Consider the following 57,671-nt stretch of genomic DNA (forward strand, 5'->3'; position numbering starts at 1 on the left):
CGGACCGGCGGTGCGCGCCTGTGCGGAATCCGAGCTGGAGATCGTCATCCTCCTGAACCGCGGCGACGCGCGCCTCGAACAGACCCTGGACGCCGGCCACTTCGCGCTCAACTGCACGCCAGTCGTCAACCTGTTCCAGCGCCGCGCCGACCGCATCAACCTGTCGGGCGAGCAGTACGAATACCACGTGCTGGTGGACCGCACCCGGCCGATGGACTTCGAGGTGCACGCCATCGACAGCGTCACCGGCTACGGCAGCGGGGCGGATGCGGAACAAAGCTTCCAGCCGCTCTACAGCGCGCGCGACCTGGGCGGCGCAGGGCCGCAGGGGGCGTTCTACCAGGTGCGCCGCGAGCCGCGCGTGGTGTCGCAGCGCCAGCGCATGCGCGGGCCGCGCTCGTCCTATGTCGGCAGCGAGACCTTCATCGCCATCGTCGATGCCAGCGAGGCGCCGTATCGCCACAGCCTGCGCCAGCTCGGCCTGAACGTCTGGTGCACCAACCGCGACCTGCCGCTGTCGATGCCGCTGGGCGTCGGCAAGACCGATTTCATCCTGGACGACGGCGGGCCGGTGCTGGCGATCCGCGTGCTGGGCGGCCCCAGCCAGCCCTTGCCCTCGTTCGCGGAAGGGGCGGTGGCCTGGCGCCTGATCAACCAGCTGTCGCTGAACTACCTGTCCTTGGTGGATAGCGATCCGGACCGCGGCGCGCACGCGCTGCGCGAGCTGCTGGCGCTGTACTGCCACCCGCTCGATTCGAGCAGCCAGCGCCAGGTCGAGGGCGTGCGTTCGGTATCCGCGAAAGCGATCACGCGGCGCATGCCGACGCCGGGCCCGATCACCTTCGGGCGCGGGCTGGAGATCACGGTCACGATGGACGACGCGGCCTTCGAAGGCGCCGGCGCCTTCGTGCTGGGCGGGGTGCTGAGCCACTTCTTCGCCCAGTACGTATCGATCAATGCGTTCACCGAGACCGTGATCCGCACCGTCGGCCGCGGCGAGATCATGCGCTGGCCGGCGAAGGGAGGCGCATGCGCGATCCTGTAGACCTCGAGCGCGAGCTGCTGGAAAAGGCCGAGCGCATGGATTTCTTCCAGATTCTGCGCCTGCTGGAAGCGGCTTATCCCGACAAGCCGCGCATAGGCGCCTCGCTGCGCGCCCGCGACGACGCGGTGCGCTTCGGCCAGGATCCGTCGCTGGCCTTCGAGCCGACCGCCATCCGCGCCTACACGCCGGCCAGCGCCGAGGCGCGCGCGCGCCTGGCCGTGAACTTCATCGGCCTGCTCGGCCCCAACGGCCCGCTGCCGCTGCACCTGACCGAATATGCGCGCGAGCGCGCCCGCAACCAGGGCGACCGCACCCTGGCGGCCTTCCTCGACGTGTTCCACCACCGGATCGTCTCGCTGCACTATCGCGCGCGCGCCAGCGCCGAGCCGGCGATCAGCCTGGACCGGCCGGAGAGCGACCGCTTCGGCGACTACGTCGGCAGCCTGTTCGGCATCGGCAGTCCGGCCTTGCGGGACCGCGACGAGATCGGCGACTTCGCCAAGCTGCACTTCGCCGGCCTGATGGCGAACCAGCGCCGCCCGGCCGCCGGCCTGGTGACGATCCTGCGCGCCTACTTCAAGCTGCCGGTCGAGATCGAGCAGTTCGTCGGCCACTGGATGAAGATCCCGTCGGACGGCCAGACCCGCATCGGCATGCAGGACCGCGGCAACCGGCTGGGCAGCTCGGCGGTGCTGGGCCGCAGCGTGTGGGATTGCCAGCACAAGTTCCGCCTCGTGATCGGCCCGCTCGACTACACCGATTACCAGCGCATGCTGCCGGGCGGCGACAGCATGCGCCGCCTGCTGGCCTGGATCCGCAACTACGCCGGCCTGGTGCTCGACTGGGACGTGCGCCTGGTGCTGGAGCAGCAGGAAATCCCGCGCCTGGCGCTGGGCGCGCGCCGCCTGGGCTGGACCACCTTCCTCGCGAGCGCGCCGGCGACGCGCGACTCGCATCAACTCTTGATCAACCCGACAGCCTTCGCTGGCTGATCACCACGAAAGACCTGACCATGGCCGAAATCAGCCGCGTTGCCCTGTTTGGAAAGCTCAATTCGCTGTGCTACCGCGCGATCGAGAGCAGCACCGTGTTCTGCAAGCTGCGCGGGAATCCCTACGTGGAGATGATCCACTGGGTGCACCAGATCCTGCAGCTGCAGGACTCCGACCTGCACCGCATCATCCGCCACTACGAGCTCGATGGCGCCGTGCTGGCGCGCGATCTAACGGCGGCGCTCGACCGCCTGCCGCGCGGGGCGACGTCGGTCACCGATCTTTCCTCGCAACTGGAAGAGACGGTGGAACGCGCCTGGGTGTTCGGCACCCTGATGTTCGGCGAGTCGTCGGTGCGCAGCGGCCACCTGGTGTTCGGCATGCTCAAGACCACGAACCTGCGCAACGCCCTGTACGCGATGAGCCGCCAGTTCGAGCGCATCAAGGCCGACGACCTGTCGGACCGCTTCGCGACGCTGCTGAAGGAGTCGCCGGAGGCAAAGATGGCGGCGTCCGACGGCTTCCAGGCGGCGGCCTCCGGCGAGGCGTCGGGCGCGATCGCGCCGGCCCAGATGGGCAAGCAGGAAGCATTGAAAAAATTCACGGTAGACCTGACCGAGCAGGCCAGGAGCGGCAAGATGGATCCGATTGTCGGCCGCGACGACGAAATCCGCCAAATGGTCGACATCCTGATGCGGCGCCGCCAGAACAACCCGATCATGATCGGCGAGGCCGGCGTCGGCAAGACTGCGGTGGTGGAAGGTTTTGCGCAGCGCATCGCGCGCGGCGACGTGCCGCCTTCATTGAAAGACGTCGAACTGCGCACGCTGGATGTCGGCCTGCTGCAGGCCGGCGCCAGCATGAAGGGCGAGTTCGAACAGCGCCTGCGTTCCGTGATCGATGAAGTCCAGGCGAGCCAGAAACCGATCATCCTGTTCATCGACGAAACCCACACCCTGGTCGGCGCCGGCGGCGCGGCCGGCACCGGCGATGCGGCCAATCTGCTGAAACCCGCGCTGGCGCGCGGCACCCTGCGCACCATCGGCGCCACCACCTTCGCCGAATACAAGAAGCACATCGAGAAGGACCCGGCGCTGACCCGCCGCTTCCAGAGCATCCAGGTCGACGAGCCGAGCGAAGAGCGCGCGATCCTGATGATGCGCGGCGTCGCCTCGACCATGGAAAAGCACCACCAGGTGCAGATCCTCGACGAGGCGCTGGAAGCGGCCGTGAAACTCTCGCACCGCTACATCCCGGCGCGCCAGTTGCCGGACAAATCGGTGAGCCTGATCGACACCGCCTGCGCGCGCGTGGCGGTCAGCCTGCACGCCACCCCGGCCGAAGTCGACGACAGCCGCAAGCGCATCGAGGCCTTGAGGGTGGAGATGGAGATCATCCGCCGCGAGAACGCGATCGGCATCGAGACGGCGGCGCGTGCGAACGAGGTCGAATCCTCGCTGGCGGCCGAGCAGGACCGCCTGGCCGGCCTGGAAGGGCGCTGGAACGACGAGCGGGCGCTGGTCGACGAGTTGCTGGCCTTGCGCGCGCAGTTGCGCGACGGTGCGCGTCCGGTCGAGGGCACCGGCAGCAAGCTGGAAGCGGCGGCCCTTGAAGCGGCGCCGGTACAGGACGAGAACGAACGCGCCGCGCTGAAGGAACAGATGCAGGCGGTGCAGGCGAAACTGAGCGCGCTGCAGGGCGAGAACCCGCTGATCCTGCCGACCGTCGACTACCAGGCGGTGGCCGCGGTGGTGGGCGACTGGACCGGCATCCCGGTCGGCCGCATGGCGCGCAACGAGATGGAGACCATCCTCAATATCGCCAATACCCTGAGCCAGCGCGTGATCGGCCAGGACCATGCGATGGAGATGATCGCCAAGCGCATCCAGACCTCGCGCGCGGGACTGGACAATCCGAGCAAACCAATCGGCGTGTTCATGCTGGCCGGGACTTCCGGCGTGGGCAAGACCGAGACCGCGCTGGCGCTGGCCGAAGCGCTGTACGGCGGGGAGCAGAACCTCATCACGATCAATATGAGCGAGTTCCAGGAAGCGCACACCGTGTCGACCTTGAAGGGCGCGCCGCCGGGCTACGTGGGCTATGGCGAAGGCGGCGTGCTGACCGAGGCGGTGCGCCGCAAGCCCTATTCGGTGGTGCTGCTCGACGAAGTCGAGAAGGCGCACCCGGACGTGCACGAGATGTTCTTCCAGGTCTTCGACAAGGGCTTCATGGAAGACGGGGAGGGGCGTTTCATCGACTTCAAGAACACGCTGATCATCCTGACCACCAATGCCGGCACCGACCTGATCGCGGGCCTGTGCAAGGACCCGGACCTGATGCCGGATCCGGAAGGCATGGCCAAGGCCCTGCGCGCGCCGCTGCTGAAGGTGTTCCCACCGGCGCTGCTGGGGCGCTTGGTCACGATTCCGTATTACCCGCTGTCGGACGAGATGCTGGGGTCGATCGTACGGCTGCAACTGAACCGCATCAAGAAGCGGGTCCAGGCGCGGTACAAGATTCCGTTCACGTATTCGGATGACGTGGTGAAGCTGGTGGTGTCGCGCTGCACCGAGAGCGAGTCGGGGGGGCGGATGATCAATGCGATTCTGACCAATACGATGCTGCCGGATATCAGCAGGGAGTTTCTGAATCGGATGATTGCAGGCAGCACGATCGGACGAGTCCACGTCGGTGTCGCAGACACTGCATTCACTTATGCGTTTGATGTAACGCAGTAATGCCGCGTAGGTATGGTGAAGCAAATGGCGTATACATGCCTACGCATGGGCATGATGCCGGAGCGAAACAGTTGGTCCGGTCCCGAGGAATTGCCTGCGGACGTTCCGCGGACGGCAATTTGATTAACTGGTCATTGGAGCGAAGATAAGTATGCCAACCGAAGAACGGTTCACTGATGTGGAGCCTTTGTCGTACTACTACAAGCATGGGTACAAGTTAATGAATCCGTTCTGCCGGATTCTTTCGGAAAGTCCGCAGTATCGATATATCCTCGAGTGGCGGAATCTCCAATATGAGGGTGAAAAGGATTCAAGGCAGGTGGTTGCCGATAGCGTCACAATCAAGGCATTGATGACCCTGAAACGAAGCCTGGATTCCAAATCGTGGGACCTGCTGAATCTTGACGAGTCGTCGGTAAATAGTGTCCTCACCGGTGATGCAGGGGCCGAACACCGGCTAATGGTCAGTACATACCGCGAGATGGGTGTCACGACTGACATGCCTTCCGAGGGAGACGTCCTGAAGTACGCGAGGAAAACTTCGCGAGATCGACTGGGGGCCTTATGGCACTTGCTCGTCGAGACCAGAAGGGCACTTGCGGCAGCATCGCCTCCCGCATGTTCCTGGCTGATTCGTGGCGATACGGACGGGATGATCGGATACCTTGCAACCCAAGGTGCAACATTTCCACCGGCTACTCCCCTGGCCGCTTCCTGCCAGTTCGACAGGACATGGCAAACCAATCAGTTCTTTTCGACCAGCGACGGGGATGAACTGGCCTCCTTGGCCGGACGGGCCCTGATATGGCTTATACGCATCAATCCTGGCGCAACCCAAGGTCGGGTCGGGGGACTATACACGTCCGAGGCCGAGATATTGTTTCCCTACGATGTCACCCTGCGACTGAACGGCGGCGTTCTTGTCTCTTCCGTGGAGCAGATCGACAACGTGAATCTCGCTTCTTTCGATAAACCTGAGGAATTGCGAAAAAAACTGCGCCAGGTGTATAAAGCGAACCAGAGTTCCCTCACGAATGGCAAAGCACGATTTCTGGTTGCGACGGAAGAATGATGAATCGCTCCAGACACTTTATTCGTGAGTTCAGCGTCGAAGTGACGATTACTGAGCAATGCCGGTCGATCACCAGCATTCGCTTTGGCGCAGGAATCGAGCATGCCTAGCCAGGTATCCATGGGCGCCATGATGACCTGCACCTTCGGCGTAGCCCCATCCTCCCTGGTGGTGCTCCCGAAGAACAAGGTCCTGTGCGAGGGCCCGCCCGCCGCAAACATCATGGACCACGTCCCGATGCTGAACATCCTGCCCTTCGGGATGTGCAGCTCGCCGGCCAACCCGACCGTCGCCGCAGCCACCGCGGCGGCGCTGGGCGTGCTCACGCCCATGCCCTGCATCCCGGCGACGTCCGCCCCCTGGGTGCCCGGCGCCCCGACGGTCATGATCGCCAACATGCCCGCCCTCGACAACGTCTCCAAGTGCATGTGCAACTGGGGCGGCGTGATCGGCTTCACGAATGCCGGCACCGTCAAGACCATGATTCCCTAGCCTGAATAGAGTTCGCACCGCATGCCTCTCCTCCCCACCCAAGCCGAGCGTGAAGTTTCCGTCAAGTCGGCGCTCGCCGACGACGTGCTGCTATTCCGGAGCATGAGCTGCAGCGAAGCGCTGGGCCGGATATTCACCTATCGCCTGGAGCTGTCCTCGACCAAGGGCGACATCAAGATCGCCGACGTGCTGGGCACCAGCATGACCGTGGTGCTCGACCTGCCGGAAGGCGGCGAGCGCTATTTCAATGGCGTCGTCACGCGCTTCGCCTACCGCGGCTGGCGCGACGGCATGGCCAGCTACGAGGCGGTGCTGCATCCGTCCCTGTGGCTGCTGACGCGTTCCTCGAACTGCCGCATCTTCCAGGACAAGAGCGCGATCGACATCGTCAAGGCGGTGTGCGGCGACGCGGCCTACGGCGGCCTGATTTCGCTGGACGTCGCCAGCCTGTCCGGCACGCCGGCCGCGCGCACCTATTGCGTCCAGTACCGCGAGACCGACTTCAACTTCGTCTGCCGCCTGCTGGAAGAAGAGGGCATCTACTTCTTCTTCAAGCACGAGGACGGCGCCCACACGCTGGTGCTGGCGGACAGCTACGGCGCCCATGCGCCGGCCGAGGGCTACGCCACGGTGCAGTTCCGCGACGAGGACAGGACCAGCAGTGCGCTGGAAGAGTCGGTGACGCGCTTCGCGCCGGGCGGCGAGATCCAGGCTAGCGTCTATGCGCTCAACGACTTCGACTTCGAGAAGGTCTCGAGCAGCACGACCGGCGGCCTGCTGGTCAAGGCGACGATCGCCGCCGCCTTCGGCCAGCCATCGTATGAGCAGTACGACTATCCGGGACGCTACACGGCCGCCAGTGCCGGCACCGGTTTCGCGCGTGGGCGCATGGAAGCCTTGCACGGCCAGTGCGAGCAGATCGAGGCCTACGGCACCGCACGCGGCTTGACGACCGGCGCCTTGTTCACGCTGTCCGACCACCCGCGCGACGACCAGAATCGCGAGTTCCTGGTCACCTCCGCCGAGACCGAGATCGTTGGCACGGCTTACGCCAGTGGACACGGCCAGGGCAGCACCGAGTTCCGCTGCGCCTTCCAGGCGGTCGGCAAGGAGCACAGCTACCGCGCGCCGGTCACGGCGCGCAAGCCCTTCGTGCACGGCCCGCAGACCGCCATGGTGGTCGGCAAGGCCGGCGAGGAGATCTGGACCGACAAGTACGGCCGGGTCAAGGTGCAGTTCCACTGGGAGCGCGACGGCAAGCATGATGAGACCAGCTCGTGCTGGGTGCGGGTGCAGCAGGGCTGGGCCGGCAAGTCCTGGGGCACGATGTTCATTCCGCGCATCGGCATGGAGGTGGTGGTCAGCTTCCTCGAGGGCGACCCCGACCAGCCCTTGATCACCGGCTGCGTCTACAACGGCGACAGCATGCCGCCCTACGCGCTGCCAAGCGAGCAGACCAAGTCGACCATCAAGTCGAATTCCTCGAAGGGCGGCGGCGGCTTCAACGAGATCCGCTTCGAGGACAAGAAGGACAGCGAAGAGATCTTCATCCAGGCGGAGAAGGACTTCAACCGCGTGGTCAAGAACAACGACACCCTGAAGGTCGGCTTCGACAAAGCGGACAAGGGCGACCAGACCATCGAGATCAAGAACGACCGCAGCCTGGACGTGGGCCACGACCTCAAGGAACATGTGGCCAACGACCACACGGTCACCATCGACAACAACCAGACGGTCAAGATCACCGGCGACCAGAAGGTGACGGTGTCGAAGACCATCGTGGTCGAAGCGACCACCTCGATCGAGCTGAAAGTAGGAGGGAGCAGCATCAAGATCGAGCCGGCCAAGATCACGCTCAAGTCGACCCAGATCGCGATCGAGGCCGAAGCGGCCATGGACATCAAGGCCGGCGCCATGATGAACGTGAAGTCGGGCGCGCCGATGTCGGTGAAGTCGGATGCCATCGTCACCATCGAAGGCGCCCTGGTGAAGATCAATTGAGGCCTGCGATGCGCATTCCGCTTTTCCTGGCTTGTCTGCTGCTTGCGGCGCCGGCCGCCGCGCAAACGCCGGCGGTGCGCGCGCCGGCGGTCCTGACCCTGGCCGAGCAGCCGCTGCGCCTGATCCGCGGGACGGCCGTGTACAGGGCGCAGGCCGGGGTCGCCCTGCAGAAGGACGACATTCTGGAGACCGGCGCCGCCGGCGCCCAGTGCGAAGCCGCATCAGGCGCCATCGTCGCGCTGGGTCCGCAGACACGGGTGCTGGTGCAGGATCTGCCCACCGGCGGCAAGGGAACCTCGCTGGCCGTGCTGCGCGGCTGGGTCAAGCTGATGACGGATGGCGGCAAGCCGGGCCTGGTGGCGACGCCCGCCCTGCAGCTCTCGCTGGTCTCCGGCTCGGCCATCGTGCGCGCCGGCGAGGATGGCCGGGATGCGATGTTTGCGGAAGAGGGCGCCCAGCAGCTCGCGAAGGTGGAGAAGGGCAAATCCGGCGCGCCCCTGAAGCTGGCCGCCGAACAGTATGCCGAGATCGACCCGGCCAAGCCGCAGCCGGTGGCGGGACGCCCTCCGCGCGCCTTCGTCACGGCGATGCCGCCGTCCTTCCGCGACCGCCTGGCCAGGGTGCCGAACCTGGCGAACGCGGGCAAGGTGGCGCCGCTCAAGGAGCGCGACGCCGACTTCGCCGACGTCGAGCCGTGGCTGGCGGCGCGGCTGCCGGGCGTGAAACCGTTCGTCGCGCGCTTTCGTCCGCGCCTGGCCGATCCGGTATTTCGCAAGCAGCTCGAACGCGCGCTCGGCCAACAGCCCGAGTGGAAGGCCGCGCTGCATCCACCCGTGCGCCCGGGCCCGGCCGGCGTCTTGTTCTGACAGCGCGGAACACAGGAATTCAGGAGACATGTCATGAAGCTTTCGATCGCCGCCAAATTCAACCTGGTGTTCGTGTCCATCTTCACCGTCGGCTTCCTCGCCGCCGGCGTGGTGGCCGACCGTCTGCTCAAGGAGGACGCCAGGGAGGAGACGCTGCAGAACGCGCGCCTGCTGCTGGAAGCGGCGAAGAGCGTACGCGGCTACACCGCGGCCCAGATCGCGCCCCTGCTCGCGAACCAGATGAAGTTCGAGTTCCACCCGCAGTCGGTGCCCTCGTATTCGGCGGTCGAGAGCCTGAACGCCATCCTCAAGTCCTACCCGGACTTCTCGTACAAGGAGGCGACGCTGAACCCGACCAATTTGCGCGACAAGGCCTCGGACTGGGAAGTCGACGTGGTGAACAAGCTGCGCAGCACCGCCGACCTGAAGGAATTCGTGGGCGAACGCGACACCGCCACCGGCCGCAGCCTGTACATCGCACGGCCGCTGCAGATCAAGGATCCGGTCTGCCTGGGTTGCCACACCACGGCGGCGGCCGCGCCCAAGACCATGGTCGATATCTACGGACCGAACAACGGTTTCGGCTGGAAGCTGAACGAGATCGTCGGCGCCCAGGTGATCTCGGTGCCGATGGCGGTGCCGCTGGCGCGCGCCGACCAGATCTTCCGGCACTTCATGGCCTCGCTGTTCGGCGTCTTCCTGGCCGTGTTCGTGGCGCTGAACGTGATGGTGCACCTGTTCGTCACGCGCCGCATCAAGCACCTGGCGCAGGTGGCGGACGACGTCAGCATGGGCAGGTTCGAGGTCCAGGAATTCGAGGTCAGGGGCAACGACGAGATCAGCGGCCTGGGACGGTCGTTCAACCGCATGCGCACCAGCCTGGCGAGCGCACTGAAGATGCTGGAAGAGTAGGACACACGTGAATCGCATGATCGACAGGATCGGGAAGTACCGCATCGACGGAGTGCTCGGCACCGGCGCCATGGGCGTGGTCTACAAGGCCTACGACGCCAACATCGCGCGCACGGTCGCGCTCAAGACGATCCGCCGCGAGCTGCTCGACGGCCTGCAGGAAAGCGAGATCGTGGCGCGCTTCAGGAACGAGGCCCAGGCATCGGGCCGCCTGCTGCATCCGAACATCGTCGCCGTCTACGACTTCGGCGAGCTGGAAGACGCCACCTACATCGCGATGGAATACGTGGATGGCACGCCGCTGAGCAGCTTCCTGGCCCGCGACACGGCGATGGACCTGACCGCCAGCGTGAACTGCATCGCCCAGCTGCTGCGCGCGCTCGACTACGCGCATGCACGCGGCGTGGTGCACCGCGACATCAAGCCGGCCAACATCCTCGTCACGCCCGATGCCCAGGTCAAGATCACCGACTTCGGCATCGCCAAGATCGAGTCCACCACGCTGACCCAGGTCGGCGCGGTGATCGGCACGCCGAGCTACATGTCGCCGGAACAGTTCAAGGGCGAAGCCGTGGACGGGCGCTCCGACCTGTTTGCGGTCGGCATCGTGCTGTACCAGATGCTGACCGGCGCGCGCCCCTTCACCGGCGCGGCGTCGAACGTCATGCACCAGATCATCCATGAGGATCCGGTGGCGCCGAGCCTGAAGAAGCCGGGCCTGCATCCGGCCTTCGACGCGGTCCTGCTCAAGGCCATGGCCAAGCGCATGGACGAGCGCTTCCCGACCGCCCAGGCTTTTCTGCATGCCCTGACCGAAGCGCAGCAGCAGCACACCGGCGGCCTGCCACCTAGCGTGGAAGACAACGAACGCACCGTGCTGGCTTTCCAGCCGCCGCCGCGTCCGGCCATCCCGGCGCAGCAGGGCGCGGCGCCGGTGCAGGGCGCGACGCAGGGCTCGAACCTGACCGCCAGCGCCCCGGAATGGCTGCTGGCGCTGGCGCCGGAACTGCAGGTCGCGCTCTCGACCCAGATCGGGCCGGTGGCCAAGCTGGTGCTGAAGAACACGGCGCGCGAGGCGCTGGACCTGGACGACCTGTGCAGACGCCTGCTGCCGCACATCGGCTCGGACGCCGGCCGCGTTCAGTTCCAGGAAGCGGTCAGGGAGATCAAGAAGAAGCACGGGATGGCGACCTTGTCGACGATGGGCATGCGCAGCCAGGGACACACGGGCGCGGCCCAGCTGACCCAGATGACGGGCATGCCGACCCTGCTGCAACTGAGCCTTGAACAGATGGAAGCGGCGCAGCAGAAGCTGGCCGTCTACGTCGGGCCGATTGCGAAGATCCTGGCCAAGCGCGCCTCGAAGATGACCGGCGATGCCGACGAGTTCCACCGCCTGTTGGCCGACAACCTGCCCGACCCGCAGGACCGCGCGGCCTTCCTGCGCGAGGTCGCCAAAAAATGACAATATTGTATTAATAGTATGCAAAAATATCATCGTTTAAACAGCAGCACTGGAACGCCATGTCTCTCACGCTGAGTGTCCACAGCTACCGCGATGCCGCGCCGGCCCAGCCGCTGTCCAGGCGCTTCGACCGTCTCGGCGGGGCGCTGGGCCGCGCGGTCGGCAATGAGCTGGTGCTGGACGATCCGGGCAAGTACATCTCGCGCGTGCATGCGCGCATCGAGTTCCGCGACGGCGCGTACTGCCTGGTCGACGTGGGCAGCAATCCGAGCCTGGTGAACGAACGCCCGGTAGGCCCCGGCCGCTCCATGGCGCTGGCCGACGGCGACCGCATCACGATCGGCGACTACCAGCTGGTGGCGAGCGTGGAGGGCGAAGCGCCGCCCGCGCTGCCGCCGTCGCCGCTGCAGGTGGCGCCGAGCGCACCGGCGCCCGCCGCGCTGCCGGCCAATCCCGACGATTCGCTGGCAGGCGCCGGCATCCTCGACGTCGGCGGCGATCCGCTCAATCCCAGCTTCGATCCGCTCGGCCTGAACCTGTTCGGCAGCCCGCCGCCGCCGGCGCCCGTCGTGCCCTCGTGGCGCGGCGCCGAGAGCGACCACGTGCCGCCCGAGCTGGCGCCGTTCCCGGTCAGCGCGCCGCCGCCGCCCGCCGCACCCGCGGGCCAGATGGCGATCCCGGACGACTACGATCCGCTGGCGGACTTCCTGCCGCCGCGCGTGCAGGCGGCGCCGCCTCCACCGCCGCCGCCGCGGCCGGAGCCGGCCGAGATGACTGCCATCGCTCCGGCGCCTGCCGCTCCCGCACCAGCGCCGGCGCCGCGCAACGGCGGCGCCACCAACGATCCGGTCATCCGCGCCCTGCTGCGCGGCCTCGGCCTGGAAGAGCTGAACACGCGCCGCAGCGCCGAGGAGATCGCCGAGCTGGCCGGCGGCATGCTGCGCGAAGCGACCGGCGGCACCATGGAGGTGCTGATGGGCCGCGCGCTGACCAAGCGCGAGAGCCGCCTCGACATGACGATGATTTCGGCGCAGGCGAACAATCCGCTGAAATTCTTCCCCGATGCCGGCAGCGCCCTGACGCAGATGGTGGGCGGCGCCATGCCGGGCTATATGCCGGCCCGGCCTGCCTTCGCGAATGCCTTCGACGACCTCAAGGCGCACGAAATGGCGATCATGGCCGGCATGCGCGCGGCGCTGGCGGGCGTGTTGAAACGCTTCGACCCGGCCGCCATCGAGGCGCGGTTGGACGAGCCGAGCGTGATGGACAAGATGATGTCGGCCAACCGCAAGGCCAAGATGTGGGACCGCATGGTGGAGCTGTACACCGAAATGGCGAGGGAGGCCGACAGCGACTTCCACCGCCTGTTCGGAGAAGCCTTCGCCGCAGCGTATGAAGAACAAGTCGAGCGGCTGCGCCACGCACGCCGTGGACAAACCACCTAACGAGAACGACGGAACTCCATGTCCTGGAACAGCAAAGTCATCTGGTCGGAAGGCATGCTGCTGCAGCCGCAGCACCTGCAGCAGCACGACCGCTACCTGCACAACACCATCGAGAACCGGGTCGCCGGCCTGCGTCCGTATAGCTGGGGCTTCACGCGCCTGCAGATCGACGAGCAGCTGCTGGCCCAGGGCAAGCTGGCCCTGCTGGCCTGCGCCGGCGTGCTCCCCGACGGCACCACCTTCAACCTGCCGCAGGACGAAGCGCTGCCGGCGCCGCTCGACATCCCCGAGGATGCGCGCGACGCCATGATCATGCTGGCGCTGCCGCTGCGGCGCCAGGGCATCGTCGAAACCGACCCCGATGCGGGCCCGGACAACTTCGCGCGCCACCGTCCGGTCGACTACGAAGCGATGGACAGCAATGGCCTCGACAACAGCGCGCTGATGCAGGTCGGCAGCCTGCGCCTGCGCGTCGCGCTCGAGAAGGACGTCGCCAACGCCTATGCGACCCTGGGCATCGCGCGCATGGTCGAGCGCCGGCCCGACAACCGGGTGGTGCTGGATGCCGCCTACTGCCCGCCGTGCCTGGACTTCCGCGCCGCCCCGCGCCTGGCCGCCTTCGCCGACGAACTGGTGGGCCTGCTGAACCAGCGCGCCAAGGCCCTGGCCGGGCGCCTGAGCCAGCCGGGCGTCGCCGGCGCCGCCGAAATCGCCGACTTCCTGATGCTGCAGCTGCTGAACCGCAGCACGCCGCTGTTCGGGCACCTGGCCGGCGCCGCCGGCATGCATCCGGAACGCCTGTACAGCGAACTGGCCCAGCTGGCCGGCGAGCTGGCCACCTTCAGCCGCCCGGACAAGCGCGCCACGCCGTATCCGGTGTACCGCCACGACAGGCTGAGCGAGAGCTTCGCGCCGCTGATCGAGGACGTGCGCGCCGCGCTGTCGATGGTGGTCGACACCCGCGCCCTCGCGCTCACGCTGGAAGAGCGCCAGTTCGGCATCCGCGTGGCGGTGCTGCCCGATCCGGAGCTGCTGCGCTCCGCGACCTTTGTGCTGGCGGTGAACGCCCACATGCCGCCGGAAGCGGTGAGGAGCGGCTTCCCGGCGATGGTCAAGATCGGCTCGATCGAGAAGATCCGCGACCTGGTCAACCTGCAGCTGCCGGGCGTCGCCCTGCGCGCGCTGCCGGTGGCGCCGCGCCAGCTGCCTTTCCATGCGGGCTACACCTATTTTGAACTCGACAAGGGCGGCGAGAACTGGAAGATGCTGGCCAATTCGGTCGGCTTCGCGATGCACATCCCGAACGAGTACCCAGGCCTGCAGATGGAATTCTGGGCGATCCGCAAATAAGGTTTACAAGGACCTACCGTGAGCGCCGACCAACCGATCAACCCGATGCAGGACCCCGACCGCACCATGCTGATGCCGGCGCCGGGCGGCCGCCGCACGCCTTCGTCGTCGCCGCCACCGGCCGCGCCGCCGCGGCCCGCCGACGGCAAGCCGGCCACGCTGCACGGCGAAGGCCTGAACCCGCTGGTGCGCGCCGCCAACCCGCTGCTCGACCTGGTGACGCCGCTGCGCCATATGGCGACGCATCCGGACGTCGAAAGCCTGCGCATGCAGCTGGTGCAGGCCATCAAGGCCTTCGAGGCGCAGGCCAGGGCGGCCCAGGTCCAGCACGACCAGATCGCGGCGGCGCGCTACGCCCTGTGCACGCTGCTGGACGAAACGATCTCGTCGACGCCGTGGGGCGGCGGCGGGGTCTGGGCCAGCCGCAGCCTGCTGGTCGCCTTCCACAACGAAGCCTTCGGTGGCGAGAAGTTCTTCCTGATCCTGCAGAAGCTGTCGCAGGACCCGAAGGCCAATCTGCCGGCGCTGGAACTGATGTACCTGTGCCTGGCGCTCGGCCTGGAGGGACGCTACCGCGTGATCGACAACGGCCGCTCGCAGCTGGAGGCGCTGCGCGAACGCCTGCAAGGGCTGATCGCCCAGCAGCATGCGCCGGTGGAGGCTGAGCTGTCGCCCCACTGGAAGGGCGCCAGCGGCAAGGGCGAGCCGCTGTGGCGCATGGTGCCGGTGTGGATCCTCGCGGCGGTGGCGGCCGGCGTGCTGGTGCTGCTGCACATGGTCCTGGGCTACCGGCTCGGCGCCGCCTCCGATCCGGTATTCGCCAGCCTGCTGTCGATCAAGACCCCGCAAGCGCCGGTGCCGCCGCCCGCCAAGCCGGGGCCCGCGCGTCTGGCCGGCTTCCTGGCGCCGGAAGTGGCGCAGAACCTGGTGACGGTGGTCGAAACCGCCGACCGCTCGGTGGTCACCCTGCGCGGCGACGGCGTGTTCGGCTCGGGCAGCGGGGAAGTGTCGAACGCCTATCTGCCGCTGCTGGCGCGCATCGGCGAGGCATTGCGGAGCGTGCCGGGCAAGGTGATCGTGGTCGGCCATACCGACAACACGCGGCCCGGCCTGTCGGCGCGCTTCCCCTCGAACTACGAGCTGTCGAAAGCGCGCGCGAACTCGGTGCGCGACCTGCTGGCGGAACGCGCCGGCCCCGAAGACCGCTACAGCGTCGAGGGACGCGGCGATTCGGCCCCCTTGGCGAGCAACGACAGCCCCGCCAACCGCGCCCGCAACCGCCGTGTCGAAATCACCCTCCTGACGCCGGCGACGGCGAATTGAGTACCGTAACGAGACCGTACGCGCAATGAAAACCTTCTTCACCTGGCTGGTCAAACCCGCGGCACTGGCCTTCATCGGCGTGCTGCTGCTGTCGCTGGTGGTCTGGTTCGAGGCGCCGCTGCTGTCCTTCGACGGCAGCGCGCCGTTCGCTTCAAGCGGCGCGCGCTGGACCATCATCGCCCTGTTGTTCCTCGCATGGGTCGGCTGGTTCGGCTGGCGCAAGCTGCGGGCGCATCTCGCCGACCGGCGCCTGGCGAAAAGCGTCGCCGGCGAGGACGCGCCCAAGGTGGCGGCCCCAAACGCGCCGGAAGGCGCATTCGAAGTCGCGCAACTCAACAAGCGCATGCAGGAAGCCATCGCCATCCTGCGCAAGAGCAAAGGCAAGGACGGCCGCAAGGGCGGCCTGTACCAGCTGCCCTGGTATATGTTCATCGGCGCGCCGGGCAGCGGCAAGACCACGGCGCTGACCCAGTCGGGCCTGAAGTTCCCGCTGGCCGAGAGCCTGGGCAAGGGCCCGATCGGCGGCGTCGGCGGTACCCGCAACTGCGACTGGTGGTTCACCGACGAAGCGGTGCTGCTCGACACCGCCGGCCGCTACACCACCCAGGACAGCAACGGCGAAAGTGACAAGGCCGCGTGGACCGGCTTCCTGCAACTGCTGCGCAAGTACCGGCGCCGGCGTCCGGTCAACGGCGTGATCGTCACGGTGTCGGTGTCCGACCTGCTGCAGGGCGACGAGGCCTGGCGTGCTTCGATGGCGCAGTCGATCCGCGAACGCATCAAGGAGCTGCACGAGCAGCTGGGCGTGCGCTTTCCGATCTACGTGCTGGTGACCAAGTGCGATCTGCTGGCCGGCTTCGTCGAGTACTTCGACGCGCTCGGCCGCGAGGAGCGTTCCCAGGTCTGGGGCACGACTTTCGCGCTGGCGAAGGAAGAGGGGCTTGACGCGGCGCTGGCCGCCTTCCCGGAAGAGTTCCGCCTGCTCGAGCGGCGCCTGCAGGACCGCATGCTCGCCCGCATGCAGCATGAGCGAGACCCCTACAAGCGCGCGCTGGTCTACAGCTTCCCGCAGCAGTTCGCGGGCCTGGGCGAGGTGCTGGGGCGATTTCTCAACGACGTGTTCGCGTCCAACCGCTATGAACAGCAAGCCTTGCTGCGCGGCGTCTACTTCAGCAGCGGCACCCAGGAGGGCAGTCCGCTGGATCGCGTGATGGGGGCGATGGCGGCTTCCTTCGGCCTCGATCGCCAGACGGTGCCGGCGAACGGCGCCACCGGCCGCAGCTACTTCATCACCAGGCTGGTGCAGGGAGTGATCTTCCCCGAAGCCGAGCTGGCCGGCGTGAACCACAAGCTGGAACAGCGCCGCCGCATGCTGCAATGGGGCGCCGTCGCCGGCGTCTCGGTGCTGTTCGTGCTGCTCGGCGCGGGCATGGCCGCCAGCTACCAGCGCAACCAGGCCTATATCGCCGACATGGAAGCGCGGTCGGCCGACATCGCCAGGCGCGTGGCGGCGCTGCCGCCGCAGGCCTCGCCGATCGCGCTGCTGCCGGTGCTGGACGCGGCGCGCACGCTGCCGGGCGGTTACGACGACGCCGACAAGAGCGTGCCGCTGTTGAACCGCTTCGGCCTGTACCAGGGCGACAAGCTGGGCGAAGCCGCGCGCATCGCCTACCGCAAGCTGCTGCAGGACACCCTGCTGCCGCGCCTGCAGCAGCGCATGGAAGCCCAGCTGCGCCGCAGCGATGCCAACAATGCCGAGTACCTGTACGAGGTGCTGCGGGTCTACCTGATGCTGGGCGACCCGAAGCACTTCGACGCCGAGTCGATCGCCGCTTGGGCCGCGCTCGACGACGATCGCAACCTGAAGGACGCCAGCGAAGCGCAGCGCGCGGCCCTGGCCGAGCACGAGCTGGCGCTGATGGAGAATTTCAGGCAGGGACAGGCGATGCCGGAGCTCGACGCAGCCCTGGTCGCCGACACCCGCCTTGCGCTGGCACGCATGCCGCTGCAGCAGCGCGTCTACAACCGCGTCAAACTCCAGCTGGCGCGCGAGAAGCTGCCCGACTTCAGCCCGGCGGGTGCGGGCGGCCGCGAAGCCGCCACGGTCTTCGTGCGCAAGAGCGGCGAACCGATCACGCGCGGCGTGAACGGCATGTTCTCGGTGGCCGGCCACGCCAAATTCCTGGAAGCGAGCGACGAGGCGGTGGCCGACGTCGACAAGGAACGCTGGATCCTGGCGCAGCAGGAAGCGAGTCAGGCCGACAACCAGGACCAGGTACGCGCGGCGGTCCTGCAGCTCTATTACGACGACTACATCGCCCAGTGGGACGCGCTGCTGAACGACGTCACCGTGCGCCCCTTCGACAACCTGGAGCAGGGCGCGCGCATCACCAATCTGCTGGCCGGGGCCGATTCGCCCTTGCGTAAATTCCTGGTCGCGGCGGGCAAGGAGACCACGCTGGGCGCCAGCCAGGCGGTGAAGCTGCCGTCCGCCGCCGCCAAGGTCATGGGCAAGCTGGGCGCCTACAAGAAGAAGCTGGAAAGCGCGATGGGCAGCGCGCCCGGCACGCCGGCAGCAAGCAAGGACATGAATCCGGTCGACGCCCACTTCGAGGACCTGCACCGCATGACTTCCGGCACGCCGCCGCCGCTCGACCAGAAGCTGGCCATGCTGAAGGACGTCGCCGTCTACATGGACAGCGCCGCCAGCGCCAAGCGCACCGGCGCGCCGCCGCCGCCGGGCGATGCGCTGGCCAGGGTCAAGCTGGAAGCCGACGGCGCGCCGGCCCCGCTGGGCGGCATGCTCAAGACCATCGACAGCGGCGGCGCCGGCCTGACCTCGGGCAGCGAACGCGAACGCCTGAACGCCCTGTGGACCGCCGGCCCGGCCCAGTTCTGTCGCCAGGCGGTGGCGGGGCGCTACCCGATCGTCCGCAACTCCAGCCAGGACGTCACCGCCGACGATTTCGGCCGCCTGTTCGGTCCCGCCGGCCTGATCGACGACTTCTTCCAGAAGAATCTCGCGCAGTATGTCGACATGGGCGGCGCGCGCTGGAGCTGGCGCGCGACCGCCAACAACGGCGCGCTCGGCATCCCGCAGGGCACGCTCGACGAATTCCAGCGCGCGGCGCGCATCCGCGACGCCTTCTTCGCCAACGGCGGACGGCAGGCCTCGATGCGCTTCGACCTGAAACCGGTGACGCTCGATCCGAACATCGCCAGGCTGGTGCTGGAGATCGACGGGCAGGTCCTGAATGCCGCGCCGAATGCCCTGGCGCCCGCGTCGTTCCAGCTGCCGAGCGGGAAAGGCGGCGGGCAGGTGAAGCTGGAGGTGAGTCCGGCCAGCGCCCGTTCCACTGTGCAGACCGAAGGACCGTGGGCCTGGTTCCGCATGCTGGACAGGGCGGTAGTAGAACCGACGCCGCAGGGGGAGCGCTACAAGGTCGTCTTCGACGTCGATGGCCGCAAGGCGGGGCTGGAGCTCACCGCCAACAGCGTCGTCAACCCGTTCCGCCGCGCCGTGCTGGAACAGTTCCGCTGCGTGGACAAGCTGTGACCGGGTACTACGGGAAGGTCAGCACGCATGGGGACTTCGTCGGGCGTGGGTTGCCGGCGCAGCTGGTGCAGGCGTGGGATGGGTGGCTGCAGGAGGGCATGCGGGCCAGCCGCAACAAGCTGGGCGCCGCCTGGCTCGAGCGCTATCTTCATGCGCCGGTGTGGCGCTTCGCGATCGCGCCCGGTGTGCTGGGGCCGGAAGGGCTCGGCGGGGTGATGATGCCGAGCGTGGATCGCGTGGGGCGCTATTTTCCCCTGATGCTCGGCGCGGTCGGGGCGCCACCGCTGCTGGACTGGTTTCACGGCCAGGCCGCCTGGTATGACGCGCTCGAAGACCTGGCGCGGGAGTCGCTCGATCCCGCTTTCGCGCTGGAACGCCTCGATGGGGCGCCGCAAGCGCTGCTTGCTGCTTCGCCGCCGTTTAGCGTCAGGATACCGCTGGGCGAGGGCGTGCGCGCGGTCATGGCGGCCGCATCCCTGCGGGGCCATACGCTGTGGTGGACCGAGGGCGGGCCTTTCGTGGAGGCGTCGATGCTGCTGTGTTCGGGGATGCCGCAGGAACAGGCATTCACTGCGATGCTCGACGGCGACTGGACCACCCTGAGCTAGCGCTTGCAGCTCTTCAAACCATTCATCAGGTAGCGGAGGGGGAAATGTCGGAAGAGCAGAGCGTTTTTGTCCGCATTGAGCGTGACTTCGGCAAACATGGACCGACGGTAGTTACCTCGCTGATCGTCCTGTGCATGTCTGCCCTGATCTTGTTGGCGGGTGGCCTATTGCTTCCTTACTTTGCAGCAGGCGCTATGACAAACGGTGCTGCGACTGGTACGGTCATCAATATGCTGACAATGGTGATCGGCGGTTTGATCGGGTGGATTGCCGCGATCTTGGCGACGCCGTATAGCCAGAATGAGGCAAGCAGGTTGAGCACCCTTGCCAAGGCTATTTCAGCATTTTTATCAGGATACGTCCTGTCAAAATTCGACCGCGTCCTGGAAAGGACACTGTCTGGTGCTGGCGGCGGCTTAACCCAAGAAGCGTGGCAGTTGCTCGGATTTTTCTTTGGAGCCTTCTTGATTGGCTTCCTCGCAATCTTCACCACCCGCGCGTACTTCAGGAAGACCCAGATTGGGGTGAGATCCTGATGACGTCAAATACAGAGATGTTCAAAAGAAAACGAGAAATGGTGGACATTGCCGATGCTAGCCATTTCAGCATTTGTAGGGTGTTCGGCATCGCCGAACGCCCGTTAGATCAAGGACGCGCAGTGGCAGCACATCCTAAATTTGAACGCGTGGGCAAGGAACTTGCCCACCCTCCGAAAACCGGCGGCAGGGCGCTCACTCGGCATCGGTTTTGAAGCGGAAGGTCGTCGTGCTGCGCAGCGGCGCCTGCGGCCGGACCACCGTCGACGGGAACGCGGGAATGTTCGGGCTGTTTGGGAAATGCTGGGTCTCCAGCGCCAATCCGCTGCCCTTTACCAAAGGACGTCCTTCCGCATCACGCAGGCTGCCGTTCCAGCCGTTCGTGGAAAACACGACGAGTCCCGGCTCGGACGTGAACACGTCCAGCACGCGGCCGGAGGCGGCGTCGCTCAGCGTGGCCGCATGCCTGTCCTTCAGGACGAAGGTATGGTCGAGGCCATTGTTCGTCTTGACGATGTCTTCGCCGGATGTAGCGACCGGGCCAAGCTCGCGAGGCTTGCGCAGGTCCAGCCCGCCGGTGACGGCTGCGATCTCGCCGGTCGGCACGCGCTTGCCGTCGGTCGGCAGCCATTGATCGGCATTGACCTGCAGCGTGTGCCCGTAGACGTCCGGCGCATCCGACAGATTGAAGAAGGCGTGATGGGTGAGATTGACGACGGTCGGCTTGTCGGTCGCCGCCCGGTACTCGATACGCAGGTCCGCATCGACGACCCGGAACTCGGCCTTCACCTGCAGATTCCCTGGAAAGCCGTTTTCTCCATCGCGGCTGGCCAGGGACAGGTCGACGCCGCAATCGGCCGGGCTTGAATTCCACAGGCGGCTGCCGAATCCCCCTGGCCCGCCATGGACCGAGACGCCATCCGGCCGGGACATTAGGTCGTAGCGCTTGCCGTCGAGCGTGAACCCGCCGCCTCCGATGCGTCCTGCGAACCGTCCCACGATCTTCGAGAACGTGGCGTTGCCCTCGTAGTCGGACAGCTTTTCCAGGGTGCGAACCACGTTCCTGACCTTGCCCTCGCGATCGGGCACCTTGATGGCGTGGATGATGCCGCCGTAGTCCAGGATCGTGACTTCGATGCGCGCGTTGCGGATGGTGTAGGCGCGCACCTGTTCGCCGGTGGTCAGCGTGCCGAAGGGCCGGGTCTGCACCGTGCAGGCCGGCGCCGCCTGGACTGCGCCGCACGCCGCCAAGGCGGCAAGCAGGGACGCCGCCCTGGCAGTGCGTCCCACGTTCGTCATGCGAAGTTTTTCAGTGCCCATCCGCCAATGCTAACACCGCCGTGATGTTGTCGCGGCTGCCGTGCGCCTTGGCCAGCGCGATCAGCTCTTCGCAGCAGGCATCCAGCGACTGCGCCGACGCGTGGCCCAGCACCTGCGCGATTGCGCCATGCGGCGTGTTCCCGTACAAGCCGTCGCTGCACAGCAGGTACAGGTCGCCGCGCCTGACCTCGCACACCTTGACGTCCGGCGCCACCATGCCCGTCGGCCCGATCGCCTGCAGCAGCAGATTCCGCGGCGGCAGTCCTTCGGAGGCGCCGGATTCGAGCGCCTGCTGGTACAGGGTCTGGTCGCGCGTCAGCACCGTCAATTCGCCGGCGCGATAGCGGTAGATGCGGCTGTCCCCGACATGGAACAGCGCCAGCGGTCCGTCCGGCATCCATTGCCAGAAGCCGCTCAGCGTCGTCCCCATGCCGGCGCCGTCGCCATGGCCGTTACGCACATTGGCGCCATAGACCTGGGCGTTCGCATGGTCGACCGCCTCGTGCACCGCCAGCACCGCGCACATATGCTCGTCCTGCCAGGTCGCGTCCGGGTCGAGCATGGTTCCACGGGCGGGCAGGGCGCAACGGAACGGGTCCGCGTTCACCAGGGACGTGCGCAGGGAGCTCAGGGCCAGGTGGGCGGCGACCTCGCCGCCGTCATGCCCGCCCATGCCGTCCGCCACCGCGACGATGCGCAGTTCGGGGTCGATCAGGAAGTTGTCCTCGTTCGACTGGCGCACCAGGCCGACGTCGGTGAGGCCGTAGGCCGAGCCGAAGGCGAGGCGGTGGTAGATGCTGGGGGTGAGCTGGGTCCAGGTATGCATCGGCGTTGTCTTTATGGTTGTATGCCTGAAAATGTCCCGTCATGGCAGGCGCATCACGCCGCTGACGGTGAAGCGGATCTCGCCCGGCCGCTCGCCCGGCGCGGTCTCGATGCGCAGGTCGGACAGTCCTTGCGCGTGGCTGCCCGCGACCAGCGACGCGACCGCGCCCAGCAGCTGCGACTGCTGCTGCGCCCCGATCGATGCCGGCGCGGGCATGCTCTCCGGGCCGTAGTAGTGGTCGAGCATGGCCGCGAAGTCGCGCCGCGTGGTCACGCAGTACACGGGACGCGCATCCGGGAACAGGCCCACGACCGCGCCACCCAGCCTGGCCTGCTCCGGATCGACGCAGGCGACGTACACGCCATTGTCGTTGCGCGCCACCGGCAGCCATTGCTGGCGCGCGGCGGCCGCGCGATCCAGCGTGGCGATCAGGTCGGCGGGCACGCGCCGCTGCGGATGGTGGCTCAGGTAAGGCACCGCGAAGTGGTCCGCCAGCGCGCGCCCGACCACCGGCAGCTTGAGGCGGAAGTCGTCGATCAGCACGTCCTCGATGTCCTGCCCGCTGGCGCGCGCGTGCTGCAGCGCCTGTTCGACCTGGCCGCGCGGCAGGGCGGATTCGCGGATGGCGTCGGCGAAGCCGCCGCGCCCGCGCACCTCTTCCTGGCGGCGCTGGGCAAACGCCACGGCGAGGGTCTCGCACAGCGACGAGGCGCCTTCGACCACCGTCGCCGAAAATGCGCCGCCGAGCAGGTTGTTAATTAGCTGGAAAACGCCGATCACGGTGTCCTCGTGCAGGATCGGGATCACCAGCATCTCGCGCGTGCGGTAGCCGGTGCGGCGGTCGACGCCCTGCTGGAAGCGCAGCTCCGGCGCATAGCGCTGCAGCTCGGCCTCGTCGTAGACGTCGTGCAGGTTCACGGTGCGGCGCGACAGGGCCGCGTAGCCGGCCACGCTCAGGGCGGAGATCGGCAGGCGCAGCTGGCGGAAGGACGACAGGCCGGTCTTCACTTTCGAGACCAGGCTGGCCTTGTCCTCGCCCACCACGTAGATGCTCAGGCGGTCGGCGCCGAACAGGCTGCAGATGCCGCTCGAGACGTCGAGCATGATATCGTCGACGTTGCGGGTGGCGTGGATCTGGGTGGTGAGCTGCTGCAGCTGGCGGAAGAATTCGCCGCGCCGGCCCGGATCGGTCTCCCACGCCAGCGCGCTCATGAGGGCACGCGCGGCGCCAGCACGGTGGCGTCGAGGTCATGGGCACCAAGCCGGGTCGCGTCCGGATCGGCATCGATAGAGGCGGCCGCGGCCAGGCGCCACACGGGTGCCGCGGGGGAAGGCGCCGGCCGCTCGATGCTCTCGCCGTTCAGCGCGCGCCGCAGGTCTTCGCGGAAGGCCGCCGCATCGGGATAGCGTTCCTCCGGACGCTTGGCCAGCGCGCGCATCAGGACCGAATCGAAGGCGGGGCTGAGGAGCGGATTGAGCACGCTGGGCGGCACCGGCTGGTCGTACAGGATCTTCTGCTGGACCGCGAACACGCCGCTGCCGCGGAACGGCCGCTCGTTGGTGAGGAACTGGTACAGGATGATCCCGGCCGCGAACAGGTCCGATTGCGGACCGACCGCCTGGCCGGTGATCTGCTCGGGCGACATGAAGCTGGGGGTGCCGACCATCTCCGCGCCGGTCTGGTCGGGGCTGACCGCGGCCATGCGCGCCACGCCGAAGTCGGTCAGCTTGACGCGCAGGTCGTGGCTCAGCATCACGTTGGCCGGCTTGACGTCGCGGTGGATCACGCCGTGCAGGTGGGCGTAGCCGAGCGCTTCGAGCAGCTCGCAAGTCATGCGCACCGCGTCTTCCAATGTGAAGTCGAGGTGGAAGTCCTGGCTCATGTCGAAGTACGCCGCCAGCTCCTCGCCGCGCACCAGTTCCATCACCATGTAGGCGACGCCGTCCTCTTCGCCGAAGTCGTAGAGCCCGACGATGTGCGGATGGTTCAGGCGCGCCACCGCCTGGGCTTCCTGTACGAAGCGGCTCGAATAGGAGGCGCGCAGTTCGCTGTCGGCCAGCGCCGCGGTGGAGATCACCTTGATCGCGACCTTGCGCTCCAGGCGCGGATCGAAGCCCTCGTAGACCAGCCCCATGGCGCCGCGTCCCAGCACGCGCACCATCTGGTATCTGCCGAATTGGGTCGGTTCGTTCATGGGACGAAGACGGGCTCGAGGGAGAGAGCGCCAGTGTAAATCAAGCGCGGCGCCCCGGATCGGCGGCATCCAAAAAAATGCAAAATCGACACATTCTGGTGCATTTCGCCCCGGCCCGGTGCAGGCGGCGCACAGGGGAAATGCGCGTCTTTACGGTAGTTGTTGTATTGCCGGTTAGAACATGTAAAGATGGGCTGACTTATGCATACAAATGCATGACATTCACGTACACTTCACTGCAGCAATAGACCCGATTCCAGCAGTTTTTGAACGATTTTCAGAAGCCCGGTTCATGCCTCCTGCCCTGTCACGCATCCTCATCGTCCGCACCGACAATATCGGTGACGTCGTTCTCACCCTGCCGCTGGCGGGCTACCTGAAAGGGCTGATTCCGGGTGTGCAGGTCGACCTGGTCTGCCGTGCCTACGCCGCGCCGGTGGTGCGCTGTTGCCGCCACGTCGACCGGGTGCTGGCGCTGGAAGAACTCGACATCGACCGCCTGTTCCGCGACCATGACTACGACACCGTCATCTTCGCCTTCCCGCACCGCGCCATCGGCCGCGCCGCGCGCCGCGCCCACGTGGCCAACCGGGTCGGCAGCAGCCACCGCCTGCACCACTGGATCAGCTGCAACCGCTTGGCGCATTTCAGCCGCGCACGCTCGCCGCTGCACGAGGCGCAGCTGAACTTCGCCCTGCTCAAGGCGATCGGCATCGAGCACCAGCCGGAACTGCCCGAGCTGTGCGCCCTGTATGGCCTGGATGCCCCGCGCACGGCCGGCGTCGACGGGATGTTCGACCCGGCACGCTTCAACCTGATCCTGCATCCGAAGTCGAACGGCAACGGCCGTGAGTGGCCGCTGGCGCGCTACGCCGAACTGGCCGCGCTGCTGCGCGACGATCCCGACGTCGCGATCTGGGTCACCGGCAGCCGCGCCGAGGGCGAACTGCTGGCGCGCGAGGGCCAGGCGCTGCTCGCCAGCCCGAACGTGCACAACCTGTGCGGCCGGCTCGACCTGACCGGGCTGGTGGCGCTGATCGGCATGGCCGACGGCCTGGTCGCCAGCGGCACCGGCCCGCTGCACGTCTCGGCCGCGCTCGGCCAGCCGACGCTCGGCCTGTTCCCGCCGATCAAACCGATCGACATCGCGCGCTGGGGCGCGCTGGGCCGCAATGCCGTCTCGCTCAGCGCCGAACAGGCGTGCGAGACCTGCACCGATGCGCAGCACTGCCGCTGCATGGAGGCGATTCAGGCCGGGCAGGTGGCCGGCGTCATCGCCGAGTGGCGCGCCAGGATGTCCCTGCGCCGCCGCGGCATGCAGCGGGAGGAAGTGCCGGCATGATGCCGAAGCTCCTGATCACGCTCGACTCCATGCGGCATGCGAACACCGGCCTGCACACCTTCGGCCACAGCCTGACGAGCGAACTGGCCAGGCAGGGTGAGGGCAACGTCGATTTGAGCGCCTATACCTATCCGGTGCAGCTGGGCTTCCTCGGCGAGCGGGCTTCCTACGTACGCCACCGCAAATTCCACCGCTGGCATCTGCCGCGCCAGCGCCAGTACGACCTGGTCCACTTCGCCGACCAGTACTGCCGCTTCGGCCCGCAGCGCATCAGCGGCAAGACCGTCATGACGGTGCATGACCTGAACCAGGTGCACGAGCTGCCCGCCGACAGTCCGAAGCTCGCGCGCCACCTGCGCAAGATCGGCGACAAGATCGCCGGGGTCGACCGCATCGTGGCGATCTCGGAATTCGTCAAGGCCGACATCGCGCGCTTCTTCCCCGAGGCCGAACACAAGATCTCGGTGATCTACAACGGCACCGACGCCAGCCACGCGCCGGCAGGCCATGCGCCGCGCTTCCAGCCGCCCGGGCGCTTCCTGTTCACGGTGGGGATGGTATGCCCGAAGAAGAACTTCCACGTGCTGGCGCCGCTGCTGCGCGCGCCTGACATGGCTGACGTGACCCTGGTGATCGCCGGCGTGGTCAAGGAAGCGTACAAGGAGAAGATCCTGCAGGAGGCGGCGCGCTTCGGCGTGCTCGATCGCGTCGTGGTGACGGGGCCGGTGAGCCAGCACGACAAGGACTGGTACTACGCGCATTGCGAGGCCTTCCTGTTTCCCTCGCTGGCCGAAGGCTTCGGCCTGCCGGTGCTGGAGGCGATGCACCACGGCCGGCCGGTGTTCCTGTCGCGCTTCACCAGCCTGCCGGAGATCGGCGGCGACGCCGCCTTCTACTTCGACAGCTTCGACCCGGACCACATGAGCGCGGTCCTGCGCGAGGGCCTGGCGCGCTTCGATCGCGAGGATGGCGCCGCGCGCGTGCGCCGGCATGCGAACCGCTTCAGCTGGAAAAACGCGGGGGCGGCCTACCTCGACCTCTACCGCCAGGTGCTGGCCTGAGGTTTATACTGCGGGGATGAACCAGACCCGCTGCAGCTGGGCCAATATGGCCAACCCGCGCTATATCGCCTACCACGACCACGAGTGGGGCGTGCCCTGTCACGACGAGAACACGCTGTTCGAAATGCTCAACCTCGAAGGCGCCCAGGCCGGGCTGTCGTGGGAGACCATCCTGAACAAGCGCGACTCCTACCGCGCCGCCTTCGACGATTGGGACGCCGAAAAGATCGCGCGCTACGACGAGGCCAAGGTGGCCGAGCTGCTGGCCAATCCCGGCATCGTGCGCAACCGCCTGAAGGTGGCGGCCGCGATCACCAATGCCAAGGCCTACCTGGCGATGCGCGCGCAAGGCCTCACCCTGGACGCCTATCTGTGGGGCTGGGTCGACGGCAAGCCGATCGTGAGCGACTGGCCGGACGGCTCGCGCCCGGCGAAAACCGAACTTTCGGACCGCATCTCGAAAGACCTGGGCCAACGCGGCTTCAAGTTCGTCGGCTCGACCATCATCTACGCCTACCTGCAGGGTATCGGCGTGGTGGACGACCATGACCGGGCGTGCTTCCGCCACGCAGGGCGATGATCGGCCTGCGCGCGCACTGGCGGGGCCGCGAGCGCTATACGGTGTTCGCGACGTCCTGCGACGCCGGCGCCTTGCAGGACGCCTGGCGCGGAGATGCCGATCGGCCGGCGCGGCTGCACATCGTGGCGCTCGCGCCTGATTTGCAGCCGGGCTTTCACCGCATCCCGCAGGCCGATCCGCGCCTGACGCTGACCTCGGTCTGCGCGCCCCTGGAAGAGGCGCTGGCGCAGCTCGGCGCGCAGCCGGACGCGGTCTTCCTAGAGGGAGTGACCGGCACGGCTTTCGCGCGGCCGCTGGCGCGCATCGTGGCGCTGGGGGCGCGCCTGTTCGCAGACGGACTGGACGCAGAGCAGCGCGCCGCGCTGCAGGCGCAGGGCTTCGTGTTCGAAGGCGAGTCCGGCCACGCCGTCTTCGCCAGCCGCAAGCCGCGGCTGCCCATGCCGCCGACGCCCGAACGGCGCGCCATCGTGGTCGGCGCCGGCCTGGCGGGTTCCGCTGCCTGCGCCGCCCTGTGCGCGCGCGGCTGGGACGTCACCCTGGTCGAGCGCCATCCCGAGCCGGCGATGGAAGCCTCGGGCAACCTGGCCGGCATCTTCATGCCGCTGCTTTCGCGGGACGACAACATCCCGACCCGCCTGACCCGCGCCGCCTACCTGTACGCCCTGCGCGCATGGGAGCAGCTCGGCGGCATCGGCCGCGCGATCGAAGGTGACGCCTGCGGCGTGCTGCAGCTGGCGCGCGACGCGGATCACGCCGCGGTGTCGCGCGCCATCGCGCAAGAGGGGCGCTTGCCGCCGGCATTCGCACGCTGGCTCGAACGGCCGGAGGCGGAACGCCTGCTCGGCCTGCCGGCGCCGGATGGCGGCTGGCTGTTCCCGCAGGGCGGCTGGGCGCGTCCCGGCAGCGTCTGCGCGGCAATGCTGGATGCCTGCGGCGCGCGGCTGACGCGGCGTTTCGGCATCGGCTCGATCGGGCTGGAACGGGTGGACGGCGCATGGCTGGTGCGCGATGGGGAGGGGAAGGTCGTCGCGCAGGCGCCCACCGTGGTGCTGGCCAACGGCGTCGGCGCGCGCGGCCTGGCGCAATCGGCCGACCTGCCGCTCGCGAGCCTGCGCGGCCAGGTCACCCACCTGGACGGCGCCAGCCTGCCGGCACTGCCGCTGGTGCTGTGCCGCGAAGCCTACCTGACCCCGGCCGCGAACGGCGTCGCCTGCGCCGGCGCCACCTACGACCTCGATGGCGACCCGCTGCTGCGGGAAGAGAGCCAGGCGGAGAACATCGAACGGCTGCGCAACCTGGTGTCGGATCCGGCAGCGGCCGAAGGCGCAGCGCTGGCGGGCCGCGTGGGATTCCGCTGCGTGGCGCCGGACCGTCTGCCGCTGGTCGGCCGCCTGCCGGATTTCGCCGCGGCCGGCAGCACCGAGCGCCTGCGCGACGTGCCGCGCCATCCGGGCCTGCTTGGCCTGCTCGGCTATGCGTCGCGCGGCCTGATCTGGGCGCCGCTGGCGGCGGAACTCCTGGCCGCCCAGCTGGAAGGCGAGCCGCTGCCGCTGGAAATGGCGCTGGTCGATGCCCTCGACCCGGCCCGTTTCGTACTGCGCGCCCGGCGCGGCAGCCGCGCCCCGGCGCCTGGATTGTTGTAACGCAGCCATAAGTTACATCCGGACACGGGATTGTCAAATTCCCGACGGTATAATTGACGTACGGTAACTTTTTCCAGCTGCGGACCCCATGGATGATTCCCCACAATCGAGCGAGCTGTTCCTGTTCCTCGCGTCCACCGCGCACGATATGAAGAACTCGATCAGTGTCCTGTCCGGCACGCTGGAGCGCCTGCTCGACGGCGCGTCCCCCGAGACCGAAAAGGCCTACGGGCAGATGGCGCAGATGCTGTACCAGACGCGCCGCCTGAACGACAACCTGATGCAGCTGCTGGCGCTGTACAAGCGCGTCGGCACCCCCGAATATCCCTTCGACGTGCAGCCGCTCGAGATCGGCCAGCTGGTCGAGCAAGTGGTGGCGCTGGGTCGCGTGCTGCTGGCCTCGCGCGGCGTGGCGCTCGAACTCGACGTCGATGCGCAGCTGCTCTGGCATGTCGACGAAGACCTGATCGTCGGCGTGGTCTCGCACGCGGTCAACAACGCCGTGCACTACACGCGCGACCGCATTCGCCTATCGGCGCGCGAGCGCGATGGCTGGCTCGAGATCCGCGTCGAGGACAACGGCGACGGTTACCCGCCGTCGCTGCTGGAGGCCGGCGGCGCCGCGCTGGATGCGAACGCCAGCGGCGTGAACTTCCTGACCAACAGCGCCGGCCTGGGCCTGCACTTCTCGCGCGAAGTCGCGCGCATGCACCGCCACCGCGAGCGCGCGGGCAGCGTGCGCCTCGAGAACGGCGGCGCGCTCGGCGGCGGCTGCTTCATCCTGGCCCTGCCATGAACACCCCCGTCAACTTCATCAGCCCAGCCGCGCCCGCGCTGCCCGTGGTCGCCGAGCAGGTCGACTGGGCCGGCAAGAACTACCTGGTGGTCGACGACTTCATCGGCGTGCGCCAGCTGCTGCGCGAGAGCCTGCGCAGCCTGGGCGCGCGCAACATCGACCAGGCTTCCAGCGGCGGCGAGGCGATGGCGCTGCTGAACAAGACCCGCTACGACGTGGTCCTGTGCGACTACAACCTGGGCGAGGGCAAGAACGGCCAGCAGGTGCTGGAAGAGGCGCGCATGCGCAACCTGCTGCTGCCCTCGAGCGTGTTCCTGATGGTGTCGGCCGAGAAGACCGTCGAATCGGTGATGGGCGCGGCCGAGCACCAGCCGGACGCCTACCTGGTCAAGCCGATCACCGAGGGCGTGCTGCTCACGCGCCTGAACCGGGTATGGCGCAAGAAGCAGATCTTCAACCCGATCGACCACGCCTACGCCGAGAAGGACTACCTGCGCGCGGCGCGCCTGTGCGACGAGCAGATCGCCGGCAACCGCGCCCACGAGATCGACCTGCTGCGCATGAAGGCGCGCCTGATGGAGCGGTGCGGCGAGCCGGCCAAGGCGCGCGAGACCTACGAGCGGGTGCTGGCCCAGCGCGAGTACCAGTGGGCGCGCTCGGGCCTGGCCAAGATCCGCATGGCCGACGGCGACTACGAGCAGGCGCGCCAGATGTTCGCCACCGTGATCGCCGAGAACCGCTACTACATCGACGCCTACGACCAGCTGGCGCGCGCCTACCAGAACATGGGCAAGCACGAGGAGGCGCTCGGCATCCTGGAGCGCGCCGCCAAGCTGTCGCCGAATTCGGTGCCGCGCCAGCGCAGCCTGGGCCAGGCCTGCCTGAAGCTGGGGAACGTCGGCATGGCCGAGAAGGCCTTCCGCAAGTGCATCGCGATCGGCGAGTATTCGATCCGCAAGACGCCCGACGCTTATCTTGGCCTGGCGCGCGTGTGCGGGCTGAAGAACGATCCGAAGGAAGCGCTGCTGCTCTTGAACGCGGCGGTGCGCGAGTTCTCGGCCGAGCACCCGGACATCGCGCTGCGCGCCAAGATCACCGAGGGCCTGGTGTACCACGAGAGCGGCGACTACCGGCGCGCGCGCAAGGCCGGCGACGAACTGGAAGCCCTCTTGAGCGCGACGCCGGAACGTCCCGACGTGCCGACCTGCATCGAGATGGCGACCCTGCTGTTCGCGGTCGGCGTGAAGGAAGCGCCGGTCGAGCTGCTGTGCTACGTGATCCGCAACAACCACGACAACGTGCTGCTGCAGGACGAGGTGCAGAAGATTTTCGAGAAGGCGCGCATGGGCGACGAAGGCGAGGCCCTGATCCGCAAGGCGCGCAAGGAAGCGGTCGACCTGATGAACCAGGGCGTCTTGCTGTGGAAGACCAACAAGCTGCCGGAGGCGGTGGAGTGGATGAGGAATGCGCGCGCGGCGCTGCCGCACAATGTGCGCATCCTGTTCAATTCGGCGCAGATCCTGGTGTCGTGCATGCAGCAGCGCGGGTTCAGCATCCTGCTGTCGGACGAGGCGCATGCGGTGCTGGGGCAGGCGGACCGGCTGGCGCCGGGGCAGCAGCGGTTTGCGCAGTTGATCGAGCAGTTGCTGGCGTTGGCGCCGAAGGTGGAGGAGGGGCCGGTGGCCGAGGCTAGTGCGGACGCTGCGAGCTGATCGACGAACTTGGGTTCCGGCCTTCGCCGGAATTCGTAGGCGCCAGTGGCGCGTACGACGTTGTTTGAGTTAGCCGTTAGCCTCAAGACCGTCATCCCGGCGAAGGCCGGGAACCAAGTTTGCTAGCGTACCGCTTCGCTCTTGACGAAGTCGACGAAAGCCCGCAAGGGAGCTGGCAGCAATCGCCGCCCCGCATAATACAAATACGGCCCCGAAAACCGCGGCCACCACTCCTCCAGCACCGGCGCCAATTCACCCCGCGCCAGATACGGCTTCAGCCAATCCTCGAACAGATACACGATCCCGGTCCCCGCCACCGCCGCATCGACCGCCAGATCGACCGCCCCGCCGATCTGCACCAGCAGCGGCCCGGACGGATCCACGGTCAAGACCTCGCCCTCGCGCTCGAACTGCCAGTCGATCATCGCCCCGCTGGGAAAGCGACCGCGCAGGCAGTCGTGGGAAAGCAGGTCGCGCGGATGCTCGGGACGCCCGCGCCGCGCCAGGTAATCGGGTGAGGCCGCCGCAGCGAGGCGCTGCACGCGCGGGCCGATCGGCACCGCCACCATGTCCTGCTCCAGCCGCTCCTCGTAGCGGATGCCGGCGTCGCAGCCGGCCGCCAGCACGTCGACGAAGCTTTCCTCGGCGGTGACTTCGAGCCGGATCTCGGGATAGGCGGCCAGGAAGCGCGGCACGATCGAGGGCAGCACCAGGCGCGCGGCGCTCATCGGCACGTTCAGGCGCAGGGTCCCGGCCGGGGTGTCGCGAAAGCCGTTGACGACGTCGAGCGCGCTTTCCACTTCACTCAGCACGGGATCGAGCCGCGCCAGCAGGCTCTGGCCGGCCTCGGTGGGCACGACACTGCGCGTGGTACGGTTCAGCAGGCGCACGCCGAGGCGCGCTTCCAGGCGCCGCACCGCGTCGCTCAGGCCGGATGCGCTGCTGTCGCTCAGGCGCGCGGCGTCGCGAAAGCCGCCGGCGCGCGCTACCGCCACAAAGGCGGACAAGTCTCCGAGATCGATTTTCATTGTTCGCTTTTTCGTACAACCCGTTCGATGTTGATCGGATTGTACGCCATGGCGCGCGCACGTATCGTCGAGGGACTGACCAACCAAGGAGAACACCATGAATACCATGAACAACACATATCGTCTCGGTTCGCGCGAAATCCGCCGTCTCGGCTACGGCGCCATGCAGCTGGCCGGCCCCGGCGTCTTCGGTCCGCCGCCGGATCGCGAGGCGGCGCTCGCCGTGCTGCGCGAAGCCGTCGAACTCGGCGTCGACCATATCGACACCTCGGATTTCTACGGGCCGCACATCACCAACCAGCTGATCCGTGAAGCCCTGCATCCGTATGCGGACGACCTGACCATCGTCACCAAGGTCGGCGCGCGGCGCGATGCTCAGGCCAACTGGCTGCTGGCCGATGCGGACGCGGAGCTGGAACAGGCCGTGCACGACAACCTGCGCAACCTGGGCCTCGAACGGCTGGATGTGGTGAACATGCGCATCATGTTCGACGTGCACGGGCCGGCCGAAGGTTCGATCGCCCGGCAGGTCGAAGCGTTGGCCGCGCTGCGCGAACGCGGGCTGGTGCAGCACATCGGCCTGAGCAACGTGACGATGGCGCAGCTCGAGGAAGCGCAGCGCATCGTGCCCATCGCCTGCGTGCAGAACATGTACAACCTGGTGCACCGCCAGGACGACGCCATGATCGACGCGCTGGCGCGGCAGGGCATCGCCTATGTGCCGTTCTTCCCGCTGGGCGGCTTCTCGCCGCTGCAGTCCGAGGGCTTGTCCGACGTTGCACGCCGTTTGACGGCGACGCCGATGCAGGTCGCCATCGCCTGGCTGCTGCAACGCTCGCCCAACATCCTCCTGATACCCGGTACCAAGTCGGTGACCCACCTGCGCGAGAACCTGGCCGCCGCCGATCTGGTGCTGGACGAGGAAGCGCTGGCGGCGCTCGAGAAGATCGGTCGCTAGGAGCTGTCGGCCGGTCCGTGCCGGCGCCGCAGCTCGTCGCACAACGCCCCGACGTCGAAGCCGCCTGCGCGGGCCTGGATGGCTGTCGCTGCCGGGCCGAGCGCGCACTCGGCGACGTACTGGCCCAGCGCCCGGTAGCTTTCGAACTGGGTCTCGTCGAACCACTGGTCGGCCGTGCTCTCGTGCGGATAGCTGGGGTGGACCTTGCGGTAGTTGAGCAGGTCGGCGTTCTCGCGGCCGACGATGGCCGGCTTCAGGTAGAGCAGGGTGCCGTCGACGCCGCCCGCGTCGACCGCGCTGTAGCGCACCGTGCCGATCGCGCAGCTGGCGCCGCACAGGCCTTCGCCGCCGCGCTGGGCCAGCTTGCCGACGTCGAGGTCGATGCGCACGTGCAGGTCGGTGGCGCACTTGCGGATCGCGTTGCCGAGGTCCTCGAAGGAGAGCAGGCCGTCGCTGGCCACGTCCACCGCGATGATGAGGCGGCAGCGGCGCCGCACCAGTTCGTAGATGCCGAGGTTGTCGAAGTGGCCGCCGTCGGACAGGTAGACGTAGCTGGCGTCGGCATTGGTCAGCCCGAACAGCTCGGCCAACAGGCTGAACAGCCCGACCGGCGGCGAGGACTGCTGCCACGCTTCCTTGCGCGGATTCGGGCACCAGCGTCCGAGGCGCACGTTAAACATCGTCATCAGGAAGTTCAGCGGCGGCGAGGAGTGCGCGCCCATGTTCGGGCTGGCGGCGGCGCCCGAGACCGCGATCGCCATTCCCAGCCGCACGCCGGCGTCGTCGTCCGCGCCGGCGCCGGAACGCGCGCCGTAGTCGCCGGTCGGCCGGTAGCAGCCGCGCGCAGCTTCGCTGCTGGCCGACTGTGGCGGCAGTTCGAAGCCGCAGTGGCGCGGCGTGAAGGTGAAGGAGGCGGCCTTGCGGGTGCGCCAGGCCAGTTCCTCGCCGCCGACCAGGTTCAATGAGGTGTTGATGATGTGGCAGGGCCGCTGCTGCTTGAGGTCCGCCAGCAGCGGGTCGTCGCTGGCGTCGAAGCCGGTGAAGGGGTGGGGCTTCCTGGCCCGGTTGCTGGCGCCGAAATAGGCGCGCACCAGGCGGTTCCGGTACAGCATGTAGAGCGAAAACTTGTTGATGTCCACGCGCCAGCCGAGCAGCAGGGCGGCCACCGAAAAGACGGCGAAGGCCGTGAACAGATGCGCGCCGCTGGTCGCCAGCGTGGCGCGGGCATGCATGCCATAGACGCAGGTGAAGGCGACCGGCGCCGGGCAGGCCAGCTGAGGCGGCGCCACCACCCATTGGACGAAGGCGCCCAGCAGGGCGAACACGCCGGCCGTGAACACGTAGGGCGCGAGGCGTGCGCACAGGTCGAGGCGCCAGTCGGCGTTGCGCGTGCCCGCGCCGTTTCCCGTCCTGCTGCTGCTGCCGGCGCGCAGGCCGAACCAGGTGACGAACAGCCAGCCGGCGAAGGTGCTCAGGTAAGACCAGGGCTCGAAGGTGAGCCAGGCCCAGTGCAGCAGCGGCGCGAGAAAGAAAGCGACGCCGAACATGGTGACCCAGGCCAGCGCGAAGATCCAGGTCCAGGCGCCCTGGCGGCTCCACCATTCGCGGCTGGCGTCGCTGTACATGCGGCCGATCAGGCCGATCATCAGCGTCATGGTGCCGGCGAACAGCGCCATCATGAGCGGCATGCCGAAGGTGGTCAGGGCGATCGCGTTGTTCAGCACCGGGTGCCGGCTGGGGTTCGGCAGCACGGCCAGGCCGGCCAGCAGCAGCACCGCGCCCAGGGTCAGCGCGCCGACCGCGCACAGCAGGTGCGACAGGCCTTCGATCACCTCGCCGCGGCTCAGGTCCGCCGGCGGGCGGTGCGGCTGCAGGCGGTGCATGACGGCCAGCGCCAGCGCGCACAGCACCAGCACCGCGGAGAGCGACAGCAAGCCGTTGACGATGTGCTCCGCGCTCTCGCGCGACAGCAGCTGCACCATCATCTCGGGCGCGAAGGCGCGCGCCGAGGCGCACAGCACCGCCAGCACCGCCACCAGCGCCGCCGTGCACAAGGTGTAGCCGGCGCGCCGGTAGACGCTGATGCGGTCGTGCGCCATGTACCAGCCGCAGGCCCACACCACGAAATAGACGAAGCCGGGCGCCAGCAGCCACTGCGCGCGGCCCTGCAGTTCCGCCGGCAGCGCGCCCAGTTCCCAGAACGGCGCCATGCCGCCGTGGCGCCACAGGCCCACGCTGCCGAGGAAGCCCGCCAGCAGCAAGGGCAGGTTGATCCACCAGAGCACCGCGCCCTGCGACAGCGGGAAACGGCGCAGCCCGCGCGAGCCGGAAGGTTTACTGGAGATGCTCAGGGCGATGCAGAACACGGCCGCCAGGAACAACAGGATGCCGAGCAGCCAGGCCAGGTCGGTGTAAGCCGCCCACGGCCCGTTTGGGCCCACGATGCGGTGCACCGCCCACACGGCGGCGCGCGGCAGCAGCAGCAGGGCGCACAGCCAGGCCACCAGCATGGTCAGGTTCAGGCCCGTGTTGCGGGCATAGGTGCCGATCAGGGTCCAGGTGTCGGCGCTGAACATGCCGCCGCGCGGCGACAGGTAGTTGCTGTACTGGCGAAGAAAACGGATCGCCGGCGCCTCGGCCGTGCCGGCGGGCGGCGCCAGCAGCGCCTCGACCTGCTGGATGTCGCCGCCCTGTTCGTGGATGCAGGTGGAGAGCCAGCCGCCGATGAAGCCGCCGCCGGAGACGGTCGACAGGTAATCGAGGTGGCGCAGCATTTTCTGGCCGGCCATGGCCTGCAGCACGTCCAGGCCGAAAGTGGCGCTGCGTACGCCGCCGCCGGACAGGGCGAGGCCGACCAGGCCGGCGCCGTGGGCGCGTTCCACCGGTTCGTCGGGCGCGCCGGCGCTTTCCGGCTGCGGGCGCAGCAGCGCGAGTTCGTCGCGGAAGACGTCGGAGAAGGTGGCGCCGCTGACTTCGTCCAGGCGCCGCAGGGTTGGCGCATCGAGCAGGCCGCGGCCCGTGATGCCTTGGCGGCGGCGGAATTCGACGATGGCTTCGGACAGTTCTCCCAGCGTGCAGGCCTGCGGCGGCGGCCGGCAGCCGGCCGCCTCCAGCTTGCGGCGCAGGTCGGCAAGCCGTGAGGGCGTCAGGCTGGCGGGGTTGAAGGAAAGCACGCGCGCTCCTGCTGGATGAGGGGGCATGAAGCGGACTCATGCCTGCCGTTCCAGTTCAGCACGCTAAAACGCGGCACACCCGCATCTGGATCAATGTGTATGACGAATGTGTCAAAAATGGCTTGTGAAAAAGGACAAAGTTTCCACCCATAAAGGAACTCGGCCAATCCCGAAGCTGGTCTATGATGTCGAAATGACATTCTCTATTCTTCCATGAAATGTCCGGGACCTTGAACCGCAAGACAAGGCTCGAACTGCCCGTAGCGATCGCCTGGGCCTGCGCCTGCGTCGCCGCCACCTGCATGCTGGGCTGGATGATCGACGTCCATGCGCTGGTCTCGCTTCTGCCCGGCCTGCCCGTGATGGTGCCGCTGACGGCCGCGCTCACCCTGCTGGCCAGCTGGACGCTGTGCCAGCGCCAGCGCGCCGGCGGCGCCGGGCTGGCGCCGGCCATCGTGCTGGTGGCGATCGCGACGCTCATTTTGACGACCTATGGCGCCGAGCGGCTGGGGCTGCTGGAGAAGCCGATCGTTCGCAGCGGCGCCTGGGGCGTCTCGTCGCCGATCACGGCCAGCATGTTCCTCGGCATCGGCCTGAGCCTGGCGACCCTGTCCGCGCCGCGCCTGATCCGGCATTCGCAATGGCTGGCGCTTGCGGTGCTCTTCCTGTCCTCCCTGACGCTGGCGGGTTACTTGTCCCGGGATACCTTTCTCTATCAACTCTTGCCGGGCACGGGTACCTCGATCCTGACCTCGCTGGTGCTGATCAGCCTCTCGATCGGCAGCCTGGCCTCACGCCCGCGCGAAGGCATCATGGTGGCGGTCGCCGGCCCGGCGACACGGGCACGGATCGCCCGGCGCCTGCTGCTGGCGACGGCCGCGATGCCGGTGCTGTGCGGGGTGGGGGTCTGGACCGCGCTGCACGTCGACCTGGTCGACACCGATACCGCGATCGCCTTGCTGGTCTGGGGCATCTCCGCCTTCCTCGTGGTAAGCACCTGGCAGGGCGCCCTGCGCCTGGGCCGGGCCGAGGCCGCGCTGGAAGAGGCGATGCTGGCGCTGCGCGAAGCGGACGCCAACAAGGACCGCTTCCTGGCGGTGCTCGCGCACGAGCTGCGCAATCCGCTGGCGCCGTTGCGCACCGCCGCCGACTTGCTGCGCCTGCCCGCCGGCCTCGAGGCGGCCCAGCAGCGCCGCACCGGCGACATCGTGGCGCGCCAGGTCGACGCCATGAGCCACCTGATCGAAGACCTGCTCGACGTCTCGCGCACCCGGCAGGGCCTGATCGCCATCGACCGCGCGCCGGTCGACCTGCACACGGTGGCCGGCGACGCGGTCGAGCAGACCCGCTCGCTGATGGCCCACCGCGGCCACCGGCTGCTGACCGAGCTGCCCGACGTCCATCCGCGCATCCTGGGCGACCACAAGCGGCTGGTGCAGGTGCTGGCCAACCTGCTGGTGAATTCGGCCAGGTACACGCCGGAAGGCGGCGAGATCACGCTGGCGCTGCGGGTCCGCCCCGGCTATGCGGACATCGTGGTGCGCGACAACGGGATCGGCATCGATACCGTCATGCTGGGGCGCATTTTCGACTCGTTCACGCAGGCCCAGCGCAATCCGGAACGCGGCGAGGGCGGCCTGGGTCTTGGCCTGTCCCTGGTCAAGAAGCTGGTGGAACTGCATGGTGGAACCGTGACTGCCAGCAGCGCCGGGGTAGGACAGGGCAGTGCGTTCACGGTGACGCTGCCGGTCGGGGCCGAGGGGTAGGCAGCTTCAAGGTTTGTAGGCGACCCAGCCGCGGAAACTCAGGCCGGCGTAGAACAGGGCGACGCCGGTGAAGCCGGCCTGGCGCAGCATGTTCTCTTCTTCCTCGGGCGCCAGGATGGTGAGCCTGGCGCGGATCGTGTCGCAGGCCTGCCGCAGCTGGGCCGGGTCGGCGTCTTGCGCTGCGGAATAGCCGACGTGGCGGGCGATCCATTGCGAACGTTCCGGCTCAGTCTGCGCGAAGCTGATGTGGGCCAGGGTGAAGGCGGCGCCGGATCGCAGGCGGCGGAAGATGTGTTCCAGCGTGGCCAGGCGCTGCTCGCGTGGAATGAAATGGAAGGTCAGCAGGGCGGTGGCGCCGTCGTAGGGACCGTCAGGGGCGCTGGCAATATAGCCTTGCAGCAGTTGCACTCGATCGGCGTGCGGCACGACCGTCTGCCGGGCTACCTTCAGCATCTCGGCGGACGGGTCGATACCGTCGAAGCACCAGCCCGGATACGCGTCGGCCAGCGCCTTCATCTCGAGCCCGCCGCCGGCGCCCAGCACCAGCATGTGTGCGTTCTCCGGAGCATGTTCCGCCAGCAGCATGCCGACCATGCGGTGGAGGCTGTCGAAGCCGGGAACCTGGCGCGGTGGACGTTCCGTATAGGATCTGGCGCTGTCCCTGTCGAAGAGTGGATGGGTCATCCGGTGTGCCTTGATGGAATTTACGTAACTCATTATGTTACATAAGTGCCGGCCGGTAAACTGTAACCATCGAACACAGGGGAGGATTGCTCGGCTATAGTGACGATCCGCCGCCGCGCTACCGCGCTAAATCCCTTGGCCAGTCTGTGCAAGATCAAACCTGCAACTTTTGCACTTTCAATACGAAATCATTCACTTAGAAAGAACTCTTCAGAATTTACTTTAAGTGTGTGAAGAGCTCTGCTAGCATCCTTCGCTCGGATGGAGGAATGCATGGCTGAGCAAACCAGGGATGATGTGCGCAGGGACGTCACCACGGCCGGTTTCGTGGATGAGGGCTTGAAACTGTGCAGGCGGTATGGCTTGCATCCGGCCTTGTTGTTCATGGAAGAGGTCGGGGTGCCGCGGCCCGTTGCGCTCAGGGTGCTGTGCTCGCCCGATCACTTCCGCCAGCGCGATCGGCGCCGCACGCCACGCTCGCCGCTGCACTCCTGCGTGGCCTGAAGCAGGCCACCGCAATTACTCGGCGGCGCCCGCGCATCGCTCCCGGGCCATATCCCAGCGTCCGCCACGGTCCAGGCAACTGTCTATCTGCAGCTGGTTCCAGGCCCACAGGCCAAGGGCAAGCAGCAGTAGCAATAGCACGGCCGACGTCAAACGTCGTCGCATGATGGTCAATCCTCGCTGCGGCCTGAGGCCTCCCGGTTGCGCGCGTAATGGTGGACGAGCGGAAATTCCGGCAGCCAGGACTCGCGCCGGACGATCCAGTTTTCGTAAGTCGGCATCAACTGGTCCGGCGCGTCGAGGATGCCCAGGTGAACCTCGATTTCATCCTCGCTGCGGCCGAAGACGGAGGAGCCGCAGCGCGGGCAGAAATGGCGTCCCTGGTAGTCGCGGGTCTCGCCGGTGATCGTCACTGCGCTCTCGGGGAAGATTGCCGCGGCATAGAACAGCGCGCCATGGTGCTTGCGGCAGTCGAGGCAATGGCACAGGCCCACCCGGTAGGGGCGGCCGGACGTTTCCAGCCGCACGTCGCCGCACAGGCAGCCGCCGGTGAGCCTGTCCATCGGCGGGCTCAAGCCTTGCCGACCTTGGTGCGCGGGTTCTTGCCGACCCGGGCGCCGTGTACCGGTGGATTGGCCGGCGCGCTTTCCGGCGCGCCGCCCGACACGTCCAGCGGCGAGCCGCCCCGGGCCTTGGGTTCGGCGGGCGGCTTGTCCGCGGCGCCGTCGGCCGCGCCGTTTGCTGCCGGCATGGCCGTTGCGACCGCCTGGCGGAACTGATCTTGCAACATATTCCACCACGCAACCGCGGCGGGCATGGCCGCATTGGCTTGGGATGCATCGGGCGCGGCTGCCGCGCCGTCCGGTGCGGCGGACGCCGGGGGCGCCGGCGGCGTCATGGCCGACTGGGCGAAGAATTGCGAGAAGGGCTGGGCCAGCGCCGGGTCGGCGCCCGCGCGCTGCATCGCCTGCGCCATGCTGTCGCCCATCGCCTTCAGGGTCGCCAGGGTGCCGCGCTGCACTTCCAGCGCCTGGATGGTCCCGCGCAGCATGCCCAGGTTCAGGTTGAGCCAGGATTCGACGGCCTTGAGGTCGGCGATCTTCTTGTCCAGCTCTTCGGTGGACAGGCCGGCGCCGCCCATGCCCGGCGCGGTCACGCCCGGGACGTGCATGCCGCCCCACAGGTTCTTCACGAATTCCAGGGTGTCGGTCATTCCGGCGGCATTCGGGATTGGCGGCTTGAGCATCGGTCTTCTCCGGGTGGGTGAATCCCAAGCGTAGCAGATAAATAACAGGCGCACCAAGGTGGCACGCAAGCCTGCCCGGCAGCATGCCTGCGGCGCTCAGGCTACACTAGCGGGTATGCGTTCCCCTTTTTCTCCCCAGCGATGGCGCGCGCTGGTGTTCGGCACGCTGGTCGTGCTGGTGCACTGGCTGGCGCTGGGCTGGCTCACCGCCGGCACCCAGGGCCTGGCGCTGCCGATGCGCGATGGCGAAGGGCTGGTGAGCGTGGCAGAGCTGCTGCCGATGCAGGCCGCTCCGGCGCCGGCGCCTGACTTCGCGCCACCGCCGCCGCCGAAGATGGCGCAGCCGCCCTTGCCGGACTTCGAGCCGCTGCCGTCGAATATGGTGGTGCAGGATGCGATCGCGCCGCCGGCAACGCCGCCCGGCCCGCCCGCGCCGCCGCCGGAAGCGCCGCCCGCGCCCGATGCGGCGCCGGCCATCGCCGCGGCCGCACCCGTCCTCCTGCCGTCCGCGGAAGGGGAGGCGGCCCCGGTCGTCCATACGATCCGCCGCTACAAGGTCGACGTGCCGCCGCCGGCCGATATCACCTACGAGGTGGCGCGCAAGGACGCCGACGGCACCACCTGGAGCGGCGAAGCGAAGCTGGCGTGGCAGCTGGCGGAGCAGGGTTACCGGATGCGCTTCGAGGCCGGCATCAAGGTCGTGTTCGCGCGCGTGAACCTGGTGGTGCTGACCAGCGAAGGCCACGTCGGCAACACCGGCTTCGCGCCGGTGACGATGACGGAAAAGCGCCGCGGCCGCTCGCAGACCGCGACCCATTTCGACTGGCCCGCGAACCGGGTCACCTTCTCGGCGTCCGAGGCCAGGTACGACCTGCTGCCCGGCGCCCAGGACAAGGCCACGGTGCCGCTGCAGCTGGCGGCGATCGCGCGCGGCGACGCGGCCCAGCTCACCGGCGACATCGACATGTTCGTCGGCGAGGAGCGCTACGGTTCCGTCTACACCTTCAACGTCGTCGGTCCCGAGGAGATCGACACCCCGGTCGGGCGCCTGCAGACGGTGCGCATCGCGCGTCCGCCGAAGCAGGGCTCGTACAAATCGCGGCTCGACATCTGGCTGTCGCCCGCCCATGGCTGGATCCCCGTGAAGATCCAGAGCAGCGAAGCCAATGGGGCGGTGACCATCCAGACCGTCAGGCACATCGACATGAACAAGACAGGAAGCACATGATGCACACACGTTTCACACTCAAACAGGGCAGCGTCGCGCTGCTCCTCGCCTGCGCGTTCGGCGCGGCGGTGGCGCAGGATGCGCCGGCCAGCGCCAAGCGCCCCTTCGAACTGCCGCCGTCGGCCGACCTGCACTATGAACTGCAGGCGCGCCAGCGCGGCTTCGGCCTGAAGGGCGAAGCCATCGTCACCTGGCGCGCCGGCGACGGCAAATACAGCATCGGCGCCGAATCGAAGGTGCCGGTGCTGGGCACCATCACCGACGACCGCAGCAGCGGCGCCATCGACGCCTGGGGCCTGGCGCCCGCCGAATTCGTCGAGAAGCGCATGCGCAAGGACCCGACCACGGCGACCTTCGATCGCGGCGCGAAGTCGCTGAGCTTCAGCGAGAGCAAGCAGGTGTATCCGCTCAAGGGCGGGGAACAGGACCGGGTGTCGATCACCTGGCAGCTGGCCGCGGTGGCGCGGGCGGCGGGGGACAAGTTCAAGGCCGGGTCGAAATGGCCGTTCTTCGTGGCTGGGCGGCGCGATGCCGAGAGCTGGGTGTTCGAGGTGGTGCGGCGCGAGAAGGTGAAGACCGGGCTGGGGGAGGTCGATGCGGTGCTGGTGTCGCGCCTGCCGGTGGCGGACAAGAAGGACCAGTCGCTGGAGGTGTGGCTGGCGCCGCAGCATGAGTGGTATCCGGTCAAGCTGCGCTACCAGGAAGGGGAGAAGGAAGCGATCGACCAGACCCTCAGTACGGTAACAAAACGTTAACGCTTTTTTATTGTTACCCCGGAGACCGTCGCACCTGCGAAGTCCGGTGCCCAATTTCGCTGAGCAGTCGGTACGCATGCAAAATTAGGTTCCGGCCTACGCCGGAACGACGTGCTTTTAAACGTGGGGAAAGCATACTTCACCGCTTCCTAGTTGCATAAAACGCAATTTCAAACTGTGTCTTTCCTGCAATAGCAACCCCTTTGGCGCCCCGCCAAACTGCTAATTGCCCACCCTAAACTGCTATACTGGCGCCCCCGCGGACGGCAGAGCACGTCCGCGCGCAGATGAACGGTACCTCTACATGATCGACAACCTGGCCGGCGCGGCGCTCGCCGCAGATTCCCGCATTACCGCCGAATTGACCCCTGCGGAAGACGACCCCTTACAGGCGCACTTCCAGAACGGCGTCGCGCCCGACGAGATCGAGCAGGTCTATCACCTCAAGCGCGCGCAGCCGATGCTGTCGGCGTTCACGGCCCTGTTCCACGGCACCCAGGACGGCGTGCTGGTGCGCCTGCTGGTCCTGCGCGAGCTGGCCAGCGACACCGCCACCTCGAGCTTCTCGCGCGCCGACATCAACAACAAGCTGGCCTACCTGATCCCGGAAAGCCTGGAGACCGTCCTGAACCGCCTGCGCGGCCACGGCCTGCTGGCCTGGGATGCGCCGAGCGCCGTCTACCGCATCACGCCGCTGGCGCGCAATGTGCTGTCGGCGCTGGACACCCTGATCGCCCTGGCCAAGCCGGAAGAAGACGACGCCGAGATGGGCTTCCTGCTGTCGCAGGTGGCCGGCGCCCAGGCCGTGGGCGGGGTGACCGTCGAGCAGCTGCGCCACCTGCTGGGCCGCCTGGTGGAACTCACCGAGGAGTTCCGCGATGCGATCGCCTCCGGTTCCGAATTCCGCCTGCGCACCTCGCAGGCGAAGTGGCACATGGCCTGCGACTGGGTCGAGAAGGGCTCCGTGATCCTGCGCGCCATCACGCAAGACCCGGCCGCCGACTCGGCCACCCACCGCGCCGCCCAGGCCATCGGCCGCGCACAAAGCGCGCTGCTGAACATGCAGGGCATGTTCTCGCGCGCCCTGAACCAGATCGAGCGCCAGCGCGTGCACCTGGGCCAGTCCGGCCTGTCGACCACCGACGTGAAACGCTGGCTGCTGGCCCACGAAGACCTGGCCAGCCTGGCCGAGGATGCGATCGACCGCCCGGTGGTGCCGCTGTTCGGCACGCCGGCCGAGATGATCGACGTGGCCGAGACCGAGCTGCTGCTCGAGCGCGTGACCTCGACCGGCCCCAAGGGCCTGCCGAGCGGCCAGGATGCGCCGCTCACCGTGAACGACAACCCGGCCATGCAGGCGGAACTGAACGACTGGATCAACAAGCTGGCCGACTTCGCCAACCTCGGCAACTTCCCGGAATTCTCGGACAGCGGCCCGAAGAAGGTGGCGCTGCACGAGTCGCTGCTGCCGGCGTCCTTCGCCGTCGCCTCCTACCGCGCCTCGCTGCTGCCGCTGCTGGGCGACGCGGCCGAGGCCAGCCTGCAGGGCGCGACCGCCGAGCTGGCGCGCCTGCCGGTGAAGTTCGAGCCGACGGACAGCATGATCCAGCTCGACGACCCCGAAGTGGCGGCCATGTCGATCGCCACCCTCTCACTGAATCTGGACCTCGATGGTCCTCAAGGCGGACCCCAAGATGAATGACGACGCACAAATCCTGATCGCGCGCCTGCTGACGCACCAGACCCTGCGCCGCGACGACAAGATGGTCAAGCGCGCGCTGTCGGACGAAGCCTTCCGTATCGAGATCGACAAGCGCCTGCTGGAATCCGGCCTCAAATTGCTGGATAACGTCTACGCCGACCACGTGACCATCGCCCTGCACCGCAACGTCGAGCCGAAGATCTTCGGGGCCAAGGACATCTGGCAGAACAATAATTTCGGCCTGACCCGCGACGGCGTGGCCCTGCTGGTGGTGCTGTGGGCGCAGATCATCCTCCCGAAGCGCGAGCGCCAGGAGACCCACGTCACGGTGAGCGACGACCAGACCGACATGTTCGACAAGGACGCGCCGATCCCGCGCGCCGAGGACACCTCGATCGGCATCTCCTACACCGCGCTGCTGTCCGACTTCGGCGACAAGCTGGGCAAGAAGACGCGCATGGACATGAACCTGGGCGTGCTGTCCAAACTCGGCTTCATCGAGCGCCGCGGCGACGTGATCCTGGAAGGCCCGCTGCTGGACCTGATGATGGACACCGACGTGCTGAAGGAACGCATCATCAACGGCGCGCTGGCCGAGGTGTTCAAGCGCGCCCCGCTGGCCGCGGCCCCGCGCCGCATCTCTACCGATAACGACGCCGCGAACGACGCCGTCGTCGAAGCTGCAGACGACGCCGAAACCCCGAACTAAGGTAGCCCCATGTTCCACATCAAATCACTCGAACTGGTCCACTGGGATTACTGGCAGCGGATCAAGAACATCCCGCTGGACGCCAAGATCATCACGATCGCGGGCCAGAACGGCTCCGGCAAGACCACCCTGTTGGACGCGCTGCGCACCCTGTTCGGCCTGGACTGCTCGATGGGCCGCACGTATAAACACTATGCGCGCCACTCGGGCCAGCAGAGCGCCTGGCTGCGCGCCGTGGTCGACAACAAGCCGGTCGGCCGCCAGTTGTCGAACCGCCCGTTCCGCCATTCCGGCTTCTTCGCCGACGACGAAGTGACGCTGTTCTGCCAGGTGCAGAAGAACGGCGGCGACTGGAAGCGCCAGTACCTGATGCGACCGGGGAACGTCGAGATCGAGGAAGTGACGGAAGCCACCGACTGGCTCGGCGTCGAGAACTACAAGAAGCGCCTGGCCTCGGCCGGCCTGTCGCCGGCAATGTCGAAGGTGCTGGCGCTGGAGCAGGGCGAGACCGACAAGCTGTGCGAATACGCGCCGCGCCAGCTGCTCGACCTGGTGTTCCAGGTCTTCGGCGACAAGGAAGTGCTGGACGCCTACGACGAGGCCAAGCGCCACCAGCGCGACACCGAGACGGAGCTGAAGCGCTTCGAGGCCGAACTCGAGACCTCGCGCATCAACCTCGAAGGCCTGCGCCTGCGCGTGGCCAACTACCACCAGTGGGAAGACCTGCACCAGGAAAAGAAGGAGCTGCAGGAAGAGGCGCTGCCGGCCCTCGAATACATTGAAGCGCGCGCCAAGGCCGCGACCATCAGCCTGAACCTGAAGGAAGCGCGCAAGCCCCTGCTGGCCGCCGACTCGATCCTGGCCGAGAAGCGCCAGCAACTGGCCGCTCAGCAGCGCGCGCTGACCGAGGCGCAGAAGCTGGAAACCCAGCTCGAACAGGAAGCCACCGAACTGGCGGGCCGCCTCACCCAGGTCAACCAGAAACTGAAACCTCTGGAGAGCCTGGCCGAGCAGAAGGAACGCCTGCAGAAGCTGTCCGCGGACGCCGGCGCGGATCTCGCGGAAGTGGCCAACCTGCTGAACGAAAAAGAAGCGGAGCTGGCCAAGAACAAGCAGCAGCGCGACAACGTCTCCGCAAAGATCGCCGCCGAGATGGCGACCATCTCGGCCCTGCAGGGCAAGAGCGCGATGCCGGAGCCGGAAGCCCAGCGCCAGATGCGCCGCGCCCTGCGCGAAGAGGGCATCGCCCACGCCATGCTGTCGGACATCGTCGAAGTGACCGATCCGAAGTGGCAAGGTGCAGTCGAGGGTGTGCTGGGAGGCTACGCGTCCGTGGTGCTGCTCGAGAAAGCGAAGGACGCGCCGGCGGCCTACCGCCTGGCGGAAAAGGAGCGCTATCGTCACTTCATCGTGCCGGACTGCGTCGAAGCGCCGGTGGTGAAGGACGCCAGCCTGCTGTCGGTGGTGCGCTTCTCCGGCAAGGCGCCGGGCTGGCTGATCGACCAGCTGGAACGCATCGAGCGCGTGGATTCGGTCGACGCCGGCTTCAAGGCCGACGCCGACGAATGGATCACGCCGGACGCCTACCACCGCGAACGCCGCGGCGGCCGCTCGCTGTTCGTCGAACCGTCGCGCTACCGCTTCGGCTCGGCCGGCAAGACCCAGCGCCTGGAAGCGATCCAGAAGCTGCTGCCGACGCTGGAAGCGCAGGAAGATGCGCTGACCCTCACCATCAGCAAGCTGGCGGCGGAAGTCGGCGGCTTGAAAGGCCGCATCGCCGGCGTGGACGCGGCCAAGGAACTGTCGGCGCGCCAGGCCGAGTTCGAGGAAGCGGCGCGTGCGCTGCAGCCGCTCAAGGCCGAGCGCCTGGAAGTCGGCGCGCGCCTGGGCGAGCTGTCGACCCTGACCAAGAACGCGACGGTGGCGCGCACCCGCGCCGACACCGTGTGGCAGAACGCGCGCATGGCCTTGTCCGAAGCGGAAGCCGGCATGCGCCTGAACAACCGCCGCACCATCGAGCAGCGCGCGGAACATGCCAAGGCCTTGCTGGAGCTGCGCAAGGGCTGGCGCCACGTGCCGGCGAACTGGAAGAACGCCGCCTGGCGCGGCGTCATCGTGTCCAGGCACCAGAACGCGCACCAGGTCAACCTGCGCCTGTCCTCGCTCGAACACGCCCTGGCGCGCGACGACTGGGAACAGGACGGCACCGTGATCGACCAGTACGCGCGCCTGAACGACCAGCTCTCCGGCCGCCAGTCGGAGACCGAGGAACGCCGCTACCAGAACAACCGCGCGATCGAAGCTACCGCGAATGCGCGCGGCGCCTACATCGAGCGCCTGCGCTATACGATCAAGACCTACTCGAAGAACATCAAGGAGCTGGGCGAACTGGCCGGCATCGACGTGCAGGCCGACCCGGTGCGCCTCGAGAACGACGACGTCCAGCTGGCCCAGGCCGGCCTGCACGTGCGCTTCAAGTTCGACGGCAAGGACCAGATCGGGATGAACGACGGCGAGGCCTCGGGCGGCCAGCAGGTGATGAAATCGCTGGTGCTGCTCATCGGCCTGCTGAAGTCCGAGGAAGGCTCGGGCGGCTTCGTGTTCATCGACGAACCCTTCGCCCACCTGGACATCCGCAACATCCAGCTGGTCGGCGAGTTCCTCAAGAACACCGATGCCCAATACCTGATGACGACGCCGCTGACGCACAACACCGACGTGTACGACCCATCCGAGCTGACCCTCATCACCAGCAAGAAGAAGAAGGATGTGCAGTGGGCGCAGCCGATCTTCGTGCTGCAGCGGAGGAAGGAAGAGGCGAAGGCCGCTTAGAGCGGGAGCCGATGGCTCCAACAGAAAGGGCCGCTGGCCTGATGCCGTTCAGTTAGCAGTAAAACCGTCGCCCCGGCGCAGGCCGGGGCCAATTCAAGCGTCTCGACAGCGCATGCAAACTTCGCCGGAACAATGCCAGTGGCATTGTTCCGGCGAAGGTGAACAGCGCGGTGTCGGTGGGCGAGGTGGCGCTGGCCGCAATGGTTCCCGGCGCCGCACCCCGGCCGCGCCGGATCGTGCTGCCGCCCGAGGTGCTGGCCGATCACGCCGGGCGTGGGCGGCAGCTTGGTCCTGCAGGTCGGCGGGCAGAAAAAGATCCTCGCCTTTGCCGCCGCGCACGACGAGTTCATCGCGCGCGCGAACGGATCGACGTTCAGCTTCAAGCGCACGAGCGGCGGCGTGGTCGACAGCGTCGAAGGGCGCCAGAAGGGGCGTGCCGTCACGGCCAGGGCGCAGCCCCGCGAAGGACGGCGCCGGCTAGATTGCGGCATAGCGCCGCTTGCATTCCTCCAGCGCCGCCGCATAGTCGACGATGGGAGCGGGGTAGTCGGGAATCGGCTCCTCGCGCAGCCAGGGTTCATGCAGGTGGCGTGCCTCGATCGATTCCAGCGCCGGCAGCCAGTGCTTGATGTATCTGGCGTCCGGATCGTAGGATTTCGATTGCGACGACGGGTTGAAGATGCGGTAGGGCGGCTGGGCGTCGGCGCCGGTCGAGGCGACCCACTGCCAGTTGCCGTTGTTCGAGGCCTGGTCGTAGTCGTTCAGCTTCAGCGCAAAATAGGCCTCGCCCTCGCGCCAATCGACCCCCAGGATCTTGACCAGGAAGGAGGCGGCGATCAGGCGCGCGCGGTTGTGCATGGCGCCGGTTTGGTTCAGCTGCGTCATCGCCGCGTCGACGATGGGATAGCCGGTCGCGGCCCCCTTCCATGCGTCCAGGCGCCGCTTGCTGGCGCCGCCCTTGACCCAGTCCAGCTTCGCATACTTTTCCAGGTAGGGGCCGTCGGCCACGCGCGGCACGTTGTGCAGCAGCTGCGAGAAGAATTCGCGCCAGCAGACTTCGCGGATCCAGCCATTGACGCCGTCGTTGCGGGTGTCCACATGCTTGCCCAGCTCGCGGAAGATCTCGCGGATCGACATGGTGCCGAAGCGCAGGTGGATGTCCAGTCCCGAGGTGCCGGGGATGGCCAGGTCGTTGCGCGTTTTCATGTAATCGCCGATCTTGCCGAGGAATTCGCGGAACACGCGTCGTGCGCCGCTCGTGCCGGGATACAGGTTCAGGCCATCCAGGTCGATATCGTCGAAGCCGAGCCGCGCCAGCGGGATGTTCGACGGGCCCGTGGGCGGAGTGCCGAAGTGCTTCCCGAGGGCCGCCGTATCGAAGTCGCGCAGCACCCCCTCGTCCTCGCCCAGCCGTTTCAGCCAGGCGCGGTAATAGGGCGTGAAGCGGGTATAGGGCGCGTTCGACTGGCTGAGCACCTCGTCCTTGTGCAGCAGCACCTGGTCCTTCGTCAGCACCAGCTCGCGGTCCTCGCGCGCCAATGCCTCGCCGATCGCATCGTCGCGCCGGCGCGCCTCGGGCTCGTAGTCGTCGTTGGCGAACACGCGCCGAACGTCATGGCGGCGCGCCAGTTCGGGAATGACTTTCTTCGGGTCGCCCTCGAGGGCCAGCAGCTTGCCGCCCATCTTGGCCAGCGCGGCGCCGGCTTCCTCGACGCTGGCGTGGATGAAGGCGACCCGGCGGTCGGCCTTCGGCAGGTCGTCGAGGATGGTGTGGTCGTAGACGAATACGCAGATGACTTCGTCCGAAGCGGAGAGCGCCGCGTGCAGCGCCGTGTTGTCGTGCGCGCGCAGGTCGCGGCGCATCCAGAAGATCGATCGTCGGTCGTTCACGCGCTCGCCTGTCATGTCCATGGTTGTCTCGCCATTCTAGGCAAGCACCGGCCGCGCAGGCGCACCGTATCAGGCGAGCGGATCTTCCACGTCGCGCGGATCGGTCAGGGCGATCAGGCCCTTGGCCAGGTAGAGCACGATGAGGATGCCGACGACGTCGCCGGTGACCATGATGGCCAGCGCGGCCCAGTCCACGCCGCCCGTCTGCACCCACATGAAGGCATGGTGGAAGGCGGGACTCATGACGCCGCAGAGGGCGCCGGTGAACAGGAGGCGCTGCGCCGTCAGGTTCTTGAGGCGCGGCCCCAGGTCGAACCAGTGTTTCGCGAACAGGTAGGCCAGATAGGGGCCGCCCGCGCCGGCGATGGCGCCGCTCAGGGCGCGCACGTCGTCGTGGAAGACGAAGTGGCCGAAGTTGAGATACAGGCTCACCGCCAGCAGGCCAATGAAGCCGGTGAATCCGAACAGCAGCGTCGCCAGGAGGCGGACGCCGGCGGGAAGGAAGACCCAGTTGATGCCGTTACTGTGCTCGAGCGGCAGGAACAGGGACTCGTTGACCCCGTTGATGGCGATGAACATCAGGACCGTCAGGGTGGCGTAGACGAGCTGTCGCGCCGCCTTGTGTCCCAGAGCGCCGGCAAGGGCCATCATTCGAAATCGATCGCCTTGCGCACCTGGCGGCGCCAGCGCAGCAGCCCCGCCGAATACAGGCCGAAGTAGCCGGCCGTCAGGCCCACGCACAGCATGGTGAGCGGTTCGTCGGTCAGCCTCGGCGCCGGAATGCCCTTGCCCTGGTTGGCATAGATCTCGACGCCGAGGTAGAGGATGCGCGCCACCAGCACCATGGCCATCAGGATGCCGAGGCGCATCGGCGGCGTGAAGTAATTCCCTTGCGGCGTGTCTTCGAAGCGGGTCTTCTTCAACGCCCACACGCCCCAGCCGATACCGAATAGCGCGCCGACCACGAGCGCGCCGAGGTTGACGAGGTTGCCGAGCAGCTGGGCGGCCGGCACCAGGATCATGGCGCCGAACACCAGCACGCCGGTGTAGTGGCGCGAGACGATCGAGCGCTGGCGCGTCATGCGGGCCTGGATGCGCTTGTAGACGCGCCAGACCAGCAGCGGCGTCAGGGCGAGCAGGATGAGGGTGGTGATCGAAAGGTCCATGTCCGCTATTGTAGCCGCCGCGCACGCCACGCGGGGAGCGGGCGGCGGCCCTGCGGGCATCATGGTAAGGTGTCCATCCCTTGAACAGGAGATTCCCGCCATGAACGTCGTTTCGCCAGTGGAAGCACACCGCGCGCCGGACCCGGCGCCAATCGAGGAACCGTCGCCGGAGCCGTTCGATACGCCGCATCCCCACCACCAGCCCGGTCACGGCCACACGCCGCACGATGAGGACCCGGTGCCGGATCCGAAGCCCAGCATGTTCGCCTGACTACGCGGCCTGGGTCATCTTGACAAGGTTAAGTCTTCGATAAGAACCGCAGGATAGATTGGATGTGCGCGCCAGAACGTCTTCCGGCGCGCATGACCAATCGCCTGCCATGATCCGATCGATACCGACACGCCGCCGCCGCCACTACGTCCTCAAAACCTGCCTCGCCCTGGGTCTGCTGGTGCTCGGCTACCTGCTCGTCTTCCTTTTTCCCAAGCCGATGTTCGGCTACCACAGCAGCTACCAGAACTACCGGGTCTGGTCGGACAGGCCGATTCCCGGCGAGATCGTGCAGGTGCTGGACGACGTCACGCGGCGCCTGGGCGCTTCTGCGCTGCACGAGCGCACGACGCCGGTCGAGATCTTCTTCTGCAACGAGCCCTGGCGCCTGTGGCTGTATGGCGGCGCCTTCAGCACGCAGCTGGGCGGAACGGCGGATGTGTGGCTCACGCGCCGGGTCCATATCCGGGCGTCAAGCATCGCCGCCAACCGCATCCATTCGCCGAACGGCGGCCCGCTCGCGGATGCGGCGCAACGCCCGCTATCCTATTTCATCGCGCATGAGATCACGCACAACGACGTCTCGCGCAGGTTCGGGCGCACGGTCATGCTGCGCTATCCGCGCTGGCTGCTGGAGGGTTATGCCGATTACGTGGGCAAGGGCGGCGACTTCGATCTCGACAGCAACCGCGCCCAGTTCATCGCGGGCGCCCGGGAACTCGATGTCGGCAAGAGCGGCCTGTATCGCGGCTTTCACCTGAAGGTCGCTTACCTGCTCGACAAGCGCGGATGGACGCTGGAACAGCTGTTCGCCCAGCCGCCTGAGGAAGGACAGCTGGACGTCTGGCTGCGCAGCCCTACGCCCCCGTGAACATCTGCACGACGCTATGCGGCGCATCGGGTCCGAAGAAGCGACGGTGGTTGCCGGCTGTCTGCCTGGCAGCGGCTTGCGCGCGCGGGAACATGGCCGCTTCGTAGTCACGGATGGCGGCGGCGGAATCGCCGGGATGGCCGCAGATCGCCAGCGCGAGTTCGGCGCCGTCCTGGATGGCGAGATTCGCACCTTCGCCGGCGAAGGGCGACATCAGGTGCGCGGCATCGCCGACCAGGGTGACGTCCGCCATGCTGTCCCAGCGATGATCGACCGGCAGGGCGTGCAGGGGCCGCACGATCCGCGCGTCGTCGGCGAGCGTGACCAGTGCCCTCAGCCGCGGCGACCAGTCGTCGAACTCCGCGGCAATGCACCCAGGCGGCTTGTCCAGCGCGATATAGCCATGCACGTCTCCGTCGGCATAGCGGTGCATGAGCAGGGCCTTCTCCGGCGCGACCGCCATCAGCGTGCCCGTGCCGATCAGGTCCACCATGTCCGGCGTACAGGAGGCGGCGTCGATACGCACCTCGATGAACGTGGTGCCGATATAAGCCGGTGTGGTGGCGCTGAGCAGCGGACGCACGCGTGACCACGCGCCGTCCGCGCCGACAAGAAGCTCCGGGCTGACGGACGTCCCGTCCGCGAACGCCAGGCACAGGCGGCCGTCAATGCCGCGCTCGGCCCGCACCAGCTTGCGGCCCCAGGCGATGGCGTCTGCAGGCAGGGATTCGATCAGGAGCCGCCGCAGGTCGCCGCGCCTGACTTCCGGCCGCCCGCCGGCCTGTCCCGGCTTGTCGAGCAGGATCCGGCCGGCGCTGTCGACGATGCGCTTGGCGTCCTCGCCCGGCAGCACCAGCGCAAGGAACCGTTCATACAGCCCGGCGGCGCGCAGGCCGGGCTGGCCACCGTCTTCATGGATATCGAGCAGGCCGCCCTGCGCGCGGGCGTCGGCCGACGCATCGGCTTCGTAGATGGTGGCAGCGATGCCGCGGGTATGCAGGACGCGGGCGAGGGTCAGGCCGCCGAGGCCTGCGCCGACAATGGCAATGGGGGAGGGATGAGAGATGGGCATGGCGCTCCTGTCGAGGAAACGCTGGCCGATCGGGGGATGCCCGGTGACGTGTATGCGGCGCAGGGGCGCCGTTTTTCGCGAAGTCGTGGCGGGAATGATGGCACACATTCCCGCCACGGGTGAGCCGTTCAAGGCATCAGTCGAAGGCCCACGAGTACAGCACGTCGAGCGCGGTATTGGTCCCGGTCTGGAATTGCAGCGTGATGCGCGGGCTCCACTTGTAGCGCAGGCGCACCAGGCTGGACGCCGTGGTTGCGCCCTGTTCGAAGCTGAGGTAGGCTCGGTTCGAGATGCGCTTGCCCACCGTGACCACGGTGCTTTCCAGCCCGGTCGCGGTGCCGTTGGCCTGCTTCAGGCCCAGTTCGTCGACGCCGAGCGAGGTCGCCAGCTTCTGCGTGATGCCGCCGGTGCCGCCCTTGCCGCCCAACAGGGCGCCCGCAGCCGCGGCCAGCACGTCCTTCTCGTTGCCGCTGGTGCCTTCCATGCCGTGGCCCAGCACCAGCCAGGACAGCTTCTCGCTGTCCGGCACGTTCGGCGTCGACACCAGCACCGCCTGCGGCGACTGCGCGGTGCCGCGCACCTGCACGCCGGCTTCGACGTTGGTGCTCGAGAGCTGCTCGCCCTCGGGGCGCTTCCTCACCGCGAGCACGTCGAGCGAGGGATTGTCGTAGGGGCCGCTGAAGGTGATGTTGGCGCGTTCGATCGCCAGCTTCTGGCCGTAGGCGGCGTAGTTGCCCTCGACCGCGCGGATGGTGCCGTTCACGCGCGGGCTGCCGGAACCGACCATGCGCACGCGGACGTTGCCGGCCAGGGTCACGTCGGCGCCGAGGCCGCGCAGCTTGAATTCCTCGCCCAGGTCGGCGCGCAGGTCGACCGTGAGCGGCAGCTCTTCCTTCCTGTTGGACGGGATGGGTTTCGCGCCGCCCTGGCCCAGCACGATCACGTCGTCCGACATGGTCGGGCGGCCCTGCGGCGCGAATTCGATCAGGGCGCGGTCGGCGCGCACATTGCCCTCGAGGGCGAAGCGTTCGCTGTTGCGCACCAGCGAGGCCTTGCCGCTCAGGACCACGGTGCGGTCGGGGCGCGACAGGGCTTCCAGCTTGTCGAGGGTCAGGCGCAGGTCGGCGGCGGCCAGGCCGTTTGAAAAGCGCAGCGAGCCGTCGGCCGAGGCGCTGCCCTGGCGGCCCTGGAAGTACAAGCGCTGCAGGTTCAGCTGGTCGCCGGCCAGGCTGGCGCGCAGTTCGCCGTTCTGCAGGCGCACGCCCTGTTCCGGCCAGCGCACCGCCAGGCGGTCGCCCTGCAGGCTGCCGTCCAGGCGCGGGGTGCCGATGGTGCCGGAGCCGGTGAGGGCCAGGCGCAGCGCGCCGTCGAGTTCCAGGCCGGACTGGCCGGCGAACGCGGCCAGCCAGGCGATCGAGCCCATGTTGGCGTTGGCCGTCATGCGCATCGGGCTGTCCTGGTCCAGGCGGCCCTGGATCAGCTGGGCCGTGCCGTCGAGGTCCGCGGTGCCGGTGCGGGCGCCATCCAGTGCGACTTTCACGCGCAGGGCGCCGCCGGTGACGTCGGCGCGCGCGTCCAGGGTGCGCAGGCCGAGCGGGACCGGGCTGTCGCTGCCGGCGATGACGTCGCCCTTCTCGCGGAACACGTGGACCATGCCGTCCAGCGCCGGCGCGCCGCCGGTGGCGGTGGCGGTGCGCAGATCGAGCGCCCATTGCGCGCCCAGGGTCAGGTCGCCGCGCGCATTGTCGCGGATCGCCGGCGAGAACTGGGCGAGGTAGGTCAGCGGGACGTTGTCCGCATGCCCTTTGCTATTCCAGCGCGGACCGTTCTTCACCAGCGAATCGACGGTGATGCTGCCGGCCGGCAGGCGCACCACGGCGCCGTTGAAGGCGATGCGCTCGGGCGAGGCCAGGCCCATCACGCCGCTGCCCTTGCTGCCTGCGATGGTGAGCGGCACGGGAGCATGCAGCGCCATCGCGTAGCGCCCGCGGTTCTGCAGGGCGGCCAGGGTGCCGCTCCAGGTGTCGCCCGTGAAGCCGCCGCGCACCTCGACGTTGGCGTCGAAGGCGTCGCCCACGGCGGCGGCGCGCAGGATGTGGGCGCCGCGCGTGCCTTCGCTCTTCAGGCTCGCCGAGGCGATGCGGGTGTCGCCGCTGACGTAGTCCAGCATCTGGATGTCGGTGGCGATCGCGTCGCGCGCGCCGCGGCCCGAGGCGATGTTGGCGTTGGCCTTCAGCGAACGGATGGTGTGCACGCCCAGCAGGCGCAGGTTCTGGCCTTCGAGGGCGGCGGTCAGCGACGGCGTGTCCATGGTGCCGGACAGGGTGCCCTGGCCGCGCAGGATGCCCGCGAAGTCGGGGCCGAGCGCCGCCAGCTGCGGGGCGTCGATGCGCCAGCCCAGCTGGTCGTTGCCCGCGCCGAAGCTGCCCTTGGCGGCGACCATATTGGCGCCGACGTGCAGGTCGACGTCGGCGTTCGACACGTGGCGGCGGTCGGCCGTCAGTTTCGCATGGCCCCACAGCGGGGAGTTCGAGAGGGTCGAATCCTGCACGCGCAGGTCGACGTTGCCGCGCCAGTCGGCGCCGCTGCGGCCGCTGGCATCGAAAGCGCCGTTGATCGAGCCGGCAAGCGGCGAGCCGAAGGCGGCCGGGTTGAAGCGCTGCATGGCGCCGCTCACCCTGGCTTCGACGAAGCGCGCGCCTTCGGAACCGGCCAGCCAGGCTTCGCCGTTCGCGCGCAGGCTGCCGTTGGCGTTCTTGCGCTGGGCCGCGACCCAGCCCAGGTTGTTGGCCTCGACCGTGAAGGTGGTGCGCGGCGCGGCCATGGTGCCGGTGGCGACGCCGCTGGCGACTACCGCGCCATACAGGTCGCTGCGCACGGCGGCCAGCTGGCGGCCGTCGAGGCGCCAGTTCAGACGGTCGCCGGCGCCGCCGAAGGCGCCCTTGAGCGCGGCCGTGTTCTGGCCCAGGGCGAGATTGGCGTCGATGCCGCTGATGCGCTTGGCGTCCGCATGCAGCTTGCCTTCGCCGCTCAGGGCCTGGTTCATCAGGCGGCTGCGGCGCACGGCGAAGTCGGCGTCCACGCGCCACTCCGGCGCCAGGGCGCCGGCCACGTTGACGCTGGCGTTGATGTCGGCCTGCGGGAAGTCGCCGAAGTTGGCCGGGTTGAAGCGGGTCGCGCTGGCGCTGGCCTTGAAAGCCTTGTCGTCCAGCAGGTTCATGTTGCCGCTGACGTCGACGCGGCTGCTGCCGCTCGAGATGCGCGCTTCGCGCACCGTGACCACATTGTTTTCCAGGGTGGCGAGCGCGGTCAGGCGCAGCGCCTTGTCGGCCAGGTTGGCCTGCAGGGTTTGCGTGTTGGCGGTGTTGGCCACCTGGATGTCGCCGCGGATCGCGGTCGGTTTCATCGCGCCGTGGATGCCCTTCAGGTCGAAGCGGTCGGTGTGCAGGGTGAAGCGCGCGGTGCCGATGCCTTCCTCGTCGGCCCCACGCTGCACCCCGCCCGTGCCGGTGAAGCGGCCGGCGGCGCCGAAGTCCATCAGCACGTCGGACACTTGCAGGGCATTGAGGTTGCCGCCTAGCTGGCCACGCATCGCGCGCAGCGGCAGGCGCTGCTGGTCGATGGTGCCTTCCGGGCCGTCGTTGGTGATGTCGACGCTGCCGCTGAGGTTGCGCTTCTCATCGAGCTTGCCGGCGATGGCGAAGGTCAGGTCCGCCGTCGGCAGCGACGGGTTGAAGAAGCCCGGGTCGACGTTGCGGCCGTTGATGCGCATCTCGCGCAGCGGAATGTCGGCATAGGGCGACAGCACCAGGCGGGCGTCGCCGACGGCGCGTCCGGCCTGGCCGCTGGCGTCGACCAGCGTGGTCTCCAGGTCGCCGCCGACTTTCAGGCGCAGCTGGGCCGCACGCGCGCCCGCACTGGCCTGCGATTGGGTCAGGCT

The 57,671-nt window shown here is 67.8% G+C and carries 45 protein-coding genes (2 of these 45 running past the window's edge); 31 read left to right on the top strand and 14 right to left on the bottom strand.

Translation table 11 applies throughout. The features are described 5' to 3' along the window. The 15 genes from tssF to LQ564_RS12580 all read left to right on the top strand — a co-directional run. Window positions 1-1,045: the 3' portion of a type VI secretion system baseplate subunit TssF gene (gene tssF / locus LQ564_RS12510; protein WP_231058420.1), read on the top strand. 845 nt of this gene lie to the left of the window's left edge; only the last 1,045 of its 1,890 coding nucleotides appear in the window; its start codon lies off the left edge, out of view; the stop codon is at window positions 1,043-1,045. Beyond that, entirely contained in the window at window positions 1,030-2,037 is a 1,008-nt protein-coding gene (tssG, locus tag LQ564_RS12515) for a type VI secretion system baseplate subunit TssG (RefSeq protein ID WP_231058421.1), read from the top strand. Before tssF ends, tssG begins: the two co-directional genes overlap by 16 nt. Window positions 2,038-2,057: 20 nt before the next feature. Beyond that, entirely contained in the window at window positions 2,058-4,775 is a 2,718-nt protein-coding gene (gene tssH / locus LQ564_RS12520; RefSeq protein WP_231058422.1) for a type VI secretion system ATPase TssH, read from the top strand. 151 nt (window positions 4,776-4,926) lie between these two features. Next, window positions 4,927-5,847, top strand: a complete 921-nt coding sequence (locus LQ564_RS12525; RefSeq protein WP_231058423.1) for a hypothetical protein — start codon at window positions 4,927-4,929, stop codon at window positions 5,845-5,847. Window positions 5,848-5,949: 102 nt separating this feature from the next. Continuing rightward, window positions 5,950-6,339, top strand: coding sequence for a DUF4280 domain-containing protein (locus LQ564_RS12530; RefSeq protein WP_231058424.1), 390 nt, complete (start codon window positions 5,950-5,952; stop codon window positions 6,337-6,339). 21 nt (window positions 6,340-6,360) lie between these two features. Beyond that, a complete protein-coding gene (locus LQ564_RS12535) occupies window positions 6,361-8,340 on the top strand; it encodes a type VI secretion system Vgr family protein (protein WP_231058425.1) in 1,980 nt (659 codons plus the stop codon). Between the two features lie 8 nt (window positions 8,341-8,348). Next, window positions 8,349-9,206, top strand: coding sequence for a hypothetical protein (locus tag LQ564_RS12540; protein WP_231058426.1), 858 nt, complete (start codon window positions 8,349-8,351; stop codon window positions 9,204-9,206). 33 nt (window positions 9,207-9,239) lie between these two features. Then, window positions 9,240-10,118, top strand: coding sequence for a Tll0287-like domain-containing protein (locus LQ564_RS12545; protein WP_231058427.1), 879 nt, complete (start codon window positions 9,240-9,242; stop codon window positions 10,116-10,118). Between the two features lie 16 nt (window positions 10,119-10,134). Further along, the gene (locus LQ564_RS12550) at window positions 10,135-11,583 is read left to right on the top strand and encodes a serine/threonine-protein kinase (RefSeq protein WP_231058428.1); all 1,449 of its coding nucleotides are present in this window, start codon (window positions 10,135-10,137) and stop codon (window positions 11,581-11,583) included. A 59-nt stretch (window positions 11,584-11,642) separates the two neighbouring features. Further along, window positions 11,643-13,028, top strand: coding sequence for a type VI secretion system-associated FHA domain protein TagH (tagH, locus tag LQ564_RS12555; RefSeq protein WP_231058429.1), 1,386 nt, complete (start codon window positions 11,643-11,645; stop codon window positions 13,026-13,028). A gap of 18 nt (window positions 13,029-13,046) precedes the next feature. Then, window positions 13,047-14,378 carry a type VI secretion system baseplate subunit TssK gene (tssK, locus tag LQ564_RS12560; RefSeq protein WP_231058430.1) on the top strand — a complete coding sequence of 444 codons (1,332 nt, stop codon included), beginning with the start codon at window positions 13,047-13,049 and terminating at the stop codon, window positions 14,376-14,378. Between the two features lie 18 nt (window positions 14,379-14,396). Continuing rightward, window positions 14,397-15,701 (top strand): DotU family type VI secretion system protein, encoded by a 1,305-nt coding sequence (locus LQ564_RS12565; RefSeq protein WP_231058431.1) that lies wholly within the window; start codon window positions 14,397-14,399, stop codon window positions 15,699-15,701. A 25-nt stretch (window positions 15,702-15,726) separates the two neighbouring features. Continuing rightward, window positions 15,727-19,257 carry a type VI secretion system membrane subunit TssM gene (gene tssM / locus LQ564_RS12570; protein WP_231058432.1) on the top strand — a complete coding sequence of 1,177 codons (3,531 nt, stop codon included), beginning with the start codon at window positions 15,727-15,729 and terminating at the stop codon, window positions 19,255-19,257. After that, complete coding sequence (gene tagF, locus LQ564_RS12575; protein WP_231058433.1) at window positions 19,254-19,865, top strand: type VI secretion system-associated protein TagF; 612 nt, start codon at window positions 19,254-19,256, stop codon at window positions 19,863-19,865. Before tssM ends, tagF begins: the two co-directional genes overlap by 4 nt. A 44-nt stretch (window positions 19,866-19,909) precedes the next feature. Further along, entirely contained in the window at window positions 19,910-20,401 is a 492-nt protein-coding gene (locus LQ564_RS12580) for a hypothetical protein (RefSeq protein WP_231058434.1), read from the top strand. Between the two features lie 195 nt (window positions 20,402-20,596). On the opposite strand, the gene LQ564_RS12585 is transcribed toward LQ564_RS12580, so the two are convergent. The 4 genes from LQ564_RS12585 to LQ564_RS12600 are packed head-to-tail and all read right to left on the bottom strand — an operon-like array spanning window position 20,597 to window position 24,742. Then, complete coding sequence (locus tag LQ564_RS12585; protein WP_231058435.1) at window positions 20,597-21,700, bottom strand: aldose epimerase family protein; 1,104 nt, start codon at window positions 21,698-21,700, stop codon at window positions 20,597-20,599. 10 nt (window positions 21,701-21,710) lie between these two features. Beyond that, on the bottom strand, window positions 21,711-22,547 hold the full coding sequence (locus LQ564_RS12590; protein ID WP_231058436.1) for a PP2C family protein-serine/threonine phosphatase: 837 nt from the start codon (window positions 22,545-22,547) through the stop codon (window positions 21,711-21,713). A gap of 39 nt (window positions 22,548-22,586) precedes the next feature. Beyond that, complete coding sequence (locus LQ564_RS12595; RefSeq protein WP_231058437.1) at window positions 22,587-23,759, bottom strand: GspE/PulE/PilB domain-containing protein; 1,173 nt, start codon at window positions 23,757-23,759, stop codon at window positions 22,587-22,589. Continuing rightward, window positions 23,756-24,742 (bottom strand): serine/threonine-protein kinase, encoded by a 987-nt coding sequence (locus LQ564_RS12600; protein ID WP_231058438.1) that lies wholly within the window; start codon window positions 24,740-24,742, stop codon window positions 23,756-23,758. Before LQ564_RS12600 ends, LQ564_RS12595 begins: the two co-directional genes overlap by 4 nt. 292 nt (window positions 24,743-25,034) lie before the next feature. Here LQ564_RS12600 and LQ564_RS12605 point away from each other — a divergent pair, with 292 nt between their 5' ends. The 6 genes from LQ564_RS12605 (at window position 25,035) to LQ564_RS12630 (ending at window position 31,876) form a co-directional block, all read left to right on the top strand. Then, window positions 25,035-26,084, top strand: coding sequence for a glycosyltransferase family 9 protein (locus LQ564_RS12605; protein ID WP_231058439.1), 1,050 nt, complete (start codon window positions 25,035-25,037; stop codon window positions 26,082-26,084). Continuing rightward, entirely contained in the window at window positions 26,081-27,145 is a 1,065-nt protein-coding gene (locus LQ564_RS12610) for a glycosyltransferase family 4 protein (RefSeq protein WP_231058440.1), read from the top strand. Before LQ564_RS12605 ends, LQ564_RS12610 begins: the two co-directional genes overlap by 4 nt. A 16-nt stretch (window positions 27,146-27,161) precedes the next feature. Next, on the top strand, window positions 27,162-27,725 hold the full coding sequence (locus tag LQ564_RS12615) for a DNA-3-methyladenine glycosylase I (protein WP_231058441.1): 564 nt from the start codon (window positions 27,162-27,164) through the stop codon (window positions 27,723-27,725). Then, entirely contained in the window at window positions 27,701-29,368 is a 1,668-nt protein-coding gene (gene mnmC1 / locus LQ564_RS12620; protein WP_371873480.1) for an FAD-dependent 5-carboxymethylaminomethyl-2-thiouridine(34) oxidoreductase MnmC1, read from the top strand. The genes LQ564_RS12615 and mnmC1 overlap by 25 nt, the downstream gene beginning before the upstream one ends. Window positions 29,369-29,456: 88 nt before the next feature. Further along, a complete protein-coding gene (locus LQ564_RS12625; RefSeq protein ID WP_231058442.1) occupies window positions 29,457-30,164 on the top strand; it encodes a sensor histidine kinase in 708 nt (235 codons plus the stop codon). Further along, window positions 30,161-31,876 carry a tetratricopeptide repeat-containing response regulator gene (locus LQ564_RS12630; RefSeq protein WP_231058443.1) on the top strand — a complete coding sequence of 572 codons (1,716 nt, stop codon included), beginning with the start codon at window positions 30,161-30,163 and terminating at the stop codon, window positions 31,874-31,876. The genes LQ564_RS12625 and LQ564_RS12630 overlap by 4 nt, the downstream gene beginning before the upstream one ends. A 122-nt stretch (window positions 31,877-31,998) precedes the next feature. Here the strand turns inward: LQ564_RS12630 and LQ564_RS12635 are convergent, their stop codons facing one another. Beyond that, entirely contained in the window at window positions 31,999-32,904 is a 906-nt protein-coding gene (locus tag LQ564_RS12635) for a LysR family transcriptional regulator (RefSeq protein ID WP_231058444.1), read from the bottom strand. Window positions 32,905-33,001: 97 nt separating this feature from the next. Here LQ564_RS12635 and LQ564_RS12640 point away from each other — a divergent pair, with 97 nt between their 5' ends. Further along, a complete protein-coding gene (locus LQ564_RS12640) occupies window positions 33,002-33,862 on the top strand; it encodes an aldo/keto reductase family oxidoreductase (RefSeq protein WP_231058445.1) in 861 nt (286 codons plus the stop codon). Here LQ564_RS12640 and LQ564_RS12645 read toward each other — a convergent pair. After that, entirely contained in the window at window positions 33,859-37,035 is a 3,177-nt protein-coding gene (locus tag LQ564_RS12645) for a patatin-like phospholipase domain-containing protein (protein ID WP_231058446.1), read from the bottom strand. The two genes, LQ564_RS12640 and LQ564_RS12645, sit on opposite strands and share 4 nt — an antisense overlap. A 230-nt stretch (window positions 37,036-37,265) precedes the next feature. Here LQ564_RS12645 and LQ564_RS12650 point away from each other — a divergent pair, with 230 nt between their 5' ends. Then, window positions 37,266-38,801: a sensor histidine kinase gene (locus tag LQ564_RS12650; protein WP_231058447.1), complete on the top strand. Its 1,536-nt coding sequence runs from the start codon at window positions 37,266-37,268 to the stop codon at window positions 38,799-38,801. A 6-nt stretch (window positions 38,802-38,807) separates the two neighbouring features. Here the strand turns inward: LQ564_RS12650 and LQ564_RS12655 are convergent, their stop codons facing one another. Further along, on the bottom strand, window positions 38,808-39,485 hold the full coding sequence (locus LQ564_RS12655) for a class I SAM-dependent methyltransferase (protein WP_231058448.1): 678 nt from the start codon (window positions 39,483-39,485) through the stop codon (window positions 38,808-38,810). Window positions 39,486-39,758: 273 nt separating this feature from the next. Here LQ564_RS12655 and LQ564_RS12660 point away from each other — a divergent pair, with 273 nt between their 5' ends. Continuing rightward, the gene (locus LQ564_RS12660) at window positions 39,759-39,989 is read left to right on the top strand and encodes a hypothetical protein (RefSeq protein WP_231058449.1); all 231 of its coding nucleotides are present in this window, start codon (window positions 39,759-39,761) and stop codon (window positions 39,987-39,989) included. A 170-nt stretch (window positions 39,990-40,159) separates the two neighbouring features. Here LQ564_RS12660 and LQ564_RS12665 read toward each other — a convergent pair whose 3' ends face one another. Next, the gene (locus LQ564_RS12665) at window positions 40,160-40,552 is read right to left on the bottom strand and encodes a GFA family protein (protein WP_231058450.1); all 393 of its coding nucleotides are present in this window, start codon (window positions 40,550-40,552) and stop codon (window positions 40,160-40,162) included. Between the two features lie 8 nt (window positions 40,553-40,560). Then, window positions 40,561-41,235 carry a PhaM family polyhydroxyalkanoate granule multifunctional regulatory protein gene (locus LQ564_RS12670; RefSeq protein ID WP_231058451.1) on the bottom strand — a complete coding sequence of 225 codons (675 nt, stop codon included), beginning with the start codon at window positions 41,233-41,235 and terminating at the stop codon, window positions 40,561-40,563. Between the two features lie 115 nt (window positions 41,236-41,350). Here LQ564_RS12670 and LQ564_RS12675 point away from each other — a divergent pair, with 115 nt between their 5' ends. From LQ564_RS12675 to LQ564_RS12695, 5 genes are all read left to right on the top strand, one after another. Then, window positions 41,351-42,463, top strand: a complete 1,113-nt coding sequence (locus tag LQ564_RS12675) for a DUF3108 domain-containing protein (RefSeq protein ID WP_231058452.1) — start codon at window positions 41,351-41,353, stop codon at window positions 42,461-42,463. Further along, window positions 42,460-43,218, top strand: a complete 759-nt coding sequence (locus LQ564_RS12680; RefSeq protein ID WP_231058453.1) for a DUF3108 domain-containing protein — start codon at window positions 42,460-42,462, stop codon at window positions 43,216-43,218. The genes LQ564_RS12675 and LQ564_RS12680 overlap by 4 nt, the downstream gene beginning before the upstream one ends. A gap of 304 nt (window positions 43,219-43,522) precedes the next feature. Beyond that, window positions 43,523-44,920 carry a hypothetical protein gene (locus LQ564_RS12685; RefSeq protein ID WP_231058454.1) on the top strand — a complete coding sequence of 466 codons (1,398 nt, stop codon included), beginning with the start codon at window positions 43,523-43,525 and terminating at the stop codon, window positions 44,918-44,920. Then, window positions 44,913-45,629: a hypothetical protein gene (locus LQ564_RS12690; RefSeq protein WP_231058455.1), complete on the top strand. Its 717-nt coding sequence runs from the start codon at window positions 44,913-44,915 to the stop codon at window positions 45,627-45,629. Before LQ564_RS12685 ends, LQ564_RS12690 begins: the two co-directional genes overlap by 8 nt. A gap of 9 nt (window positions 45,630-45,638) precedes the next feature. Next, entirely contained in the window at window positions 45,639-48,461 is a 2,823-nt protein-coding gene (locus tag LQ564_RS12695) for an ATP-binding protein (RefSeq protein WP_231058456.1), read from the top strand. A gap of 477 nt (window positions 48,462-48,938) precedes the next feature. Here LQ564_RS12695 and LQ564_RS12700 read toward each other — a convergent pair whose 3' ends face one another. From LQ564_RS12700 to LQ564_RS12710, 3 genes are all read right to left on the bottom strand, one after another. Beyond that, window positions 48,939-50,351 carry a cryptochrome/photolyase family protein gene (locus LQ564_RS12700; RefSeq protein WP_231058457.1) on the bottom strand — a complete coding sequence of 471 codons (1,413 nt, stop codon included), beginning with the start codon at window positions 50,349-50,351 and terminating at the stop codon, window positions 48,939-48,941. A 69-nt stretch (window positions 50,352-50,420) separates the two neighbouring features. Then, window positions 50,421-51,002 carry a hypothetical protein gene (locus LQ564_RS12705; protein ID WP_231058458.1) on the bottom strand — a complete coding sequence of 194 codons (582 nt, stop codon included), beginning with the start codon at window positions 51,000-51,002 and terminating at the stop codon, window positions 50,421-50,423. Beyond that, window positions 50,999-51,517, bottom strand: a complete 519-nt coding sequence (locus LQ564_RS12710; protein ID WP_231058459.1) for a CcdC protein domain-containing protein — start codon at window positions 51,515-51,517, stop codon at window positions 50,999-51,001. Before LQ564_RS12710 ends, LQ564_RS12705 begins: the two co-directional genes overlap by 4 nt. Before the next feature lie 100 nt (window positions 51,518-51,617). Between LQ564_RS12710 and LQ564_RS12715 the strand changes: the two genes are divergently transcribed. Next, a complete protein-coding gene (locus tag LQ564_RS12715) occupies window positions 51,618-51,788 on the top strand; it encodes a hypothetical protein (protein WP_231058460.1) in 171 nt (56 codons plus the stop codon). Window positions 51,789-51,897: 109 nt separating this feature from the next. Continuing rightward, window positions 51,898-52,659 carry a hypothetical protein gene (locus tag LQ564_RS12720; RefSeq protein WP_231058461.1) on the top strand — a complete coding sequence of 254 codons (762 nt, stop codon included), beginning with the start codon at window positions 51,898-51,900 and terminating at the stop codon, window positions 52,657-52,659. Here the strand turns inward: LQ564_RS12720 and LQ564_RS12725 are convergent. Together LQ564_RS12725 and LQ564_RS12730 are read right to left on the bottom strand one after the other, a co-directional pair. Next, window positions 52,646-53,731, bottom strand: coding sequence for an FAD-dependent oxidoreductase (locus tag LQ564_RS12725; protein WP_231058462.1), 1,086 nt, complete (start codon window positions 53,729-53,731; stop codon window positions 52,646-52,648). The genes LQ564_RS12720 and LQ564_RS12725 overlap by 14 nt on opposite strands. 136 nt (window positions 53,732-53,867) lie before the next feature. Next, window positions 53,868-57,671, bottom strand: partial view of a translocation/assembly module TamB domain-containing protein gene (locus LQ564_RS12730; RefSeq protein WP_231058463.1) — the 3' portion only. 633 nt of this gene lie beyond the right edge of the window; the window shows 3,804 of its 4,437 coding nt (coding positions 634-4,437); its start codon lies off the right edge, out of view; it ends in the stop codon at window positions 53,868-53,870.

The sequence above is a fragment of the Massilia phyllostachyos genome (assembly GCF_021044825.1).
In the GTDB taxonomy this organism is placed as follows: Bacteria; Pseudomonadota; Gammaproteobacteria; order Burkholderiales; family Burkholderiaceae_D; genus Telluria; species Telluria phyllostachyos.

Coding starts and splice junctions, on each gene's coding strand:
- tagH (WP_231058429.1), top strand. CDS start 11,643: ATGTCTCTCACGCTGAGTGTCCACAGCTACCGCGATGCCGCGCCGGCC.
- LQ564_RS12695 (WP_231058456.1), top strand. CDS start 45,639: ATGTTCCACATCAAATCACTCGAACTGGTCCACTGGGATTACTGGCAG.
- LQ564_RS12525 (WP_231058423.1), top strand. CDS start 4,927: ATGCCAACCGAAGAACGGTTCACTGATGTGGAGCCTTTGTCGTACTAC.
- LQ564_RS12670 (WP_231058451.1), bottom strand. CDS start 41,235: ATGCTCAAGCCGCCAATCCCGAATGCCGCCGGAATGACCGACACCCTG.
- LQ564_RS12590 (WP_231058436.1), bottom strand. CDS start 22,547: ATGCATACCTGGACCCAGCTCACCCCCAGCATCTACCACCGCCTCGCC.
- LQ564_RS12625 (WP_231058442.1), top strand. CDS start 29,457: ATGGATGATTCCCCACAATCGAGCGAGCTGTTCCTGTTCCTCGCGTCC.
- LQ564_RS12550 (WP_231058428.1), top strand. CDS start 10,135: ATGATCGACAGGATCGGGAAGTACCGCATCGACGGAGTGCTCGGCACC.
- LQ564_RS12710 (WP_231058459.1), bottom strand. CDS start 51,517: ATGGACCTTTCGATCACCACCCTCATCCTGCTCGCCCTGACGCCGCTG.
- LQ564_RS12685 (WP_231058454.1), top strand. CDS start 43,523: ATGATCGACAACCTGGCCGGCGCGGCGCTCGCCGCAGATTCCCGCATT.
- LQ564_RS12655 (WP_231058448.1), bottom strand. CDS start 39,485: ATGACCCATCCACTCTTCGACAGGGACAGCGCCAGATCCTATACGGAA.
- tssG (WP_231058421.1), top strand. CDS start 1,030: ATGCGCGATCCTGTAGACCTCGAGCGCGAGCTGCTGGAAAAGGCCGAG.
- LQ564_RS12605 (WP_231058439.1), top strand. CDS start 25,035: ATGCCTCCTGCCCTGTCACGCATCCTCATCGTCCGCACCGACAATATC.
- LQ564_RS12660 (WP_231058449.1), top strand. CDS start 39,759: ATGGCTGAGCAAACCAGGGATGATGTGCGCAGGGACGTCACCACGGCC.
- LQ564_RS12545 (WP_231058427.1), top strand. CDS start 9,240: ATGAAGCTTTCGATCGCCGCCAAATTCAACCTGGTGTTCGTGTCCATC.
- LQ564_RS12725 (WP_231058462.1), bottom strand. CDS start 53,731: ATGCCCATCTCTCATCCCTCCCCCATTGCCATTGTCGGCGCAGGCCTC.
- LQ564_RS12585 (WP_231058435.1), bottom strand. CDS start 21,700: ATGACGAACGTGGGACGCACTGCCAGGGCGGCGTCCCTGCTTGCCGCC.
- LQ564_RS12600 (WP_231058438.1), bottom strand. CDS start 24,742: ATGAACGAACCGACCCAATTCGGCAGATACCAGATGGTGCGCGTGCTG.
- LQ564_RS12640 (WP_231058445.1), top strand. CDS start 33,002: ATGAATACCATGAACAACACATATCGTCTCGGTTCGCGCGAAATCCGC.
- LQ564_RS12690 (WP_231058455.1), top strand. CDS start 44,913: ATGAATGACGACGCACAAATCCTGATCGCGCGCCTGCTGACGCACCAG.
- LQ564_RS12665 (WP_231058450.1), bottom strand. CDS start 40,552: ATGGACAGGCTCACCGGCGGCTGCCTGTGCGGCGACGTGCGGCTGGAA.
- tssK (WP_231058430.1), top strand. CDS start 13,047: ATGTCCTGGAACAGCAAAGTCATCTGGTCGGAAGGCATGCTGCTGCAG.
- tssH (WP_231058422.1), top strand. CDS start 2,058: ATGGCCGAAATCAGCCGCGTTGCCCTGTTTGGAAAGCTCAATTCGCTG.
- LQ564_RS12720 (WP_231058461.1), top strand. CDS start 51,898: ATGATCCGATCGATACCGACACGCCGCCGCCGCCACTACGTCCTCAAA.
- LQ564_RS12635 (WP_231058444.1), bottom strand. CDS start 32,904: ATGAAAATCGATCTCGGAGACTTGTCCGCCTTTGTGGCGGTAGCGCGC.
- LQ564_RS12530 (WP_231058424.1), top strand. CDS start 5,950: ATGCCTAGCCAGGTATCCATGGGCGCCATGATGACCTGCACCTTCGGC.
- LQ564_RS12705 (WP_231058458.1), bottom strand. CDS start 51,002: ATGATGGCCCTTGCCGGCGCTCTGGGACACAAGGCGGCGCGACAGCTC.
- LQ564_RS12680 (WP_231058453.1), top strand. CDS start 42,460: ATGATGCACACACGTTTCACACTCAAACAGGGCAGCGTCGCGCTGCTC.
- LQ564_RS12535 (WP_231058425.1), top strand. CDS start 6,361: ATGCCTCTCCTCCCCACCCAAGCCGAGCGTGAAGTTTCCGTCAAGTCG.
- LQ564_RS12610 (WP_231058440.1), top strand. CDS start 26,081: ATGATGCCGAAGCTCCTGATCACGCTCGACTCCATGCGGCATGCGAAC.
- LQ564_RS12715 (WP_231058460.1), top strand. CDS start 51,618: ATGAACGTCGTTTCGCCAGTGGAAGCACACCGCGCGCCGGACCCGGCG.
- LQ564_RS12675 (WP_231058452.1), top strand. CDS start 41,351: ATGCGTTCCCCTTTTTCTCCCCAGCGATGGCGCGCGCTGGTGTTCGGC.
- LQ564_RS12630 (WP_231058443.1), top strand. CDS start 30,161: ATGAACACCCCCGTCAACTTCATCAGCCCAGCCGCGCCCGCGCTGCCC.
- LQ564_RS12540 (WP_231058426.1), top strand. CDS start 8,349: ATGCGCATTCCGCTTTTCCTGGCTTGTCTGCTGCTTGCGGCGCCGGCC.
- LQ564_RS12580 (WP_231058434.1), top strand. CDS start 19,910: ATGTCGGAAGAGCAGAGCGTTTTTGTCCGCATTGAGCGTGACTTCGGC.
- LQ564_RS12615 (WP_231058441.1), top strand. CDS start 27,162: ATGAACCAGACCCGCTGCAGCTGGGCCAATATGGCCAACCCGCGCTAT.
- LQ564_RS12595 (WP_231058437.1), bottom strand. CDS start 23,759: ATGAGCGCGCTGGCGTGGGAGACCGATCCGGGCCGGCGCGGCGAATTC.
- tssM (WP_231058432.1), top strand. CDS start 15,727: ATGAAAACCTTCTTCACCTGGCTGGTCAAACCCGCGGCACTGGCCTTC.